Here is a 57,671-nt window from a genome sequence, read left to right on the forward strand (position 1 = left end):
CCACGCCGAAGCCAAGCACCCCAACTGTGCCTACAAGTGGATGGACTGGTCGCTGCAACCGAAAGTCCAGGGTGACCTGGCGGCATGGTTCGGTTCGCTGCCGGCGGTTCCGGCGGGGTGCAAGGAGAGCGAATTGCTCGGCGCCGAGGGCTGCAAAACCAACGGCTTCGACCAGTTCGAGAAAATCGCCTTCTGGAAAACCCCGCAGGCTGAAGGCGGCAAGTTCGTGCCGTACAGCCGCTGGACACAAGACTACATCGCGATCATGGGCGGCCGCTAACACCCCTGTAGCAGCTGCCGAGGAACGAGGCTGCGTTGCGTGTCCGCAGGACCGCCCTTCGGGGGCCGCTGCGCAGCCCAACGCAGCCTCGTTCCTCGGCAACTGCTACAGATCGCTCCCACAAGAGCACCGCAAAACCTGTGGGAGCGAGCCGGCTCCGGGCGACGATGCGACGATGCTTTTAAAGATTCAGATTTTTGGAGTTGCGCACCATGACGCTTGCAGTCCAGTTCACCAACGTTTCCCGTCAGTTCGGCGAAGTGAAGGCCGTTGACCGGGTTTCCATAGACATCCAGGACGGCGAGTTCTTTTCCATGCTGGGCCCTTCCGGTTCGGGCAAAACCACCTGTCTGCGCCTGATCGCCGGTTTCGAACAACCGAGTGCAGGCTCTATCCGTATTCATGGCGAGGAAGCCGCCGGGCTACCGCCGTATCAGCGTGACGTGAACACCGTGTTCCAGGATTACGCACTGTTCCCGCACATGAACGTACTCGACAACGTCGCCTACGGTTTGAAGGTCAAAGGCGTCGGCAAATCCGAACGCCAGAAACGCGCCGAAGAAGCCCTCGACATGGTCGCCCTAGGCGGTTACGGCGAGCGCAAACCGGTGCAACTGTCCGGTGGTCAGCGCCAGCGTGTGGCGCTGGCCCGCGCCTTGGTCAATCGTCCGCGAGTGCTGCTGCTCGATGAGCCGTTGGGCGCTCTCGATTTGAAGCTGCGCGAGCAAATGCAGGGTGAACTGAAGAAGCTGCAACGCCAGCTCGGCATCACCTTCATTTTCGTCACCCACGACCAGACCGAAGCGCTGTCGATGTCGGATCGCGTGGCGGTGTTCAACAAGGGGCGCATCGAGCAGGTCGACACACCGCGCAACCTGTACATGAAGCCGGCGACAACCTTCGTCGCCGAATTTGTCGGCACCTCCAACGTGATTCGCGGCGATCTGGCGAAGCAATTGAGCGGCAATCCACAACCGTTTTCGATTCGCCCGGAACACGTGCGTTTCGCCGAAGGGCCGCTGGCCAGCCATGAAATTGAAGTCAGCGGCTTGCTCCATGACATTCAGTACCAAGGCAGCGCCACCCGCTATGAAGTAAAACTGGAGAACGGCCAGACCTTGAACATTAGCCAGGCCAACGTCCAGTGGCTGGACGTTAGCGCCCAGCACCAGACCGGGCAACGCATCAGCGCGCGCTGGGCACGGGAAGCAATGATCCCGCTGTACGACATCGTTGTCGGCGGGGTGTGAGATGAACAGCGTGGCGATGACTCAAACCCCAGCCGGCGGCTCGCCGTTGCGCAGGTTTTCCAACCTGCTGTATCGCCGGCCGAACCTGTACCTGTCGATGCTGCTGGTACCGCCGCTGCTCTGGTTCGGCGCGATTTACCTCGGCTCACTGCTGGTTCTGCTGTGGCAAGGTTTCTACACCTTCGATGACTTCACCATGGCGGTCACGCCCGACCTGACCCTGGCGAACTTCGCCGCGCTGTTCCAGCCCTCGAACTTCGACATCATCCTGCGCACCTTGAGCATGGCCGTCGTCGTGTCGATCGCCAGTGCCGTGGTCGCGTTCCCGATTGCCTACTACATGGCGCGCTACACCACCGGCAAGACCAAGGCGTTTTTCTACATCGCGGTGATGATGCCGATGTGGGCCAGTTACATCGTCAAGGCGTATGCCTGGACCTTGCTGCTGGCCAAAGGCGGGGTTGCGCAATGGTTCGTTCAACACCTGGGGCTGGAGCCCGTGTTGCAGTTCGTGCTGGGCATTCCGGGGGTGGGCGGCAGCACGTTGTCGACCTCTCACCTGGGCCGTTTCATGGTGTTCGTCTACATCTGGCTGCCGTTCATGATCCTGCCGATCCAGGCCTCGCTGGAACGTCTGCCGCCGTCCTTGCTGCAAGCGTCTGCCGACCTTGGCGCCAAGCCGCGTCAGACCTTCATGCAAGTGATTCTGCCGCTGTCGACTCCAGGCATCGCGGCCGGTTCGATCTTCACCTTTTCGCTGACTCTGGGCGACTTCATCGTGCCGCAACTGGTGGGGCCTCCGGGCTACTTCGTCGGCAGCATGGTGTACGCCCAGCAAGGCGCGATCGGCAACATGCCGATGGCCGCGGCTTTCACGCTGGTGCCGATCGTGCTGATCGCCATCTACCTGTCCATCGTCAAACGACTGGGGGCCTTCGATGCGCTCTGACGCTTCGTCTCAAGATCAGGCTTCTCTGGGCCTGCGCATCGCAGCCTGGGGCGGGTTGGTGTTTCTGCACTTCCCGATCCTGATCATCTTCATGTACGCCTTCAACACTGAAGACGCAGCGTTCAGCTTCCCGCCCAGGGGCTTCACCCTGAAGTGGATCGGCGTGGCGTTCTCGCGTCCTGACGTACTGGAAGCGATCAAGCTGTCGCTGCAGATTGCGTCCGTCGCAACGTTGATTGCATTAGTCCTCGGCACCCTCGCGTCGGCGGCGTTGTACCGCCGGGATTTCTTCGGCAAGCAAGGCATCTCGCTGATGCTGATCCTGCCGATTGCCTTGCCCGGGATCATCACCGGTATCGCCTTGCTGGCGACCTTCAAGACGCTGGGGATCGAGCCTGGGATGTTCACCATCATCGTCGGTCACGCGACCTTCTGTGTGGTGATCGTCTACAACAACGTCATCGCCCGGTTGCGTCGCACCTCTCACAGTTTGATCGAGGCTTCGATGGACCTTGGCGCCGATGGCTGGCAGACCTTCCGCTACATCGTCCTGCCCAACCTCGGCTCGGCATTGTTGGCCGGCGGCATGTTGGCGTTTGCGCTGTCGTTCGACGAAATCATCGTCACCACCTTCACCGCCGGCCATGAACGCACCCTGCCGCTGTGGCTGCTCAACCAGCTCAGCCGCCCACGGGACGTGCCGGTGACCAACGTCGTCGCGATGCTCGTGATGATGGTGACCATGCTGCCGATTCTCGGCGCCTATTACCTGACCCGGGGCGGCGAAAGCGTTGCGGGCAGTGGCGGGAAATAACGAACAACTCATTTTCCAATGTGGGAACCGGATCCTGTAGGAGCGAGGCTTGCCCGCGAAAGCGGTGTGTCAGTCGACATCAATGTTGAATGTAATGGCCTCTTCGCGGGCAAGTCGGATCGCCGCACCGCTCGCTCCTACAAGGGATCCGGTTCCGGCAAAAAAATAAAAGCTGCAATGAGGACAAGCCATGCAAACCAAACTCTTGATCAATGGCCAACTGATCGACGGCGAAGGCCCCGCCCAACCCGTGTTCAACCCTGCACTGGGCAGCGTATTGGTGGAGATCAATGAAGCCAGCGAAGCTCAGGTCGATGCCGCCGTGCGGGCCGCCGACAGCGCCTTCGACAGCTGGTCGCAAACCACCCCGAAAGAACGCTCGCTGCTGCTGCTCAAACTCGCCGACGCCATCGAAGCCCACGGCGGAGAGCTGGCCAAACTGGAATCGGACAACTGCGGCAAGCCCTACAGCGCCGCGTTGAACGACGAGATCCCGGCGATTGCCGACGTGTTCCGTTTCTTCGCCGGCGCCAGTCGTTGCATGAGCGGTTCGGCGGGCGGTGAATACCTGCACGGCCACACCTCGATGATCCGCCGCGACCCGGTCGGCGTGATCGCCTCCATCGCGCCGTGGAACTACCCGCTGATGATGGTCGCCTGGAAAATCGCCCCAGCCCTCGCGGCGGGTAATACCGTGGTGCTCAAGCCATCGGAACAAACCCCGCTAACCGCCCTGCGTCTGGCGCAACTGGCGTCGGATATTTTCCCGGCCGGCGTGCTTAACCTGGTGTTCGGCCGTGGTCCTACTGTCGGCAGCCCACTGGTCACCCACCCGAAAGTGCGCATGGTCTCGTTGACCGGTTCGATCGCCACCGGTTCGAACATCATTTCCAGCACCGCTGACAGCGTCAAACGCATGCACATGGAACTGGGCGGCAAGGCCCCGGTGATCATCTTCGACGACGCCGACATCGATGCTGCCGTGGAAGGCATTCGCACCTTCGGTTTCTACAACGCCGGCCAGGACTGCACCGCCGCCTGCCGCATCTACGCGCAGGAAGGCATCTACGACACGTTCGTCGAGAAGCTCGGCGCGGCGGTCAGCAGCATCAAGTACGGTGTGCAGGATGATCCGTCGACCGAGCTCGGTCCGTTGATCACCGCGCAACACCGCGACCGCGTGGCCGGGTTTGTCGAGCGTGCCGTGGCGCAACCGCACATCCGCTTGGTCACGGGCGGCAAGGCTGTTGAGGGCAATGGCTTCTTCTTCGAACCGACGGTGTTGGCCGACGCTCAGCAGGACGACGAGATTGTTCGTCGCGAAGTGTTCGGGCCGGTGGTGTCGGTGACCAAGTTCACCAATGAAGCGCAGGTGCTGGGCTGGGCCAACGATTCCGACTACGGCCTGGCGTCGTCGGTCTGGACCTCGGACGTGGGTCGCGCACATCGCTTGTCTGCACGCTTGCAGTACGGCTGCACCTGGGTAAATACGCACTTCATGCTGGTCAGCGAAATGCCGCATGGCGGTCAGAAACTGTCCGGTTATGGCAAGGACATGTCCCTGTACGGGCTGGAGGACTACACCGTTGTTCGGCATGTGATGTTCAAGCACTAAAAGCATCGTCGGATCGCCGCACCGCCGCGATGGCCTCACCGCAACACAAAACAATAACCACCGATCCGGGCAGCGCCGTCATGACCCGGTCGGTTCAAAGTGGTGATGGGCGTGGTAATGATTTCCTTTATCTCCTGCGTCATCAGCCTGCAAGCTGCGGCGAGTCGCCTGCTCTATTCCTACGCTCGAGATGAAAGGCTAGAAACCGAGCGGCAAATTCACCCTCGGCGCCTGGGGCTGGGCAGTGAACATCGGTGCGCTGGTCTATTGGGTTGGGGCTGGTTTATATGTGGCTTGCCAAGCCGTATGACCATGGGGCTGCGCCTGCAGGGAATGCTTGGAAGGTTAGTCGATAACGGTACTTGCCCTGCCCTGCCCGCAGCGATGCGGGCTGGGTTCGTGGTCATGTTCTCTCCTACAGACGAGCCCTTCCTGAAAAGACACCGATTCCTACAGCATGCGGCGCCAACGTAGACTTGGCGCCGCGAGCGCCTGAACGATAGGCTTTACCTCGTCGCTGCCAAATCAGCGACCCGGGGTCGAAGCCGGAACACAATCAATATGGCGCAACCGCGCTCCTCTGAGTGGCGGCTCCCGATGCAGGCACAACGGCCGTTCACGATCGTGGGCACTTGCAGTTGAAGGTAGAGTGAAGAAATGAAAAAGGGGCAGACTTCACAGTCCGCCCCCTTTGGCTTGAATACACCTGTTCAATCTCCCGCAAGAGCAATCCGCAGCCATGAGCAAACCGCGCATCACCAGCCAAAGCGTCACTGAAGTGATTTCAAGTGATAGCGCCTTTTCAGAAAAGTATCTGCAACAAACCATCGAGCTAAAAAATATCGCGGCTCGCCGCCAAGCAATCCACGAAGGCATCATCGACGCCGATGCTGGCAAACTGACCCGCCTGGCCACCGTAAAAGCCAAATGGCCTTCACGGTAACCATCCTCGGTCAAAACCGCGAAACACTCCTCATCGCATCCACCAAGTACCGCATCGCAATCTGGTCGCTTTCCGACAGCTCCCGATAGCGCTCTAACAATTTCATTTCGTCCGAACTCAGCCGACGCCTTCGCCGCCCGGTAGCCAGGCAGGGAAAGATTCCTAACAGTTCGGTGATGCCTTGTACTTTCGACATGGACGATGTCCTTCTATACGTCAGAGAAAACTTCAAAAACCGCATCGCCCTTTCCTTTTCATTCGCCGCCGGCCTGAAGGGCAGAAACCGGTCATGAACACAGAATAGGAATTAAATCGGCGCTGAAAAGTGATTTTTAGAGTAATTAGTCAAAAAAAGCAGAAATGCCCTATAAATCAGAAAGTCCTGTCAGAAAACTAAACCGACATTTCTTGTTTCATTGCCACGAAGCCAAAGTGCTACCAATCATTTTTTCTCCGCAACCGAACGGTTTAAGCTATTTGTTATCAGTGTAATGTCCGTTGCGTTTGGCCGAAGGCATGTCCGAACCTCCATTTTTGATCCAGCACGTGCCAGGAACGGCGCGGGATTGTTCACGACAGGTTGTACTTATGCACCGCAGGAATTTGCTCAAAGCATCCATGGCCATCGCTGCCTACACCGGATTGTCAGCCAGCGGCCTGCTGGCTGCGCGGGCCTGGGCCGGTAACAGCGCGGCGGATGGCGAAGCTCAGGCGTTCGACTTTGAAACGCTGAAGATCCAGGCCAAGCAGCTCGCCGGCAATCGATATCAGGACACCAAGCAGGTGCTGCCGCCGACCTTGGCGACCATGACGCCGCAAAATTTCAACGCGATCCGCTACGACGGCAACCATTCGCTGTGGAATGACCTCAACGGTCAGCTGGATGTGCAGTTCTTCCACGTTGGCATGGGTTTCAAGCAACCGGTGCGCATGTACAGCGTCGATCCCAAGACTCGTCAGACGCGAGAGGTGCATTTCCGTCCGTCCCTGTTCAACTATGAAAAAACCACGGTCGACACCAAGCAGCTCACGGGCGATCTGGGGTTCTCCGGGTTCAAGTTGTTCAAGGCCCCGGAGCTGGACCAGCACGACGTGTTGTCATTCCTCGGCGCCAGCTATTTCCGTGCGGTAGATGCCTCGGGCCAGTACGGTCTGTCGGCTCGCGGTCTGGCGATTGATACGTATGCCAAGAAGCGTGAAGAATTCCCGGACTTCACCAAGTTCTGGTTTGAGACCCCGGACAAGGACAGCACCCGCTTCGTGGTGTACGCCCTGCTGGACTCGCCAAGCGCTACCGGTGCCTACCGTTTCGACATTGACTGTCAGGCCAGCCAGGTCGTCATGGGCATCGATGCCCACATCAACGCGCGCACCGCCATCGAACAACTGGGCATCGCACCGATGACCAGCATGTTCAGCTGCGGCACCCATGAACGACGCATGTGCGACACGATTCACCCGCAGATCCACGACTCTGATCGCCTGGCCATGTGGCGCGGCAACGGTGAGTGGATCTGCCGCCCGCTGAACAACCCGGCCACCCTTCAATTCAATGCCTTCGCCGACACTGACCCGAAAGGTTTCGGCCTGGTGCAGACCGATCATGAGTTCGCCAGCTATCAGGACACCGTCGACTGGTACAGCAAGCGCCCGAGCCTGTGGGTAGAGCCTACGACCGCGTGGGGTGAAGGCTCTATCGATCTGATGGAAATTCCTACGACCGGCGAAACCCTCGATAACATCGTCGCGTTCTGGACCCCGAAAAAACCGGTCGCGGCCGGTGATTCACTGAACTACGGCTACAAGCTCTACTGGAGCGCTCTGCCGCCAGTGGGTACGCCGTTGGCGCGGGTCAACGCCACTCGTTCGGGCATGGGCGGCTTCATCGAAGGCTGGGCCCCCGGCGAGCATTACCCGGAGGTTTGGGCTCGACGGTTTGCCGTGGACTTCACGGGCGGCGGCCTGGACCGCTTGCCGGAAGGTGCGGGGATCGAGCCGGTGGTCACCTGCTCGAATGGGCAGGTGAAGGACTTTAACGTGCTGGTGCTGGATGACATCAAGGGATACCGCATTACTTTTGACTGGTTCCCGACCAATGACAGCGTGGAGCCAGTGGAACTGCGGTTGTTCATTCGCACCCACGACCGGACGTTGAGTGAAACCTGGTTGTACCAGTACTTCCCACCGGCACCGGATAAGCGCAAGTACACCTGATAGCTGTAGAAACGCAAAAGCCCCGGTCAAATCGACCGGGGCTTTTTGGTTTTACAGCGTCAATCAGTCGCGTAAATCCGACTCGTGAATCGGCTGGTCACGATGGGTTGCCCGCTGATACTGCGCCGGCCAGATGGCCTTGCGCCCACCCAGGTCATCATCGGCATGCAGCGGCCAGTACGGATCTCGTAACAACTCACGAGCCAGGAAGATGATGTCAGCCTGGCAGGTACGCAGAATGTGCTCGGCCTGCGCCGGTTCGGTAATCATCCCTACAGTGCCTGTAGCAATGCCTGACTCCTTGCGCACACGTTCGGCGAAGCGGGTCTGATAACCGGGACCTGTAGGAATCTCGGCGTTGGCCGCGGTACCACCCGACGAGACGTCAATCAGGTCCACACCCAACGCTTTGAGGCGTCGCGCCAGCTCCACGGTTTCATCCGGGTTCCAGCCGTCCTCCACCCAATCGGTGGCCGACACCCGCACGAACAGCGGTAGCTCTTCAGGCCATACCGCACGCACCGCTTCAGTGACTTGCAGCACTAACCGAATTCGATTATCGAACGAACCACCGTATTGATCGCGCCGCTGATTGCTCAGGGGCGAAAGAAACTGATGCAACAGGTAACCATGGGCGGCGTGTATTTCGACCACTTTGAAACCGGCGGTCAGTGCTCGCTTGGCCGAAGCGACAAAGGCCTGAATGACCTCAGCGATCTCGCCTTCATCGAGCTGTGTGGGGTGTGTGTGCTGCGGGTCGAAAGCAATCGGCGAAGGGCCCACCGGAACCCAGCCACCGTCTTCGGGTTTGACGCTGCCATGTTTGCCAATCCACGGCCGATGGGTGCTGGCCTTACGCCCAGCGTGAGCCAATTGAATGCCGGCCACAGCGCCTTGAGCCGCAATGAAGCGCGTGATGCGTTGCAAAGGTTCGATCTGTTCATCGCTCCACAAGCCGAGGTCCTCGGCGGTGATGCGTCCGTCAGCGGTCACCGCCGTGGCTTCGGTAAACACCAGACCGGCCCCGCCGACAGCGCGGCTGCCGAGGTGGACCAGGTGCCAGTCATTGGCCAGTCCATCGACGCTGGAGTACTGGCACATCGGCGACACCGCAATGCGGTTGAGCAGGGTCAATTGGCGAAGGGTATAGGGTTCAAGCAGCAGACTCATGGGGCACCTCTCGAATCAGTGGGCAGGCTCCAGGGTTCTGTTTGAAAAGTCGACGAGTGACAGGAAAAAGGTGCAGCACCCGCCCCCGCGGGCAAAAATTCGACAAGACGTCACAAGGATAATCAAGCAGTGCTTAGAGCCTAGTCGACATCAGGGGATGAGGGAGGGTTCCGGGGATATTTGGCGTGAGGGAGATCGCCTGCTCGCGAAGGGTTCAACGCGGTTCGATGTGGGCAATCATCAACTGCACCGTCTCGTTGCCACGGAACTCGTTAAGGTCGAGTTTGTAGGCCAATTCCACCCACTTGATGGTCGGATTCGGCCAGATGTCGCGGTCGATTCCGAAGGCAATGCCATCCAGCTTCACCGAGCCGCATTCGCTTTTCAGCACCACTTTGAGGTGTCGCTCGCCGACGACGCGCTGCTCGACCAACTGGAACACCCCATGAAACAGCGGCTCAGGGAAGTGCTGCCCCCAAGGACCGGCATGGCGCAGGGCGCGAGCCAGTTCCAGGTGGAATTCCTCGACCGCCAGGGTGCCGTCCGTCAGCAGGCGCCCGGTCAGGTCTTCTTCACGCAATTGCCTACGCACTTCAGCGTCAAAGGCTTCGGCGAACAACGGAAAATTCGCTTCCGGCAACGTCAGGCCGGCTGCCATCGCATGGCCGCCGTATTTGCTGATCAGATTCGGATGCTGCGCCGCCACCACGCTCAACGCGTCGCGAATATGAAAACCCTGAACCGAACGCCCCGAGCCCTTGAGCAAGCCATCGCCTGCATCGGCAAAGGCAATGGTCGGACGGAAATAGCGATCTTTCATACGCGATGCAAGGATTCCGATGACACCCTGGTGCCACTCGGGATCGAACAGGCACAAGCCGAACGGCATCGACTCGACCGGCAAATCTTTCAGTTGAGCCAGCGCTTCACGCTGCATGCCCTGCTCGATGGATTTGCGGTCCTGGTTCATGCCGTCGAGCTGAACCGCCATTTCACGCGCCAGACCGGCGTCTTCCGTGAGCAGGCATTCGATGCCCAAGCTCATGTCATCCAGCCTTCCTGCCGCATTCAGGCGTGGGCCGACAATGAAACCCAGATCAGTGGAGGTGATGCGCGCAGAGTCACGCTTGGCCACCTCAAGGATTGCCTTGATGCCTGGCCGAGCACGCCCGGCGCGAATCCGTTCCAGGCCTTGGTGCACCAGAATCCGGTTGTTGGCATCCAGCGGCACCACGTCGGCGACGCTGCCCAGCGCCACCAGGTCCAGCAACTCGCCGATGTTTGGCTGCGGCTTGCTCTCGTACCAGCCGAGGCTGCGCAAGCGCGCGCGCAGGGCCATCAACACGTAAAAAATTACCCCGACGCCGGCCAGTGCCTTGCTCGGAAACTCGCAACCTGGCTGGTTCGGATTGACGATGGCATCGGCCAGTGGCAGTTCATCGCCGGGCAAGTGGTGATCGGTGACCAGGACGTTCAGCCCGGCCTTTTTCGCCGCCGCCACGCCTTCAACGCTGGAAATACCGTTATCCACGGTAATGAGCAACTGCGGATCGCGGGTCAAAGCCACTTCAACGATTTCCGGCGTCAGGCCGTAGCCGTACTCGAAACGGTTCGGCACCAGATAGTCGACGTGAGCCGCGCCCAGCAGACGCAAGCCCAGCATGCCCACTGTACTGGCCGTCGCACCATCGGCGTCGAAGTCGCCGACGATCAGAATCCGCTGACGCTGCTCCAGCGCCGTCACCAGCAAATCCACCGCCGCATCGATACCTTTGAGCCGCTGGAACGGGATCAGCCGCGTCAGGCTCTTGTCCAGTTCAGCCTCGGACAGCACGCCCCGCGCCGCGTACAGACGGGTCAGCAGCGGCGGCAGATCACCGAGGAATGGCAGGGTGTCGGGCAACAGGCGAGGTTCGATGCGCATGGGGTGACAGGTGCTTCTCTTGAATACGTAGGATAAAACCGGATGACGCAGGTTAGCGGCGAACAATCAGCCGCGTTCGCCGCTCAGCCACTGCAACTGGACTTCATGCTGACCACGGTCGTCGGTGACGAAAATCGTCCCTTCGCTGATCATCACGTCCCACTTGATAACGCGGGGCATGTCTTTGGCCAAGGTTTCCAGCACTTCCTGAGGCACGGCCGCGATGTGTACGTTTTTCAGGTTTTTGATCGCCGGGATCACTTTGGTTTCCCAGACGCGCAGGCTGCCGTAGGCCAACAGGCTGGTGCGCTCGGTGCGACGCGAGCACCACGTCAGGCGATCGGCGTCTGGCTGGCCGACTTCGATCCAGTGCAGAACTCGATCGTCCAGGCTCTTTTCCCACAGGGCAGGTTCGTCCACGTCTGACAGACCCCGACCGAACGACAGCTGCTCGTTGTACCAGAAGGCGTAGGCCAGCAGCCGCACGGTCATGCGCTCTTCGGTTTCCGAAGGGTGACGAGCGATGGTTTGCTTCACGCTCTCGTACACGTTGCGGTCGAGGTCGGTAAGGTTCAGTTCAAACTTGTAGGTCGTGGACGGCTGGGCCATGAACGGGCTTCTTGATACGGGGAAAGGCGGCAAGTCTAACCGATGCGGTAGGCAATCCACGAATGGAAGGCGATCAACCTTGGTCGTCTGACGTTCGGCTATGTTAAAACGCTGTATTCGCTCAGCCACTGTCCTACAGGATTCAGCATGCCGCTCACCGGAAAACCGCTCTCAGGTCTGAAAGTCATTGAATTGGGCACGTTGATCGCCGGGCCGTTTGCCTCGCGGATTTGCGGCGAGTTCGGTGCCGAAGTGATCAAAATCGAGTCCCCCGATGGCGGCGATCCACTGCGCAAATGGCGCAAGTTGTATGAAGGCACTTCGCTGTGGTGGTTCGTTCAGGCGCGCAACAAGAAGTCCCTGACGCTGAACCTGAAACACCCCGACGGCCTGGCCATTCTGAAAAAACTGCTCAGCGAAGCGGACATCCTGATAGAGAATTTTCGCCCGGGCGTGTTGGAAAAACTCGGTCTGGGCTGGGAAGTCTTGCACGCACTGAACCCGAAACTGGTAATGGTGCGTCTCTCGGGCTTCGGTCAGACCGGGCCGATGAAGGATCAGCCAGGCTTTGGTGCCGTCGGTGAATCAATGGGAGGTCTGCGCTACATCACCGGCTTCGAAGACCGACCACCGGTGCGCACCGGAATTTCCATCGGCGATTCCATTGCCGCGCTTTGGGGCGTGATTGGCGCACTGATGGCTCTGCGTCATCGCGAAGTCAACGGCGGCCAGGGCCAAGTGGTGGATGTGGCGCTGTATGAAGCGATCTTCGCCATGATGGAAAGCATGGTCCCCGAGTTCGACGTGTTCGGTTTCATCCGCGAGCGCAGCGGCAACATCATGCCGGGCATCACACCCTCCTCGATCCACACCAGTGCCGACGGCAAGCATGTGCAGATCGGCGCCAATGGCGACGCGATCTTCAAACGCTTCATGCTGATCATCGGTCGCGATGACCTGGCCAACGACCCTGCGTTGGCGAGCAACGACGGACGCGATAGCCGTCGCGACGAGATTTATGGGGTAATTGATCGCTGGGCCAGCTCACTGCCGCTGGACGCCATCATCGAGCAGTTGAATCAGGCCGACGTACCGGTCAGTCGGATCTTCAGCGCTGAAGACATGTTCAATGATCCACAGTACCTGGCCCGGGAAATGTTCCTGAAAGCCAAGTTGCCGGACGGTAAAGATTTCAAGATGCCGGGAATAGTGCCGAAACTCTCTGAGACACCCGGCACTTCAGAGTGGGTCGGACCGCAGTTGGGCGAACACAATGCGCAGGTACTCAACGATCTTGGTTACGACAAGGAGCAGATCGCAAAGCTGCGTGAAGCCGGGGCTATCTAAGCTGAAACGCCTGCTTACGCGACCCATCAATCACTGCCTGACGCGCGGCGGGCGAGCAGTGTGCGCGTTCGTGTTTTTCCTTTTGCTCGCCGGCCAGGCTCAGTCATCGTTGGCGCAACCGAAAGAAACCCTGGTCTGGTTATTGCGTGACCTTCCACCGCTGATGATTTTCGAAGGATCGAAAAAGGACCAGGGAGTGATCGATCAATTGTTACCGCTGCTGATCGCCCGCATGCCGCAATACGAGCACACCCTGATGCGAGTCAATCGCGCTCGCGGCTTGCAAATGCTCCACGAGCCATCCCTCACGTGCGATGCGGCGCTGAACTGGAGCAAGGAGCGCGATAGCTGGATCGTGTTTTCCATTCCGGTGTTTCGGGCCATGAGCAATGGATTGGCCGTACGCCGCGATGATCGGGAGGTGCTGACGCCCTTCATCAAGGATGGCGAAGTGGACCTGGTTGCCCTGTTGGCCAGTGGCCACGAGAAGCTGGGCATTATTGCCGAGCGCAACTATGGCGAATATCTCGACGCGCGGCTCAAACAAGCACCCGCCCACTCACTGACCCTCCACTACGGTAACGACGCCTTGGGCAGCCTGTTGCAAATGCAACGTCTGGGGCGCTTGCGGATGCTGTTGGGATACCGCCCGGAAATCCGCTACCAGGCCCAGCAGCAAGGGATCGCGGAGGATGAATTGCAGTTCTACCCGATTCGCGGCACGGGCAAATACCTGTCCGGCTACATCGGCTGTACCGACACACCCCAGGGCCGGCAGGCGATCATCGAGATCAACCAACTGCTGCGCACCCTGCCCCACGATCATTTGAGCCAGGCATACGCCGCCTGGCTGGACCCCGAAAGTCGCAGCGACTACCTGGAAGCCAGCCGGGCATTTTTCATACAACAGGCCGCGCAATGACAAATCGCAGGCAAAAAGAAACCCCGAGAAGTGGGGAGACGACTCGGGGTTAAACGTGGCCTATATAAAGACCAGTAACAGCAAGCTACAAGCACCGGAGCACAATGCTTGATCCTGCTGTTACATGGTCTGACTGACATTGGCGCAGGAAGGTTCCCACAAAAAACAATTCAATTTCGATTGGCCAGGATCTTGTCCTGAGCCGCATTGCGCAACGCCGCTATGACGCAGGGCTCCAGCCGACCTTCCGCGATCAGCACGTCGCGATGCAACCCGTCGACCACATCCGTCAGTAGACGCTTGCTGGTCAACTGGGCCTGATTGAACGCGCGTTCGACCACGATAGCGCCGGTCGCATTCATCAGTGTCACCAGGCATTCGCCATGGGTCCCAGACGGGGTCAATGTAACCTGATACGGGCTCAGAGCCTCACCGAGCAATAGACTGATATTTTCCATCTCGATCACCACTCAATAGTCCAAAAACAAAGTGCCTGGGGCGTGCCTACCGTAAATGACCTCTGGCCCGAGAGGAAAGTTCTGGATACCGACTGCAGGCGAACCTGCGCCTCTGGTCAATAGAGCATGCACGGCCAAGATGACAGAGAAAAAACAGCCGCGTCACGCCTGCTTCTTGCGCTTGCCGATATCGGTCCATCCCCCCAGCAGGCCGCGCAATTGTCCATCGGCACTGTAAAAAGGCACCGTCCACTGATAGACATGCCTGACGCCGTTATTGAACATCAACTGACGCTCACTGAAGCGGGTCTTGCGCGTACCGAGCTGGGCCATGAACTCTGCATGGAGCAGTTCGGCAGTCGCTTTGGGCAAGACATCCTGTTCAATCAACTGTCGTCCCTGAACCTGGTCAAAACGAGTCGACAAGCCCTCTTCATAACTTTTGTTGCACATGATCAAACGCCCTTCCAGATCACGAACAAACATCGGATCGGGCATGGCGTCCACCAACGCATGCTGGAAAGCGAGCTGATCACTCAGATTTTTCTCGGCATCCAGGCGCTGCTGGATCAATACCGTGAGCCGACGGTTCCAGAGCAGAGACAGCAGGCCGAACAGACTGACGATAAACACTCCCCAGCAGCCCCACTGGGTGAGCCGGTGCCATTTGCCGGGCACTTGAACGGGGGTAATCCCATTGAGCCATTTCAGGCGGATGGCGCGCAATTCGGCAGGAGGAAACGCTTCAAGCGCCTTGTTGAGGATGCTCGACAATTGCGGCTGACCTTTGCGTACGGCCAGGTGCTCCGCCTCCCATTTGCCCTCCACCGTATACCCGACCTTGAGCTGACCGGACGGATAGAGTTGTGCTCCTATTTCGTTTTCGATGGTGGCATAGGCCTCACCGCTTTCGACCAGCGCCCGGGCTTCCATATAGGTTTTAACCGAGCGCAGGTCGATGTCCGGATTGTCGCGGCGAATCGTAGCCTCCAGCGCATGCCGCGTCGGCAACACCAGGACCCTTCCCGACAGCTGCTCCAAGGATTGCACCACTGGTTCCCCGGCTCGCCCGACGAACACCCAGCCAGCGCCTCCGAACGCATGACTGAAATCCAGAAACGTCTTGCGTTCGTCATTCATCGCCAACGTCGTGCTCATGTCCGCGGCACCGCTTTCCAGCCGTCCAAGCAGCTGATCGGTAGAAAACGACTCTTCATGAACAAAGTGCAATCCCGTCATGGCGCTGATGCGGTTGAGCAGATCATTGTTCAAACCGCTCCAGTGGCCGTGCTCATCCTTGAACAGGTACAGCGGATATTGCACCGAGGCGACGATGACTTGCGAATGCTCGGCAATCCATTTCAACTCCTGAGCATCCAGCTCGATCGTTGGGCCGGCGACCGATCCTTTGGACTCGGAGGCCGCCAATTGCGACGCGCTCCCCCATTGAGCAAAGCCCAGGGTGCCGGCTAAAAAAAATACCCAGCACACGGCTGGTTTCAATCTACTGAAAAACAACATTGTCACTTCCTTGGCGATGAACTCGCCCGTCCTTCATGGGGCGACTCTTCATGTACGTATCACGACAAGTGTGACATGCAGAAATGAGAAAGCCCGTCAGGAGACGGGCTTCAAAATGTGACAGTTTTAATTGGTTACAGAGGCTTGCCGCGGTTGCCATGCTGACTGACAAAGGCCTGGACGGCTTTCAGGTCATTTGGCAGCACGGTGCAGCGCTCATCTCGCTCAAACAAATCAGAAAGATGTGCAGGTAGTTCGAGCGCTTTTCCTACGCCTGCTTTTTCCACGGCGTCCGGGAATTTGACCGGGTGGGCCGTACCGAGGATCACCATTGGGGTATCCAGGCTGCGACGGCACTCGCGTGCAGCCTTCACACCGATAGCCGTGTGGGGATCCAGCAGTTCGCCGGTTTGCTCGAAGACTTCGGCGATGGTTTCGCAGGTTTGAGCGTCATCCACGGCCAGCGAATCGAACAGTTTGCGAGCTTCGGTCCAGCGCTCCTCTTCGACGCTGAAACCGCCACCCTGCTTGAAGGTGTCCATCAAACCGGCAATCGCGGCGCCGTTGCGACCGTGCAGATCGAACAGCAGGCGTTCGAAGTTCGACGACACCATGATGTCCATCGACGGCGACAGCGTGGCGTGCAGCGTTTCCTTGACGTACTGATTGCCGCTCATGAAGCGGTGCAGGATGTCGTTGCGGTTGGTGGCGACGATCAACTGGTTGATCGGCAGGCCCATGTTGCGTGCCAGGTAACCAGCGAAGATGTCGCCGAAGTTACCGGTCGGCACCGAGAACGACACCGAACGCGCCGGGCCACCCAGTTGCAGGGCGGCGTGGAAGTAGTAAACGATCTGGGCCATGATCCGCGCCCAGTTGATCGAGTTCACCGCGACCAGGCGCGTGCCCTTGAGGAAGCTCTGGTCGGCGAAGCTGGCCTTGACCATTTCCTGGCAGTCATCGAAGTTGCCTTCGATGGCGATGTTGTGGATGTTCTCACCGAAGATCGTGGTCATCTGGCGACGCTGCACTTCGGACACGCGGTTGTGCGGGTGCAGGATGAAGATGTCGACGTTTTCGCAGTGCTTGCAGCCTTCGATGGCGGCCGAACCGGTGTCGCCGGAAGTAGCGCCGACAATCACCACGCGCTCACCGCGCTTTTCCAGCACGTAGTCGAGCAAACGACCGAGCAGTTGCAGGGCGAAGTCCTTGAACGCCAGGGTCGGGCCGTGGAACAGCTCCAGTACCCATTCGTTGCCGTTCAGCTGACGCAATGGCGCGACGGCGTTGTGCGAGAACACAGCGTAGGTTTCTTCGAGGATCTTTTTGAAATCGGCATCGGGGATGCTGCCGGTGACGAACGGGCGCATCACCCGGAAGGCCAGCTCGTGATACGGCAGGCCGGTCCAGGAAGCGATTTCTTCCTGGGTGAAACGTGGCAGGTTTTCCGGGACGTACAGACCACCGTCCGTGGCCAGACCGGCCAACAGGACGTCTTCGAAATTCAGGGCCGGTGCCTGGCCGCGGGTACTGATATAACGCATGACTGGCTCCAATAGACAGTGTTCGCAAACCCGGGCCCGCGCGCGGGCCCAGTGAACGATAACGGCTTAGTTCAGGTGCTCGACGCGGATCCGTACGACCGGACCGACCACGCCCGTCAAGGCTTCCAGAGCGGCGATCGCGTCATTCATGTGCTGTTCCAGCACACGGTGGGTCAGCAGGATCATCGGCACCAGGCCGTCGTGCTCTTCGACTTCCTTCTGCATGATCGATTCGATGTTGATGCCGCGCTCCGACAGGATGCTCGCGACCTGGGCCAACACGCCCGGATGGTCCTTGGCCTGGATGCGCAGGTAATAGGCGCTTTCGCAGGCTTCGATCGGCAGGATCGGGTGGGCCGACAGCGAATCTGGCTGGAAGGCCAGGTGCGGCACGCGGTTTTCCGGGTCGGACGTCATGGCGCGAACCACGTCCACCAGGTCGGCGATGACCGACGAAGCGGTCGGCTCCATACCGGCGCCGGCGCCGTAGAACAGGGTCGAACCGGCGGCATCACCGTTGACCATCACCGCGTTCATCACGCCATTGACGTTGGCAATCAGGCGATCGGCAGGGATCAGCGTCGGATGCACACGCAACTCGATACCGGCAGGCGTGCTGCGAGCCACACCGAGGTGCTTGATGCGATAGCCCAGCGCTTCGGCGTAGTTCACGTCAGCGGTGGTCAGTTTGGTGATGCCTTCGGTGTAGGCCTTGTCGAATTGCAGCGGAATACCGAATGCGATGGACGCCAGGATCGTCAGCTTGTGAGCCGCGTCGATGCCTTCAACGTCGAAGGTCGGATCGGCTTCGGCGTAACCCAGGGCTTGCGCCTCGGCGAGTACGTCTTCGAAGGTCCGGCCCTTTTCGCGCATTTCGGTGAGGATGAAGTTGCCGGTGCCGTTGATGATCCCGGCGACCCAGTTGATACGGTTGGCGGACAAGCCTTCACGGATCGCCTTGATCACCGGAATACCACCGGCCACGGCGGCTTCGAACGCAACGATCACGCCCTTCTCGCGGGCCTTGGCGAAAATTTCGTTACCGTGAACGGCGATCAACGCCTTGTTCGCGGTTACCACATGTTTTCCGTTCTCGATCGCTTTGAGTACCAGCTCACGGGCAACGGTGTAGCCGCCCACCAGCTCTATGACGATGTCGATCTCAGGGTTCGTGGCCACTTCGAAGACATCGTTGGTAATCGCAATACCGGTCGTCTGGAACTGAGGCTTTGGCGTGCGCATGGCGATTTGTGCCACTTCGATTCCACGCCCGGCACGACGAGCAATTTCCTCGGCGTTGCGCTGAAGTACGTTGAAGGTACCGCCACCGACGGTCCCTAACCCACAGATGCCTACTTTGACCGGTTTCACTGTGAACTCCCCATAAAACGGCCGACTCAAGGCCGGCCGTGAAAACAACCGCATGCTCGCGGTTCTCTATTGATGGCCCGGTGAATGTTACCGCCGGACCATGATCGTCAATGGCTGACCGTGACGATGCAAATTTATTTCGCGTCCAGCGCCAGTTTGGCGACTTGTGGCGCAGGCTGGTAGCCCGGAATGACTTGGCCATCAGCCAAAACGATGGCCGGTGTGCCGTTCACGCCGATCGACTGACCGAGGGCGAACTGTTTGGAAACCGGGTTATCGCATTTGGCGGCCTTGATTTCCTTGCCGTCGACCATTTTGTCCATGGCGGCTTTTTTGTCTTTCGAGCACCAGACTGCTTGCAGCTGTTCATCACCCGGCGAGCCCAGGCCCTGGCGCGGGAACGCGACGTAACGCACTTCGATGCCGCGCTTGTTCAGCTCAGGCACTTCGGCATGCAACTTGTGGCAGTACGGGCAGGTGGTGTCGGTGAACACGGTGATGTGCGACTTGGTTTCGCCGATTGCCGGGTAAACCACGGTTTCCGCGACAGGGATTGCGTTGACCAGTTTGGAAACGCCCAGGCGTTCGGTCTTCTCGGTCAGGTTGACCGGTTTGCCGTCCTTGAGCTGGAACAGGTAACCCTGAACCACGTACTGGCCATCGGCGCTGGCGTAGAGCACGCGGCTGCCCTTGAGTTTGACTTCGTACAGGCCTGGCAGCGGGCTGGCGGTGATGGTTTCTACTGGCACCTCGAGCTGGAGGTTTTCCAGGCTTTTACGAATGGCTTTGTCGGCCGCGTCATCGGCGACGGCAAAGGTGCTGACCAACGCAATGGCTGCGGCGGCGAAAATATGGGTCAGACGCATGAGAACTCCTGAAGGCGGACAAATGGGACGATCAGAACGCCCGTGCCGAAACACCGGGTCATAACCGCCCATCGTGCAAACCGGCAAAGCCTACCACATAAGGCCCCTGTGGCCGAATGCGCCAGACAAGACACCTTACTTCCGGTGTACGACGCTTGGGTAGCAGCTGGCGAAGCCTGCGTTCGGCTGCGAAGCAGTCGTGAAACAAGGCACTGCAGTGTTTCAGTTGAACCGTGAACTCAGGATTTACGTCTGCTTCGCAGCCGAACGCAGGCTTCGCCAGCTGCTACACAGTTCTGCACTAACCGCGCGGGTGATGTTTGGCGTGCAGATCCTGCAAGCGTGCGCGGGCGACGTGTGTATAGATCTGCGTGGTCGACAGATCGCTGTGGCCGAGTAGCATTTGCACCACCCGCAGGTCGGCTCCGTGGTTGAGCAGGTGCGTGGCGAAGGCATGACGCAGGGTATGCGGCGACAGCGACTTGCCGATCCCGGCGACCTTGGCCTGGTGCTTGATGCGATGCCAGAAGGTCTGCCGAGTCATCTGCTCGCCGCGCTGGCTGGGGAACATGACATCGCTGGGACGCCCGCCGAGCAATTCCTGGCGGCCATCGCGCAGGTAACGCTCGACCCAGACAATCGCCTCCTCGCCCATCGGCACCAGCCGCTCCTTGCTGCCCTTGCCCATCACTCGCAGCACGCCTTGGCGCAGATTGACCTGCTCCAGTGTCAGACTGATCAGCTCAGTCACACGCAAGCCGCAGGCGTAAAGCACTTCGAGCATGGCGCGATCTCGCTGACCGATGGCTTCGCTCAGGTCCGGGGCGCTTAACAAAGCCTCGACATCCGCTTCCGACAGGGATTTGGGCAATGGCCTGCCGAGCTGTGGCATATCGACGCGCAACGTCGGATCGACGGCGATCAGCTTTTCCCGCAGCAAATAGCGATAAAAGCCACGCACACCGGAGAGAAATCGCGCCGTCGAGCGGGGCTTGTAGTTTTGCTCCAGGCGCCAGGCCAGGTGATCGAGGATCAACTCACGGCCGGCGTTGATCAACTCCAGCCCCTTCTCCTGCAGCCAGCCGTTGAACAAGGCCAGGTCGCTGCGATAGGCATCGCGGGTGTTATCGGAAAGACCTTTCTCCAGCCACAGCGCGTCGAGAAATTGGTCTATCAAAGGATGATCGATGGCGGGCATAAAGGCTCAGGCAAGACCGGCAGTACGGCCAAGGAAGATAAATCGCAGGCAACAAAAAAGCAGCCCGTAGGCTGCTTTTTTCTGCATCGGAAGCTGGACTTAAGCCAGTTTTTCCTTGATGCGAGCTGCTTTACCGGACAGGTCACGCAGGTAGTACAGCTTGGCTTTACGTACGTCACCGCGACGTTTAACGGCCATGCTGTCGATTTGCGGGCTGTAGGTCTGGAAAGTACGCTCTACGCCAACACCGTTGGAGATTTTACGAACGGTGAAAGCACTGTTTACGCCGCGGTTACGCTTGGCGATAACAACACCTTCGAACGCTTGCAGACGCGAACGGTCGCCTTCCTTCACTTTCACCTGAACGACAACAGTGTCGCCCGGGGCAAAGGTAGGGATCTCTTTGGTCATCTGCTCTGCTTCGAGTGCAAGGATGATTTTGTTAGTCATGCTGTGCTCCTAAGGTAGATCGTCGGATCTACCATCGATACGTTGTTAACTATCGTCCCGCTCGCGGATGTATTCCTCGAGCAGCTTCTTCTCTTCTCCAGAAAGCGAGCGGCTTTCCAGAAGATCGGCGCGTCGTTCAAAGGTCCTACCAAGGGACTGCTGTAAACGCCAACGCCGGATATGCGCGTGATTGCCACTTAGCAATACGTCGGGAACACGCTGATCCGCATACACCTCCGGTCGGGTGTAGTGCGGGCAATCCAGCAAACCATCCGTAAAGGAATCTTCCTCGGCGGAGTCCGCATGCCCTAAAGCTCCAGGCAGCAGTCGTGTAACCGCATCGATCAGGACCATCGCCGGCAGCTCGCCGCCAGACAGTACATAGTCGCCAATCGACCACTCTTCATCGACATGAGCTTCAATAAAACGCTCGTCAATGCCTTCATAGCGGCCGGCAATCAGGATCAATGCATCCGAATTCGCCAACTCGCGTACCGCCGACTGAGTCAGTTGACGGCCTTGGGGGGACAGGTAAATGACCTTCGCCGCCTCCCCGGCTGCTGCCTTGGCCTGAACCAACGCATCTTCCAGGGGCTTGATCTTCATCACCATGCCCGGACCACCGCCAAATGGGCGATCATCCACAGTGTGATGTCGATCCGTCGTGTAGTCTCGCGGATTCCAACAGGTGAGCTGCAAGAGCCCCTGTTTCACCGCACGACTGGTGATGCCGTACTCGCTGATGGCGGAGAACATCTCGGGAAACAAACTGATCACTTCTACGCGCAAATTAGCCACGCTTAGAAGTCCGCATCCCATTCCACCTTCATCTCGCCCGCGGCAAGGTCGACTACCAACACGCATTGCTCCGTATAGGGCAACAGGCGTTCGCGATCGTCCAGGCTGCCAGCGCAAGGCTTGACCACCATGACATCGTTCGAGCCAGTCTCTAGCAGGTGATCGATTTTCCCGAGTAGTTGCCCGAGTTGGTCGATGACCTTGAGACCTTCCAGCTGGTACCAGTAGTACTCGCCGTCGGTCAGATCTGGAAACAGGTTACGCGGCACGCAGATCTCATAACCGGCCAGAAGACGAGCTTCTTCACGATCATCGAGACCCTTGAGCTTTGTGACCAGAAACTTGCCGTTATGAACACGGCCGCTGACCAGCTCTACCTGCCGTACAACGCCTTCACGCTTGAGCGTCCAGGTTTTGTAGTCCAACAGGTTTCCAATTGGATCAGTAAAGGAAAAGACCTTCACTTCGCCGCGAACACCGTGAATCGAATAGATTTTACCGATAACGATCAAATCATCAGCAATGGCTGGCGTCGCGTTCATATTGCTCAGGCCGCAGCCTTAGCAGCGTCCTTCAACAACTGAGCAACACGCTCAGAAGGTTGTGCACCAACGCTCAGCCAGTAGGCTACGCGCTCTTGGTTCACGGACAGACGAACTTCTTGACCACGAGCAACAGGGTTGAAGAAACCAACCTGTTCCTTGTGCGAACCGTCGCGCGGGTTGCGGCTGTCGGTTACGGTCAAGTGGTAAAACGGGCGCTTTTTGGAGCCGCCAAGGGCAAGACGGATTGTTAGCATGTGAACATCGTTCCTGTAGTCGGTGCTGCAAATCTAAAGGCACAGCGGGCATAGGTGCCCGAAAGGCCGCATATTCTAAGGAATATCCGGACTTTTGCAAATGTCTTTTTCCGGCGGCCTATCGGTCGCCATCAAGATTTGCTATAGAGCCGTCGTTGAAAACGGCCAGTCAGCTCCCGCCAAGTGCGGGTTTGCTGGAGATCCCACTTCCATGTGGGGTTGCGCCGACATGACTGTCGGCGCGAATTCTTTACATTTTCGGCATACCGCCGCCGGGCAACATACCGCCCATGCCGCGCATCATTTTGGCCATTCCGCCTTTCGCGGAGAATTTCTTCATCATCTTCTGCATCTGCTTGTGCTGCTTGATCAAGCGACCGATGTCCTGCACCTGGGTGCCGGACCCCATGGCGATCCGGCGTTTGCGCGAACCGCTGATCAGCTCAGGGTCGCGGCGTTCGGCCGGGGTCATGGAATTGATGATGGCTTCCATCTGCTTGAATTGTTTCTCTGCCGCGCCCTGGGCGTTGCCCATCTGCGCCAGGTTCATACCACCGATGTTCGGCAGTTTGTCCATGAGGCCGCCGAGGCCGCCCATGTTTTTCATCTGTTGCAGTTGATCGCGGAAGTCCTCGAGGTCGAAGCCCTTGCCCTTCTTCAGCTTCTTGGCCAGTTTGTCGGCCTTGTCCTTGTCGAGGGTCTGTTCGGCCTGCTCGATCAGGCTGAGCACGTCGCCCATGCCGAGGATGCGCGAAGCAATACGCTCTGGGTGGAACGGCTCGAGCGCGTCGCTCTTCTCACCCATACCAATGAACTTGATCGGCTTGCCGGTGATGGCGCGGACCGACAGCGCAGCACCGCCACGGGCGTCGCCGTCGACCTTGGTCAGAATCACGCCGGTCAGCGGCAGTGCATCGCCGAAGGCCTTAGCCGTATTGGCGGCGTCCTGACCAGTCATGGCGTCGACCACGAACAGCGTTTCGACCGGGTTGATCGCAGCGTGCAGCGCCTTGATCTCGCCCATCATCTCTTCGTCGATGTGCAGACGACCGGCGGTATCGACGATGACGACGTCGATGAATTTCAGTTTTGCTTCTTTAATAGCCGCTTGCGCGATGTCGACTGGCTTCTGGCTCAGGTCGGACGGGAAGAAGGTTACGCCGACTTCACCCGCGAGCATTTCCAGCTGTTTGATCGCTGCCGGACGGTAAACGTCCGCAGACACAACCATGACCGACTTCTTCTTGCGCTCTTTGAGGAAGCGCGCGAGTTTGCCGGCGGTGGTGGTTTTACCCGCGCCCTGCAAACCGGCCATCAGCACGACGGCTGGCGGAACGGCGCTCAGGTTCAGGTCTTCGTTGGCCGCGCCCATCAGGCTTTCGAGTTCGGCCTGGACGATTTTCACGAAGGCCTGGCCCGGCGTCAGGCTGCGCGACACCTCGGTGCCGACGGCGCGCTCCTTGACCGAATTGACAAAGTCTTTCACCACCGGCAAGGCGACGTCAGCTTCGAGCAACGCCATGCGCACTTCACGCAGGGTGTCTTTGATGTTGTCCTCGGTCAGCTTGGCCTTGCCGGTGACATGGCGCAGCGTCTGCGAGAGACGGTCGGTTAAGTTTTCAAACATTGCGCGATCCTTTCAGGCCCTGTGTAGACCGGGATAATGGCGGCCCAGACCGGAATAAACATGTGCTCGGCGAGCCTGCGGCGTGGGCAGGTCGCGGATTATAGCGAAGACTGCGCCTGGCGGACACCTCGTCGTCAGGTTGCATGGTCTTTCGTGCTGCGGGGGTTCTATGCCAAACTCAGCGCCTTTCGGGCTTGCCTAACAGGATTTATGCTCCCCTTGTCACCCAGTTTGCTAACTACCCTCGCCGCCGCCTGCTTGTATGCCGCTGCGACCCTCTATCAGAGCACTCGTCTGGCCATCGGCGCCAAGGCGAACAAGCGCCTGTTGGTCACGCTCGGCGTGCTTGCCGTGCTGGCTCACAGCGCCAGCCTGTTCACCCACCTGCTGACACCGATCGGCCTGGGCCTGGATTTTTTCAGCGCCGCCAGCCTGATTGCCGCCGCGGTGATTGCCCTGACGCTGCTGGCCTGCTCGCGGATCCCGGTGGAGAACCTGCTTATATTGCTGTTCCCGCTCGGTGCCGCCACCGTGCTGCTCGCGCAGTTCGCCCCCGCCGGCACGGTGCAGATCATCGACGAAGAACCGGGCATCCTCGCCCACATCCTGCTGTCGATCCTCGCCTACGGCATGTTCACCATCGCGGTGTTCCAGGCGTTACTGCTGCTGGTTCAAGACCATCAGCTCAAGCACAAGCATCCGTCCGGCCTGATCAAGAACTTCCCGCCGCTGCAAACCATGGAAAGCCTGCTGTTCGGCTTCCTCTGGGCCGGCTGGACCCTGCTCTCGCTGTCGCTGATCTCCGGCTGGCTGTTCGTCGACAACCTGTTCGCCCAGCACCTGGTGCACAAAACCTTGCTGGCGTGCCTCGCCTGGATCGTATTCAGCGTGCTGCTCTGGGGCCGTAACCGCCTCGGCTGGCGCGGACACAAGGCCATTCGCTGGACCCTCGCCGGTTTCTGCCTGCTGATGCTGGCGTATTTCGGCAGTAAGCTGGTTCGTGAATACATCCTGCATATCTGACGGGCGGCATTAATGGACGACTTGCCCATAGGGCCGATGCTCGCGGTAGTGGCCCTGCTGATTTTATGGTCGGGGCTGTTTACCGCCATCGAAGTTGCACAACAGCAGTTGCTCGCCCAGCGGACCGCTTCGCGTTCGAACGACAAGCCGGTGGCAAAGCTAAGCTTTGCGCTCAATAGCCTGATCCTCTGCAACACCCTGTGCCGCGCATTGGTTGTGGTCATCAGCACATTGCTGGCGATTTTCGCCTGGGCGGAAAACGGTCCATGGGTGGCCTGCCTCGGGGCTGGCGCCGTGCTTCTGGTGTTCGCCGACTACCTGCCGCGCACCCTCGCCGCTCGCTATCCGGACGCCGTCCTGACCTTGGGCAACACCTTGCTTGGCGCGCCACTGAAAATCGTCTATCCCGCCGCCTGGCTGCTCAATGGCATCAGCCAGTTGCTGGTGCGACCGTTCGCCCGCAAAGTCAAAGTGGTGCAGCAGAGCGAAGACGAGGCACCGAACGATCGGCACAACGATCACGAGCACGCCGTGTGCCGCCCGCACCCGCTGTCAGGTATCCATGCGCTGGACAACATCACGGTCAACGACATTCTGGTGCCACGCAGTGACGTCGAGGGGATCAACCTGGACGACTCCCTCTCAGACATCATCGAGCAACTGCGCAAAAACAAACGCACACGCCTGCCGGTGTTCCACAGCGACATCAACCAGGTCGAAGCGGTGCTCAACACCCGGCAGATCCGTCACTTATTGCACGATTCCAGCCTGACCATGGAAGCGCTCTTGGCGGCCAGCCACGACCCCTACTTCGTACCGGAAAGCACCCCGCTGCAGCTGCAACTGTTGAATTTCCACAAACAACAGCGACGCCTGGGCATGGTGGTCGACGAGTACGGCGAAGTGCTGGGCATCGTGACCCTGGAGGACATTCTCGAAGAAATCGTCGGCGAGTTCGAAAGCCAGCACAGCCTGGATAACCCGCACATCCATCCGCAAGCGGATGGCCGCCTGGTAATCGAAGGTGCAGCGTCGATTCGCGAACTGAACAAGAGCCTCGGCTGGCACCTGCCCAGCGATGGTCCGAAAACCCTCAACGGATTGGTGACCGAGGCGTTGGAGACGATTCCAGAAAGTGCGGTATGCCTGAAGATCGGGCGTTATCGCCTGGAGATTCTGGAGACGGAAGACAATCGCGTCAGCCGGGTTTTGATCTGGCATATCAGTTCGGTTCCCGCCGCTATCTAAAGCCCGACACGTGCCGTGTGGCGAGCCGCTTACCCAAGCCCCGCCATACCCAAGTGCTACCCGCACTCTGCGTTAAACCCACATCCCTGGGTGTTCGACCATAATAATTCGCTCCACTGGGGCACATGACTGTCAGGGATCCGCTGCCACCCCGCTGTCGGCCTGGGCCAGCGATCGTTTCGGGCGCAAACCGGTGCTGATCATCGGTGGCGTGCTGGCGATTTTGTCCGGATTCCTGATGGAACCGCTGCTGACCCAAGGTTCAACCTGGGGCGTGGCGCTGTTCCTGTGCATCGAGCTGTTTCTGATGGGCGTGACGTCTGCACCAATGGGCGCACTGCTGCCGGAGCTGTTCCCAACTCACGTGCGTGATACCGGTGCGTCGGCGGCCTACAATCTGGGCGGCATTGTCGGCGCCTCAGCGGCACCGTTCTTCGCACAGAAGCTGGTGGCGATGGGGGGGGGGGTTGAGTTATGTCGATGGGTATGTGTCGGGGGCGGCGGTGCTGAGTTTGATTGCTGTGCTGTGCCTGAAGGAAACGCGAAATAACGATTTGAATCGGGTTGCCTGATAGAAAAAGCTTCGCGGGCAAGCCTCGCTCCTACGGTCCCAGGTCGAATACATGCTTATGGATTGACCTAATCCTGTAGGAGCGAGCGGTGCGGCGATCCGACTTGCCCGCGAAGGGTGCGCCTCGGTTACAGCTCTACAACAACTGCTTGGGATGCACGGGTCGCTTTAGCACGAGCCGCTTCAATCGACTCATCCCGCGCCAACGCCACACCCATCCGACGCTGACCATTCACCTCAGGCTTGCCGAACAGACGCAACGCCGTGTCCGGCTCGCTCAACGCGGCCCCCAGATTGGCGAAAGCTGTCTGAGTCGACTGCCCTTCCACCAGAATGACCGCCGAAGCCGAAGGCCCGAACTGACGGATCAACGGAATCGGCAAGCCTAGAATCGCCCGCGCGTGCAGCGCGAACTGCGACAGGTCCTGGGAAATCAACGTCACCAAACCCGTATCATGTGGACGCGGCGAGACTTCACTGAACCAGACTTGATCACCTTTGATGAACAGCTCAACACCAAACAGACCACGGCCACCCAGGGCTTCAGTGACGGCTTTGGCAACGCGCTCGGATTCGGCCAGGGCAATCGGGCTCATGGCTTGTGGCTGCCAGGATTCCTGATAGTCGCCCTTCTCCTGACGGTGACCGACTGGCGCGCAGAACGTTGTGCCACCGACGTGACGCACGGTCAACAGGGTGATTTCGTAGTCGAAATCGATAAAGCCTTCGACGATCACGCGGCCTTTACCGGCGCGGCCGCCTTCTTGCGCGTAATCCCAAGCGGTTTTCACGTCATCGGCACTGCGCAGCAGGCTCTGGCCTTTGCCCGACGAACTCATGACCGGCTTGACCACGCAAGGGAAGCCCAGGTTCTGGACGGCCTTGCTGTAATCTTCGAAGGTGTCGGCGAAGTGGTACGGCGAGGTCGGCAGGTCCAGCTCTTCAGCAGCCAGGCGACGGATGCCTTCGCGGTTCATGGTCAACTGCGCGGCGCGAGCGGTCGGGATCACGGTGAAGCCTTCGGCTTCCAGTTCCACGAGGGTCGCGGTGGCAATGGCTTCGATTTCCGGCACGATGAAGTGCGGCTTTTCGGCCTCGATCACCGCACGCAGGGCGGCGCCGTCGAGCATGTTGATCACATGGCTGCGATGGGCGACCTGCATGGCCGGCGCATTGGCATAGCGATCCACGGCAATCACTTCAACGCCCAGGCGTTGCAGCTCGATCACCACTTCCTTGCCCAACTCGCCACAGCCACACAGCAATACGCGGGTCGCGGTTGGCGACAATGGAGTTCCGATACGGGTCATCTCAGGTCCTCAGAAGCGGATCATCGAGGGTCGCGCCTGGCGCGCTTCCCATGGGGAGAAAGCGCGGCATTTTACATGAACCGAGGGGTTTGGCTTCAGCTGGCGACGGCCTGTTTGCGCAAGCGCCAGGCCATGATCAGCCACACGGCCGTGACGCCCGCGAACTTCGAGCCCATGGCGGTGAGGATCACGCCTGGGGTGAACGCATCGATCATGCCGAAAAAGATGAATGTATCGAGGGGAATACTCAGCGCCGAACTTATCCACAGGCGATCGTGCAAGGGACGCTTGGTAATGCTGAACACCAGCCAGTCGATGCACTCGGACACCGCGAAGGCCGTGGCGCTGGCCAGCGCGATGGACGGATCGGACGTCACGTAGGACAGTACCAGCGCCGCCAGCATCGCCGCGATCGCGCCATGGCCAAAACGGGTTTGCACCATGTCGCGCAAAACGAACACCAAACCACCCCAGGCCGACCAGATGATGTCCAGTTGTGGAGCGGTGGAAAAGGCGTAGTTGATCAGCACGACGCTGCTGATGTAAGCGATCAGGAAGAGCATGGGGTGGCGGGATACCTGTCAATTTTGGCGTGCAGGGTACTTCAGTCATACACAAGCACCAAACCCAACGCGAATCCTGTAGCAGCTGGCGAAGCCTGCGTTCGGCTGCGCAGCAGTCGTGAATCCTGAGTCCACGGCTTACCTGAAAGAACCGGTCGACTGATTTCACGACTGCTACGCAGCCGAACGCAGGCTTCGCCAGCTGCTACAGGTTGGGAGTTTTGCCGATCATCCAGAGCAGACCACTCGATTTGGCCCGCTCATGACACAACCCCAACACCTTGCGCCGCTCCTCGTTGTCCATCCGGCTCCAGCACGTGATCTCTTCCACCGTGCGCTGACACCCGGTGCAAACATCATCCTCGTCCAGCGCGCAGATATTCACGCAGGGCGATCGAACCGGGCGTTCGGGGGTGTTCATTCTTCCTGCTCAACCAGATCGCGGGCATAACGTTGCGAGTTATGCACATAGTGAGCAGCGCTGGCCTCCAGCATTTTTTTCTGCGGCTCGGTCAGTTCGCGCACCACTTTGCCCGGCGAGCCCATGACCAGCGAACCGTCTGGAATCTCCTTGCCCTCACCGATCAGCGAGTTGGCGCCAATGATGCAGTTCTTGCCGATTTTCGCGCCGTTGAGGATCACCGCGTTAATGCCGATCAAGCTGTAATCGCCCACCGTACAACCATGAAGCATGGCGTTATGGCCGATGGTCACGCCGGTGCCGATGGTCAGCGGGTAACCCATGTCGGTGTGCATCACCGTGCCGTCCTGAACGTTGCTGTTCTTGCCGATCAGGATCAGTTCATTGTCGCCTCGCAGCACGGCGTTGAACCAGACGTTGGCGCCCTCTTCCAATTTGACCTTGCCCACCAGCACGGCATTGGGTGCGACCCAGCTCTGCGGATGGGTTTCGACGCGGGCGTCGCCCAGGCGATATTTCATCTTATTGTCCTCAAGGCCAGGCAGGCTCACTTGAAAAAGCAGGGTTCAGGCCATACGAGCGATGGCTTCAGGTGTCGATAAAAGTATTGGGCGGCTGATGCAGGCTGATTTTGGTGTCATAGAGCAGGTTGATCAACTCGACGATCATAATCGCCGTGAGGCCCCAGATTTTGTACTCGCCATAGCGATAGCTCGGCACGTACCAACTGCGGCCCTGGTAATCGATGCGATGGGTGTGTTCGCGCGGATCCTTGCGGAAGAACTCCAGCGGTACGCTGAAGACTGCGGCAATCTCGGCGTCGTTGGCCTGGTACTCGACAAAGTCCGGAATCACACCGACATAGGGGGTGACCTTGATGCCGTGCAGGGAGATCAACGGGCTCAGCGGGCCGATCACTTCGACCAGCCCCGGCGGCAGGCCAATTTCTTCTTGGGCCTCACGTAGCGCAGTGAAAATCAGGTCAGGGTCTTCAGGGTCACGTCGACCACCGGGAAAGGCCACTTCACCGCCATGGGTCGAGAGCCCGCTGGCGCGCAGGGTCAGAACCAGTTCAGGTTCGTCACTGCGGGTGATGGGCACTAATACCGCGGCTTCGGGGAAACGTCGGTCGGTTTCCAGGGTTAGCGGCGTGTGGTTGCTTACCCGGTGAAGTAGCTCGTCCAGCATGAGTCTTCTCGATTTGTTCTCTACTTTGCATCATGCACCAATCGAACCGACCGCCCAACCCCATAACCGCTGCATGTCGCTAAACGACAACTTGCCGACAGACACCGCCGCACGCCAAGATAGGCGCAGCATTCAGGAACCCAAGCATGAAATTTTGCAGTCAGTGCGGCAACCCGGTGACCCAGCGCATCCCAGAAGGCGATTCGCGCCTGCGTTTTGTCTGTGACAGCTGTCAGGCGATTCACTACCAGAACCCCAATATCGTCGCCGGTTGCGTGGCGACTTGGGGCTCCAAGGTCTTGCTGTGCCGACGCGCCATCGAGCCTCGGCTCGGTTATTGGACCCTGCCCGCCGGTTTCATGGAGAACGGTGAAACCATCGAGCAGGCGGCCATTCGCGAGACGGCCGAAGAAGCCTGCGCGCGGGTACGCAACCTGACCCTCTATACGTTGATCGACGTGCCGCACATCAGCCAAGTGCATGTGTTCTTCCGCGCCGAGCTTGCGGACCTGGATTTTGCCGCCGGTCAAGAGAGCCTGGAAGTGCAGCTTTTCGAAGAAGCCGACATCCCTTGGTCCGAGCTGGCTTTCCGCACAGTGGGCCGTACCTTAGAATGTTTCTTCGCTGACCGGCGGACCGAGGTCTACCCCGTGCGGTCCGAGTCGATCCCGCCGCTTGCTCAGCCTGCCATCTCATAACGCTCCTGGTTCTAAAATCACCTATAACTTAATAGTCGCGACACCTCTTAGGGATATCGTTTCAATGCGCTGGCTGCTTGCCCTGTTTTGCTTGTCATTTGTCGTTATCTCCCAGGCTTCCGTTGCGGAAACCCTGGACGGCAAAGTCATCGAAAAAATCCTGGTTCTCAAATCCGCCCACCAATTGCAATTGATCAATGACGGCAAACCGCTCAAGACCTATCGCATCTCATTGGGAAAAAGACCCGTCGGCCCGAAACTCATGGAAGGCGACAAACGCACGCCTGAAGGTTTTTATTGGATGGACTGGCGCAAGACCAGTGACCGTTTCAACCTGTCGATGCACATCTCCTACCCGAACATCAGCGACTCCGCCCGCGCCCGGCGCGAAGGCGTCGAGCCCGGTGGCATGATCATGATCCACGGCACCCCGGACACCGAAGAAAACCCCGAAGACCTGTTCCACACGCTGGACTGGACCGACGGCTGCATCGCCATGCGCAATATGGACATGCGCGAAGTCTGGAATCTGGTGCCGGACGGCACGATGATCGAGATTCGTCCGTAACGGCTACCTTCGGTCGCTCATCGAAAAAAAAATCAAAAGATCGCAGCCTGCGACAGCGCCTACCGGGTAGATACCAATTTCACCCGTAGGCGCTGTTGAAGGCTGCGATCTTTGCTTTCGAAATCCCCACCTCTAATACCACTTCAAGCCAACAACCCTTCAGCCTATCCAACTGGGCAGGCTTTCCCGCGACCAAAGCAAAGTGGTGGCATTGACATGGTATTTAAGTGGTATTAATTTCTTCTCACCACCGAGCGACAACAAACCTATATCCGCATCGGACCAAACCTACATGAATGACCTCCAGGCCCTACGCCCTGACGACACCCAGCCCACGCCGTTGTACCTGCAACTGGCGCGCAACCTGGAAGCGGCGATCCATGCCGGCCAGTGGAAAGCCGAACAGGCCATGCCGTCGGAGCGCAACCTCAGCGAAATGCTGGGCATCTCCCGTGTCACCGCGCGCAAGGCGTTGGAAGTGCTGTTCGAACAAGGTCTGATCCGACGCAACCAAGGTTCCGGCACGTTTATCACCCCACGCCTGGAACAACCGCTGTCGCGCCTCTCGGGTTTCAGCGAAATGCTGCGGCTGAAGGGCTTCGTCCCCGGCTCCCAATGGCTGGAACGGGAAATCACTCCGCCGACCCACGAAGAACTGATCCGCCTCGGCCTCTCGCCGAATGATAAGGTCGCGCGGCTCAAACGTCTGCGTAAAGCCGACGACACGGTCATGGCGATCGAGATGAGCACCCTGCCCGCCTCGATCATTCCCAAGCCGCAAGCGGTGGGCGACTCCCTCTACGAATACCTCGACGGCATCGGCAAGCCGATTGTCCGCGCCCTGCAGCACATTCAGGCGATCAACGCCTCGGATGAATTCGCCGCCCTGGTGGGCATCGCCCCCGGCACCGCCATGCTGCTGATGACCCGTGTCGGCTACCTCGAAGACAACACGCCGATCGAAGTCACCGACACCTATTGCCGCAACGACTACTACGACTTTGTTGCAGAGCTGCGCCGCTGATCAGCCACGCCGCTAAACGAGAGAACCGATCATGTCCGAAGACAACATCCTCACCGCCCACGGCTGGGTTCGCGGCCGGCTGATTCATGAACACGGCAAGGTCGTGTCGATCGAAGGCCAACCGTGCGATCCGGCCGACAACGACCTGCCTTACCTGCTGCCGGGTTTTATCGACCTGCACGTTCACGGCGGTGGCGGCAAAGACATCATGGAAGGCGCAACCGCCTTCGAGACCATCACCAGAACCCACGTGCGTTTCGGTACCACGTCGATACTGGCGACCACCATGACCGCGCCGAGCGAAGAGATTTCCAGCGTGCTCAAAGCCCTCGGCAAGTTCTGTGAGTGGCGGCCAAAAGGCAGTGCCCGGGTACTGGGTGTGCACCTGGAAGGCCCCTACATCAACCCCGGAAAACTCGGCGCCCAACCGAACTTCGCCCACACCGCGTTGATGGCCGAAGTCGAAGAATACCTGGCCTTGGCGCCGATCCGGGTGATCACCATCGCCCCGGAAATCGCCGGCCACGATGCGTTGATCCGCGCCCTCAGCGCTCGCGGCGTGCGCATGCAAATCGGCCACACGCTCGGCAGTTACGAGGAAGGCGTGGCTGCGCTTGCGGCCGGCGCCAGCAGTTTCACCCACCTCTACAACGCCATGAGCCCGCTGCATCACCGCGAGCCAGGCATCGTCGGCGCGGCACTGGCTCACGCCACATACGCCGAATTGATTCCGGATTTACTGCACGTACACCCCGGCGCCATCCGTGTGGCCTTGCGCTCGATCCCATGCCTGTACTGCGTCACCGATTCCACCGCCGCCGCCGGCATGCCCGACGGCGAATACAAGCTTGGCAGCCACACCGTGACCAAATGCCTGGGTGGCGTGCGCTTGCCCGACGGCACTCTCGCCGGCAGCACGCTGACTATGGATCAAGCCCTGCGCAATCTGGTGAAGATCGGCTTGCCGATCGCCGAGGCCTCGCAACGTCTTTCGCAATTCCCCGCCGACTACCTCGGCATCACCGAACGCGGGCGCCTGCAACCCGGCAGCTGGGCCGACTGCGTGCGGCTCGATCGCTCACTCACACTGACCGCCGTCATGGTCGAAGGAGAAGACATTGACTTCAAAAATGCTTGAAGAGGCGCTGTCCTCGAGCGAGGCCGTGCACGCCCAATTGCAACAACTCGACCCACAGATGATCGAGATCGCCGGGCGCCTGCGTCGTCAGCCGCCGCAAGTGGCGATGACTGTCGCTCGCGGCAGCTCCGACCATGCTGCCAGTTACTTCGCCTACCTGACCATGCAGCAACTGGGCATTCCGGTGGCGTCGTTGCCGATGTCGGTGGTGACCATGCAGCAAGCGCCGTTGAAGGTCAGCGGCCAAGTGGCGTTCGCCTTCTCGCAGTCCGGGCAAAGTCCCGATCTGGTGAACAGCATGCGTCTGCTGCGCAAGCGTGGCGCCCTGAGCATTTCGATGGTCAATGCCGAGAGTTCGCCGCTGGAGGCCGCCTGTGAGTTCAGCCTGCCGCTGTGTGCCGGCACCGAAAACAGCGTCGCGGCGACCAAGAGTTTTATCGCCACCCTCAGCGCCAGCGCCCGTCTGATCGCCCATTGGAAAGAGGATGTGGAATTACTGGAGGCCGGCCTCGCGCTGCCGGAAGGTTTGCGCGACGCGGCGAAACAGGACTGGAGCGTGGCCATCGACGCCCTGCGTGATTGCCAGCACCTGATGGTGATTGGCCGTGGCGCCGGTTTCGCCATCGCCCAGGAAGCCGCACTGAAATTCAAGGAAACCTCGGCGATCCAGGCCGAAGCCTTCAGCAGTGCCGAGGTCCGTCACGGGCCGATGGCGTTGATCGACGAAAATTATCCACTGCTGATCTTCGCCCCACGCGGTGCCGAGCAGGCCGGTTTGCTGAGCCTCGCCGCCGACATGCGCCAGCGTGGTGCTCGCGTCCTGCTGGCCGCGCCGGATGACGTCGTCGAACGCGACCTCACCCTGAGCCGCGCCGAACACCCGATGTTTGATCCGATCCTGGCGATCCAGAGTTTCTACGTCATGGCCGCAGGCCTGGCTGTCGCCCGTGGCATGGACCCGGACCAGCCGCGGCACTTGAGCAAAGTAACGCGCACGCATTGAGTGGAGAACCCTGTAGCAGCTGTCGAGTGAAACGAGGCTGCGATCTTTTCAGCGCAGGATCAAAAGATCGCAGCCTCGTTTCACTCGACAGCTGCTACAGGGCGAGTTGCTCCGAATCGTAGTTTTTATTGATGAGACCGAGCCATGCACAACAATAATAAAGAGCTGACCCTCAGCGCCCCGCTCAGCGGCCCGGTGCTCACGCTCGCCACAGTCCCGGACCCGGTGTTCGCCAGCGGCGCCATGGGCGACGGGATCGCCATCGATCCGCTGAACGACACCCTGCACGCACCGTGCGCCGGCGTCGTGGTGCACGTCGCCCGCACCGGCCACGCCGTCACCTTGCGTGCGGATAACGGCGCCGAATTGCTATTGCACCTGGGCCTCGACACCGTCGAGTTGCAGGGCGAAGGCTTCTCGATGCTGGTCAAGGAAGGTGCGCGAGTCAGCAACGGCCAACCGCTGTTGCGCTATGACCTGGACAAGGTCGCGCAGCGATGTAAAAGCCTCGTCAGCTTGATGATCCTGACCAACAGCCAGGACTTTCAGGCGCGGCCTATTACGCTGAAATCAGTGAAGGTCGGCGAGCCATTGCTGCACATCATTCGTCGACACGCACCCGATGCGCTGACTGAAATGGAGTTGTCGGGAGAAGAGATTTACGGCCACATTCGCATCGCCCACCGTGGCGGTCTGCACGCCCGGCCGGCGGCGCTGATTCGTCAGACAGCGCAAGGGTTCAAGAGTAAATCGCAGCTGCATTTCGCCGGCAAATCCGCGACCTGCGACAGCTTGATCGGGCTGATGGGTTTGGCCGTCGGCGAGCAGGACGAGGTTCAAGTCAGCTGCCAGGGCCCGGACGCCGAAGCGGCATTGCAAGCGTTGCTGATCGCCTTGTCCACAGCGCTGGCCGAAGACAGCCACGTCGCGGCGCCGACATCGATTTCTCAGCGTAATAGGGCAGCCGAAGCCGGTGTGCTGCACGGCGTCTGCGCCGCTCCCGGCTTGGTGGGTGGGCCGTTGTTTCGCTTGAACGCCATCAGCCTGCCGGTGGACGCCGGCCACCATGATCCCGAGCAACAACTGAAAACCCTCGCCACTGCACTGACCGTCGTGCGCAGCGAAATCGACCACACACTGGCCCAAGCCAGGAAACATAAAAACACCGACGAAGAAGCGATCTTCGCCGCCCACCTCGCCTTGCTCGAAGACCCGGCGCTGCTGGACGCCGCCAACACTTCCATCGACCAAGGCATGGCCGCGACCCACGCCTGGAGTCAATCGATCGACGTGCAGTGCGAGGTTCTCCAGCAACTCGGTAGCCCGTTGTTGGCCGAACGCGCCAACGATCTTCGCGACCTCAAACAACGCGTGCTGCGCGCCCTGCTCGGCGAAATCTGGCACTACGACGTACCGGCCGGCGCGATCGTCGCCGCGCATGAACTGACGCCGTCCGACTTGCTGCAATTGAGCCAGCAAGGTGTCGCCGGGTTGTGCATGGCCGAGGGCGGCGCAACTTCTCATGTCGCCATTCTCGCTCGCGGCAAAGGCTTGCCGTGCCTGGTTGCACTGGGTTCGACGCTGCTGGATCAGCCACAAGGCCAAGCGGTTGTGCTGGATGCCGATGGCGGTCGTCTCGAACTGATGCCAAATGCCGAACGGTTGGCCGAGGTGCATCAGGTGCGACTCGATCATCAACAGCGCCGCGCCGAGCAGCAGGCTCAGGCTCACACGCCGGCGCTGACGCTCGACGGTTTGCAGATTGAAGTTGCCGCCAACGTGGCCTCCAGCGCTGAAGCGGCAGATGCCCTGGCCAATGGCGCCGACGGCGTCGGCCTGCTGCGCACCGAGTTCCTCTTCGTCGACCGCCACACAGCGCCGGACGAACAGGAACAGCGCGTCGCCTACCAGGCCGTGCTCGACGCCATGGGCGACAAGTCGGTGATCATCCGTACCATCGACGTCGGCGGTGACAAGCAACTCGACTACCTGCCGCTGCCGGCCGAGGCCAATCCGGTGCTGGGCTTGCGTGGCATTCGTCTGGCTCAGGTCCGCCCGGAATTGCTCGATCAGCAACTGCGCGCGCTGCTGCATGTCAGCCCGCTCTCCCGGTGTCGGATCCTGTTGCCGATGGTCACCGAAGTCGATGAGCTGCTGCACATCCGCCTGCGCCTCGACGCGTTGTGCACTGAACTCGGTGTGAATGAGCGCCCTGAGCTGGGCGTGATGATTGAAGTCCCCGCCGCCGCATTGCTGGCCGAGCAACTGGCCGAACACGCGGACTTCCTGTCCATCGGCACCAACGATTTGTCCCAATACACCCTGGCCATGGACCGCGACCACGCCGGCCTCGCCTCGCGGGTCGACGCCCTGCACCCGGCATTGCTGCGATTGATCGCCCAGACCTGCGCCGGTGCTGCGGTGCATAACCGCTGGGTCGGCGTCTGCGGCGCACTCGCCTCTGATCCGCTGGCCACGCCGGTCCTGATTGGCCTGGGGGTCAGCGAGTTGTCGGTCAGCCCGGTGCAGATCGGTGAAATCAAGGACCGCGTGCGCCACCTCGACGCCACCGAATGCCGACGCATCAGCCAGGACCTGCTCAAACTGAGCAGCGCCAGCGCGGTGCGTCACGCCTGTCACCAGCAATGGCCTCTGAGCTGAACAACTACAACAGCTCTAAAACAAAAAGAACACAGGGAGAACCGCCATGTACCAATACTTCATCGAAGGCCTGCAGCGCCTCGGCCGCGCGCTGATGCTGCCGATCGCGATCCTGCCGATTGCCGGTCTGTTGCTGCGTTTGGGTGACACCGACCTGCTGAACATCGCAATCATTCACGACGCCGGCCAGGTGATCTTCGCCAACCTGGCAATGATCTTCGCCATCGGCATCGCGGTCGGTTTCGCCAAGGACAACAACGGCACGGCAGGCCTCGCCGGAGTGATTGGCTACCTGGTGATGATCTCCACCCTCAAGGTGCTCGACGCGAGCATCAACATGGGCATGCTCGCCGGGATCATCAGCGGCTTGATGGCTGGCGCGCTGTATAACCGATTCAAGGACATCAAGCTGCCGGAATACCTGGCGTTCTTCGGTGGTCGGCGCTTCGTGCCGATTGTCACCGGGTTCGCCGCCGTCGGCCTCGGCGTAATCTTCGGCCTGATCTGGCCACCGATCCAGCACGGCATCAACAGCTTCGGCACGTTGATGATGGAGAGCGGCAGCTTCGGCGCGTTCGTCTTCGGCGTGTTCAACCGCCTGCTGATCGTCACCGGGCTGCATCACATCCTCAACAACATGGCGTGGTTCGTCTTCGGCAACTTCACCGACCCGACCACGGGCGCCATCGTCACCGGCGACCTGTCGCGCTACTTCGCCGGCGACCCGAAGGGCGGCCAGTTCATGACCGGAATGTTCCCGATGATGATCTTCGGCCTGCCCGCCGCGTGCCTGGCGATGTACCGCAATGCCTTGCCGGAGCGCCGCAAGGTCATGGGCGGGATCTTCCTGTCGATGGCGCTGACATCGTTTTTAACGGGTGTGACGGAGCCGATCGAATTCGCCTTCATGTTCCTCGCGCCGCTGCTTTATCTAGTGCATGCGTTGCTGACTGGCCTGTCGATGGCGATCACCAACCTGCTGAACATTCACCTCGGGTTTACGTTTTCCGGTGGCTTCATCGACATGATTCTCGGCTGGGGTAAATCCACCAACGGCTGGTTGGTGGTACCGGTTGGCTTGGCGTATGCGGTGATTTACTACGTGGTATTTGATTTCTGCATTCGCCGCTTCAACCTCAAGACGCCGGGGCGCGAAGAGGTGCCGATGGGCGACAAGGTTGTGGTCGCCGAGAATGAGCGGGCCGGGGCTTACATCAAGGCGTTGGGTGGGGCGCAGAATTTGATCACCGTAGGTGCGTGCACCACGCGGTTGCGGCTGGACATGGTTGATCGCAACAAGGCAAACGATGCGGAGCTGAAAGCACTGGGCGCGATGGCGGTGGTGCGGCCAGGCAAGGGCGGGAGTTTGCAGGTGGTGGTCGGGCCGATGGCGGACAGCATTGCTGATGAGATTCGATTGGCGATGCCGGCCTTGGGGCGCGCACTTGTTTCCTCCCCTCCTGCTGTTATCGATACGCCGAAACCTGCTGCGGTAGCGAATTCAGAAGCACAGCAATGGCTGAACGCTTTGGGTGGCGGCGAGAACGTACTGCAGATGGATTGCATCGCCATGACCCGGATTCGATTGCAATTGGCGGATGGCAAGGCGTTGTCGGAGTGTGATTTGAAGACGCTGGGTTGCCAGGGCGTCAGCCAGTTGGACGGAGGGGTTTGGCATCTACTGATTGGTGACAAGGCGCCGAGTTTGAGTGGGGCGCTGGAGGCGTTGGTTAATCGTAGTGAGGTGAGAGCCAAGGTTTAGATTGTTCGCGCCTGACAGTCAGTCATCGCGAGCAAGCTCGCTCCCACATCTATGGTTCGGCGTAGTACCACATAAACTCAAGCAGACGTGGCGTGCTGCTCAGCTTCGTAATGTCGAGTCTGGAAAGGCATGAGAGTCTGAGCCTTAAGACCAAGCCCCTCACTCAGCCCCCAAGAAGCCGCGAGCTCATCGCGGCGCTTGCGAAGCGGAACAGTCGCTACCTGCGACCTCACTTCCAGTCTGGACGTCGAGCGTAAAAAAAGCTTAAGAGCGCCGAAGGCTTCCAAGACACGGCTATCAGAAACACATGCAAAGCGCGTGAACCGCTCGAGCAAGTAACCTGCGCGGCGAACTTCGAGCTCGTCAGCGTGAAGACTCAGGAAGGCTTCGACTTCACTCACAAGGTCATCCTTCGAATACCAGACAACTTTAGCTGCGCGCACCAGCGCAGCGTCATCTGCTTGATTCAAAGGTTTTTTGACCAAGGTGTCCAAGGCGGATGAGAGGACGTGGCCGCTATGGGGCGTCGCCATCTGTAGTCTCCAGGTAATCTTGCAAGATATTGGTGAGAACGGAGGTCGGTGGCTCTTTGTTGCCAACATATACATCAATTGCCTGCAATGCCAGACAACGGAGTTCAGTGGTCAGTATAAAACCCGCCCGGAGCAGCGCCATGACGTCGCCAATATCCTGGTCTGTCGCTCTACCTAGTTTGGATATTGCGATGTCGACAGGAGCAGCAATATGGACATGCAGCGGTGACTCTATGGAGAAATCTGCAAGGGGAAGACTCCGTTCCCAGTAGTCTTCATGAATTGGACCGAAGCTGGTGTTGTATTGAAGGTCGTAGTTCAGCTCCATCAATCGGCCGGATTGCTCATCAACAAATTGTTCAGGTACTTCTGCGAGCAAGGTCTGCAGGTGAAGACTCTGTGGGAGATTTGCATAGTAAATCTCAGCGTCAACATCAGTTGACACGCGGTGATGAGTGTAGAGGTGAACGGCGCACCCTCCGAACACGATAACCTTGACCGCCCCTGGCTCTGCCCGCTCACCGACTAGTTCCAACTCGACGGATTTGAACATCGAAATTAGCGCCTGCCCAAGCGCGGTGTTCGAGTTAACCCTGGGAGTAATTGCGTCCGGCAATTCCATCTTTGAACCTCAAGTGGATTGAAGTGTTTGTGATGGACAAAGGCTGGACTTGGCACTTCCGACGGACAACCTGAAAAGGTTGTCGGATATTTCCTCGAGCGATGTAGCCGTTATTAAATCCCGAACAACAAAAAACCCGCTGAACGCTCATTCAGCGGGTTTCTCATTTCAGCGGTCGGCAAGATCAAAAATCCTCCAGCCGCCACACCTCATAAGCCGGCGTCTCGTAGGGGTGGCTCTGCTTCAGAGCCACCACCACAGAGCGAATCAACTCATCACGGACCACAAGCTCAACCTTCCATTCCTCAACCTGTTCGACCTGCCCCGCCTCACCAATAAACGGCTGACTGCCATCCAAAGGCCGAAACTGACCCAGACCCAACACCTGCCACGCGCAGTGATCATAAGCCCCGATCCGCCCACCACCCGCGGCGAACACAGCGCTTTTGACCACCTCGACATGGCTGGCAGGAACATAAAAACTGAGCTTATACATCGCGCTTAGTTAACCCAGACGCGAGCATTACGGAACATACGCATCCAAGGTGCGTCTTCGTTCCAGTCTTCCGAACGCCACGAGTTCTGCACCGCGCGGAACACACGCTCCGGGTGCGGCATCATGATGGTCACGCGACCGTCACGGCTGGTCAAACCGGTGATCCCACGCGGCGAGCCGTTCGGGTTGGCCGGGTAGTTTTCGGTAACCTTGCCGTGGTTGTCGACGAAACGCATCGCCACGCAACCCGACAGATCGGCTTCCAGGAGCGCTTCTTCGCTTTCGAACTCGGCATGACCTTCGCCGTGAGCGATGGCGATCGGCATGCGCGAACCGGCCATGCCTTGCAGGAAGATCGAGTTCGATTCCTGGACCTGAACCATCGCCACACGTGCTTCGAATTGCTCGGAACGGTTACGCACAAAGTGCGGCCAGAACTCGCTGCCCGGAATCAGCTCGTGCAGGTTGGACATCATCTGGCAACCGTTGCACACGCCGAGGGTGAAGCTGTCATTACGTTCGAAGAAGCCCTGGAACGCATCGCGAGCGCGGCTGTTGAACAGCGCGGACTTGGCCCAGCCTTCGCCGGCACCCAGGACGTCGCCGTAGGAGAAACCGCCGCAGGCCACCAGACCTTTGAACTCGTTCAAGTCGACACGGCCGGCCAGAATGTCGCTCATGTGCACGTCGATCGCGTTGAAACCGGCGCGGTCGAACGCGGCCGCCATTTCCACCTGACCGTTGACGCCCTGCTCACGCAGTACGGCAACTTGTGGGCGGATGCCTTTCTTGATGTAAGGCGCGGCGACGTCCTGGTTGACGTCGTAGCTTAGCTTGACGCTCAGGCCCGGGTTGTCTTCTTCCAGCAGCACGTCGAACTCTTGTTCGGCGCAGTCCGCGTTATCACGCAGACGCTGGATCTGGTAGCTGGTTTCAGCCCACTGACGTTGCAGCAGACGACGCTGACCTTCGAACACGGTTTCGCCGTTGAAGGTGATGTTGATCTGGCCGTTGTTCATCGGCTGACCGACCACCGAAACGCAGTCACCCAGACCGGCCGCGCTGAACTGCGCAAGAATGTCCGGCGTAGCGTCCTGACGAACCTGGATCACAGCGCCCAGTTCTTCGTTGAACAGAATCGCGGCGATGTCGGCGGAGGTTTCTGCCAGACCGTCGAGGTTCAAACTCAGGCCGCAGTGACCGGCGAAGGCCATTTCCACCACGCTGGTCAGCAGACCACCGTCGGAACGGTCGTGGTAAGCCAGCAGGTGACCGTCGGCGTTGAGGCCCTGGATCACCGCGAAGAAGGCTTTGAGGTCTTCGGAATCGTCAACGTCCGGCGCTTGCGAGCCGAGCTTGCCGTGAACCTGGGCCAGGATCGAGGCGCCCATGCGGTTCTGGCCACGGCCCAGATCGATCAGGATCAGGTCGGTGGTGCCCTTGTCCATGCGCAGTTCCGGCGTCAGGGTCTGACGGATGTCAGCCACAGGCGCGAAACCGGTCACGATCAGGGACATCGGCGACGTCACGGTCTTGTCGACGCCTTCGTCGTTCCAGCGGGTGGCCATGGACATGGAGTCCTTGCCCACCGGAATGGTAATGCCCAGCTCAGGGCACAGTTCCATGCCGACCGCTTTCACGGTGTCGTACAGTCGCGCGTCTTCACCTGGGTGACCGGCAGCGGACATCCAGTTGGCCGACAGTTTGATGTCGGAGATCTTGTTGATGCGCGAGGCACAAATGTTGGTCAGGGTTTCGCCGATGGCCATGCGGCCCGACGCCGGAGCGTCCAGCAGTGCCAACGGAGTGCGCTCGCCCATGGCCATGGCTTCACCGGTGTAAACGTCGAAGCTGGTCGCGGTGACGGCAACGTCGGCCACCGGAACCTGCCACGGGCCAACCATCTGATCCCGGGCCACGAGGCCGGTGATGGTGCGGTCACCGATGGTGATCAGGAAGCTTTTGCTCGCCACGGCAGGGTGATGCAGAACGCGCTCTACGCAATCTGCAATCTCAAGCGTCGACGGATCGAAGTCGTCGCCCAGTTCGTTTTCGCGAACGGCCGAACGGTGCATGCGCGGAGCTTTGCCCAGCAGCACTTCCAGCGGCATGTCCACCGGGCTGTTGCCGAAGTGGCTGTCGGTGACCGTCAGTTGCGGCTCGGCAGTGGCTTCGCCGACGACGGCAAACGGGCAGCGCTCGCGCTCGCAGATCGCCTGGAAGCGTTCGAAGTCCGCCGGGCCGACCGCCAGAACGTAGCGTTCCTGGGATTCGTTACTCCAGATTTCGTGCGGGGCCATGCCCGGCTCGTCGTTTGGAATGTTGCGCAGTTCGAAGCGACCACCACGGTTGCCGTCGTTGACCAGCTCCGGGAAGGCGTTGGACAGACCGCCCGCGCCCACGTCGTGGATGAAGCTGATCGGGTTGCGTTCACCCAACTGCCAGCAACGGTCGATGACTTCCTGGCAGCGACGTTCCATCTCAGGGTTTTCGCGTTGTACGGAAGCGAAGTCCAGGTCTGCCGAGCTGGTGCCCGTGGCCATGGAGGAAGCCGCACCGCCGCCCAGGCCGATCAACATCGCCGGGCCACCGAGCACGATCAGCTTGGAGCCAACGGTGATCTCGCCTTTCTGCACGTGTTCGGCACGGATGTTGCCCATGCCGCCGGCCAGCATGATCGGCTTGTGGTAACCGCGAACTTCGTCGCCACGCGGGGTGGTGATCGACTGTTCGAAGGTACGGAAATAACCGGTCAGGGCCGGACGACCGAATTCGTTGTTGAACGCGGCGCCACCCAGTGGGCCTTCGATCATGATGTCCAGCGCGGTAACGATGCGCTCAGGCTTGCCGTACGGCACTTCCCACGGCTGTTCGAAACCCGGGATTTGCAGGTTGGACACGGTGAAACCGGTCAGGCCAGCCTTTGGCTTGGCGCCACGACCGGTAGCGCCTTCGTCGCGAATCTCGCCGCCGCTACCGGTGGACGCGCCCGGGAACGGGGCAATCGCAGTCGGGTGGTTGTGAGTTTCGACTTTCATCAGGATGTGCACCGGTTCCTGTACCGCGCCGTACTGGCGGGTTTCAGGGTCCGGGAAGAAACGGCCGGCGACGTTACCGACGATCACCGAAGCGTTGTCCTTGTAAGCCGACAGCACGCCTTCGCTGTGCATCACGTAGGTGTTCTTGATCATGCCGAACAGGCTTTTTTCCTGGCTCTGACCGTCGATGTCCCAACTGGCGTTGAAGATCTTGTGACGGCAGTGCTCGGAGTTCGCTTGGGCGAACATCATCAATTCGATGTCGTGCGGGTTGCGCTTCAGGTCGACGAAGGCGTTGACCAGGTAGTCGATTTCGTCTTCAGCCAGGGCCAGGCCCAGCTCGGTGTTGGCTTTTTCCAGCGCGGCACGGCCGCCACCCAAGACGTCGATCGCGGTCAGCGGCTTCGGCTCGGCGTGGCGGAACAGGCCGGCGGCTTGTTCGAGGTTGCCCAATACGATCTGGGTCATGCGGTCATGCAGCGCATCGGAGATTAGCTGCGCTTGGGCGTCGCTGAACTGGCCGGCGACGTAGAACGCAATGCCGCGTTCCAGGCGCTGGATTTTCGTCAGGCCGCAGTTGCGAGCGATGTCGCTGGCTTTACTGGACCATGGCGAGATGGTGCCGAAACGCGGCAACACCAGGAACAGACGACCGGTCGGCTCTTGTACCGGAACACTTGGGCCGTACTTCAGAAGGCGCGCGAGCACCTGCTGTTCGTCGCCGGTCAGGACGCCGGTGACTTCAGCCAAGTGAGCGAATTCAGCATACAAGCCACTGACAGCCGGGACCTTCTGGCTCAGTTGCTCAAGGAGTTTGCTGTGGCGAAAGGCAGAAAGGGCAGGAGCGCCGCGCAGGATCAACATCTTCGGGACAGCCTCGGGAAGGGGTGTGCTTTGAGGCCGTGCATTCTAGCCTAAACAGCCCGCGACATCACCCGAAACGGTACGGGCGGCTACACCCGGGCGTCGGGACGGGTGTTTGGGCCTGAAACAAGGGGGGGCCAGGGGTTATTTTGCTGTCACACATTAGCGTCCGAGCCCATTCCTGCGGGCTTCACGCGGGTTTATCGCTCTCTAGCAGACAAGCCCTTCGCTGTCGAGATATGGCGCTCGTGGTCCTTTGCGTATACTGCGCAAATGTTTTCCCCAACGGCTTTGCGTCCGCGGTACGCCAAATGGCTGATCGCAACCGGACTCTTCCTGATGCTCAGTGGCTGTGTTGATAAACCCAACACGCTGGAGCGCCTAAAGGAGGACGGCGTGCTGCGGGTGGTTACCCGTAACAGCCCCGCCACCTACTTTCAGGATCGCAACGGTGAAACCGGCTTCGAATACGAGCTGGTGAAGCGCTTCGCCGACGATCTGGGGGTGGAACTCAAAATCGAAACCGCCGACAACCTCGACGACCTGTTCAATCAGGTGGGCAAACCCAACGGCCCAGTGATCGCTGCTGCCGGCCTGGTCAGCAGCGAAGTACGCAAAAAGCAGGTTCGGTTTTCCCACTCTTATCTCGAAGTCACCCCGCAGATTATCTATCGCAACGGCCAATCGCGGCCCACCGATGCGAAGGATCTGGTGGGCAAGAAGATCATGGTGCTCAAGGGCAGCACCCACGCCGAGCAGTTGGCGGAGCTGAAAAAGAAATACCCCGGCATTGATTACGAAGAGTCCGACGCCGTTGAAGTCGTCGACCTGCTGCGGATGGTCGATGAAGGTCAGATTGATCTGACCCTGGTCGACTCAAACGAAGTGGCGATGAACCAGGTCTACTTCCCCAAGGTGCGGGTCGCCTTCGACCTCGGTGACGCCAGCAACCAGAGCTGGGCCGTGGCCTCTGGCGACGACAATAGCTTGCTCAACGAGATCAACGCCTACCTCGACAAGGTGAAGAAGAACGGCACCCTGCAACGTCTGAAAGACCGCTATTACGGGCACGTCGATGTTCTCGGCTACGTGGGCGCCTATACCTTCGCCCAGCACTTGCAGCAACGGCTGCCCAAATACGAACAGCACTTCAAGGCGTACGCCAAGAAAGAGAAAGTCGATTGGCGCCTGCTGGCCGCGGTCGGCTATCAGGAATCATTATGGCAAGCGGCCGTCACGTCGAAGACCGGCGTGCGCGGCCTGATGATGCTGACCCAGAACACCGCGCAGGCCATGGGCGTTTCCAATCGACTGGACCCCAAACAAAGCATCATGGGCGGCGCCAAGTACCTGGCCTACGTGAAGGATCAGTTGGATGAGTCGATCCAGGAGCCGGATCGCACATGGTTTGCACTGGCGGCCTACAACGTTGGCAGCGGCCACCTGGATGACGCACGCAAACTGGCGGCCAAGGAAGGCTTGAACCCGGACAAGTGGCTGGACGTGAAGAAGATCCTGCCGCGTTTGTCAGAGAAGAAGTGGTACAGCAAAACCCGTTACGGCTACGCCCGTGGCGGCGAACCCGTTCACTTCGTGGCGAACATCCGCCGCTACTACGACATCCTGACGTGGGTGACGCAGCCGCAACTTGAAGGCAATCAGGTCGCCGAAGGCAACCTGCATGTGCCGGGGGTCGACAAGACCAAGCCGAATCAGGAAACCCCGCAGCTCTAAATCTTCGCTGCCTTCAAAGACGCCGCCGATTTAGCCTTTCAAAGCCGCAGCTAGAATCAATGCCTTCATCTCCGAAACAGCCGACTTGAACCCAACGAACAACGCATGCGCCACCAGCGCATGGCCGATGTTCAGTTCGTTGATGCCCTTGATCGCCGCGACCGCTTCAACGTTGTGATAGTGCAAACCATGGCCGGCATTGACGATCAGGCCTTGAGCCAGACCAAACGCCACGCCATCCGCCACACGCTTGAGCTCTTCAGCCACTTCAGTCGGCGTCTCGGCATCGGCGTAACGACCGGTATGCAGCTCGATGGCGGGCGCGCCGACACGACGGGACGCTTCGATCTGCCGCTCGTCAGCATCAATGAACAGCGACACTTCACAGCCGATCTTTGACAGGCGATCCACCGCTGCTTTAATCCGTACTTCCTGCCCCGCCACGTCCAGGCCGCCTTCGGTCGTCAGCTCCTGACGGGTTTCCGGCACCAGGCAAATATGCGCCGGACGAATCCGCTCGGCGAACACCATCATCTCTTCGGTAACGCCCATTTCGAAGTTCATGCGGGTTTGCAGTACATCCTTGAGCAGCAGCACGTCGCGCTCTTGAATGTGCCGACGGTCTTCGCGCAGGTGCACGGTGATGCCGTCAGCGCCCGCCTCTTCCGCGTCCAGTGCTGCCTTGACCGGATCCGGATAGCGCGTGCCCCGGGCCTGACGCAGGGTGGCAACGTGGTCGATGTTCACGCCAAGAAGAATGCGATTGCTGGTGGTCACGGAAGCGCTCCTGAAAATGGAAAAGTTCGGCGCACAGCATACACGGGGAGATAGGGTCTGTTGACGCTTGGTGATGGCCGTGACGGGATGACCACTTGGTGCAGGGCAAGGCGCGAGGAACGTAGTTTGGTTGTTCCAAATAAGCTCCGAGCAACGCAGCCCTGCGCCAAGTGGGCGCCCGTCGCGGCCATCACCAAGCGCCAACAGACCCTACGGCTTGCGAAACAACTCGCGACTGACCAAGGGACGGCCGCCCAGATGAACGGCCAATGCCTGACGCATCAAGCGCTTGGCTGCTGATAGCGCGCCAGGAGCTGACCAATCTGCATCGGCCATGGCCAACAGCTCGGTACCGTTGAACAAACCGGGTTGCAGCAGGTAAACCCGCTCAAGTCCGGCGTCCACCTGCAAACGGTAGAGACCGTCCGGCGCGATGGGCTCGTCGTGGAGGTCAGTGGTCAGGGCAAAGCCGTAACCCAAGTCGTCAAGCAGCCGCCATTCGAAGGAACGCAACAACGGCTCCAGCGGTCGGCCTTCGGCCAGCGCAAGCAGGGTCGCAGCGTAATGATCGAAGACTTCGGGATGGGGATCTTCTGAAGGCAACAGGCGAATCAACAACTCATTGAGGTAGAGACCGCTGAACAGCGCCTCACCGTTGAGCCAGGTGGAAACGCCAGCGCTTTCCATGCGACCGACGTTCTTCAATTCACCACGGCCACGGAACTCGACTTCCAGCGGCACAAAAGGCCGCGCCAGCGTCCCGGCCTTGCCCCGCGCACTGCGCAATACCGCCCGCAGCCGACCTTGCGGCGTGAGGAAATCCACCAACGCGCTGCTTTCGCGGTAGGCGCGGCTGTGAAGCACGAAAGCGGGTTGGCCGATGGGTTGGGACATGGAGTTCTCAGTAACGGAACGCAGTTTTACAAACAACCCAAAACCAATGTGGGAGCGAGCTTGCTCGCGATGAGGGCCTGATGTTCAACATGGATGTTGACTGGCAGACCGCTATCGCGCGCAAGCTCGCTCCCACAGGGGTTCCCTGGTGTATCAGGAACCGGAGTTACAGGTCGCCGTAACCCAGCGAACGCAGGGCGCGCTCATCGTCGGACCAGCCGCCTTTCACCTTGACCCAAAGGTTGAGCATGATCTTGGAATCGAACAGCAATTCCATGTCCTTGCGCGCCTCGGTGCCGATGCGTTTGATCCGCTCGCCCTTGTCGCCAATGATGATTTTCTTCTGGCCGTCGCGCTCAACGAGGATCAAGGCATGGATGTGCAGGGTTTTGCCCTGCTGCTTGAACTCTTCGATTTCGACGGTGATCTGGTACGGCAGCTCGGCGCCCATCTGGCGCATGATTTTCTCGCGCACCAGTTCAGCGGCGAGGAAGCGGCTGCTACGGTCGGTAATCTGGTCTTCCGGGAAGAAGTGATCGTTTTCCGGCAGGTAGCCGGCAATCACCCGCTCCAGCGCTTCGAGGTTGTGCCCGTGCTGGGCCGAGATCGGCATGATCTGCGCGTTCGGCAACTGTTCCTGCAACCAGGTCAGGTGCGGCATCAGCTCGGATTTGTCTTCGATGCGATCGGTCTTGTTCAGCGCCACGATCAGCGGGCCGGTCACGTATTGAACGCGCTCGAGGACCATCTGGTCTTCGTCGGTCCACTTGGTGCGGTCAACCACGAAGATCACCACGTCGACGTCTTTCAACGCGGCCGAAGCGGTCTTGTTCATGTAGCGGTTCAGGGCTTTCTCGCCACCTTTGTGCATGCCGGGGGTGTCGACGTAGATCGCCTGCACGCTGCCTTCGGTCTTGATACCGAGCATGTTGTGGCGAGTGGTCTGAGGCTTGCGCGAGGTGATCGCCAGCTTCTGACCGAGGATGTGGTTCAGCAGCGTGGACTTGCCCACATTGGGACGGCCGACGATGGCGACATAGCCACAGCGAGTTGCAGTTGAATCAGTCATGGCCATTCTCCACGCCCAGGGCAATCAGTGCTGCGGCCGCCGCTACCTGTTCGGCAATACGACGACTCACACCCTGACCTCGGCTTTTTTCATTCAGTAAGGTGATTTCACATTCGACGAAGAACGTCCGGCAATGCGGCTCACCCTGGATATCCACCACTTCGTAACGCGGCAGTTCACAACCCCGCGATTGCAGGAACTCTTGCAGGCGGGTTTTTGGATCTTTGTTGGTGTCGACCAGTGTCAGGCCTTCGAACTCCCCGGTCAGCCAGGCCAGCACGCGTTCGCGTGCCATGTCCATGCCGGCGTCCAGGTAGATCGCACCGATCAGCGCTTCAAGGGCATCGGCCAGAATCGACTCGCGACGGAAACCGCCGCTTTTCAATTCACCGGAACCCAGGCGCAGGTATTCGCCCAGATCGAAACCGCGGGCCAGTACGGCCAGGGTCTCGCCTTTCACCAGGCGTGCGCGCAAACGCGACAACTGGCCTTCGCGGGCCAACGGGAAGCGATCGAACAGCGCCTCGCCAGCGACGAAGTTAAGGATGGCATCACCGAGGAATTCCAGGCGTTCGTTGTTACGCCCGGCAAAGCTGCGGTGAGTCAGGGCCAGGACCATCAGTTCCTGATCCTTGAAGGTGTAGCCGAGCTGACGCTCGAGACGGCTTAAGGAGACGCTCACGGTTTACCCACGCTGAGTTCGTGGTTGGATTCCACCGCCATCGCCGTAATGCGGCGCAGGCTTGGGACAATTAACGCTGTGTTCAAAAATTACGTCCTGAATATCATTGTTTTCATGCTTCTGGCGCCGATTGTGCCGGTTCCAGAAATGCATTCGGCGCTGTGTTCAACAGCGCCGAGTGTGATTACTTGATCAGGCCAACCCGCGAGAAATTCGGCAGGTGACTGAGTTTAGGTTCCGGCCAGCTCATCCAGACTGCGAAGGCCTTGCCGACGATATTCTTGTCGGGAACCATGCCCAGCAGGTCCTTGGGAATACTCGGATCATCCCAGTAGCGACTGTCGTTCGAGTTGTCGCGGTTGTCGCCCATCATGAAGTAGTGCCCGGCCGGCACGGTCCACGAACGGTCCGGCGTTGCGCGGTAACGGCTCATTTCCTTGCGGATCAGGTGCTCGGCGACGCCAAGTTTTTCCTTGTAGAGCTCAGCGCTGCCCAACGTGCCCGGCTCGGAGCCGACCCGTTGTTCGGCAATCGACTCACCGTTGACGAACAGACGCTTGTCGGCGGTGTAACGAATCTGGTCACCCGGCAGGCCCACCACACGTTTAATGTAGTTGACGTTCGGATCGCTCGGGTAGCGGAACACCATCACATCGCCGCGCTGTGGATCACCCACTTCGATGACTTTCTTGTCGATCACCGGCAAGCGGATCCCGTAAGAAAACTTGTTCACCAAGATGAAGTCGCCAACGTCCAGGGTCGGTTTCATCGAGCCGGAAGGAATCTGGAACGGTTCCACCAGGAACGAACGCAGTACCAGCACGATGAACAACACCGGGAAGAACGACTTGCCGTATTCGACCAGCAGCGGCTCTTTGTTCAGTTTCTCGACGACCACCCTGTCAGCCTGGCTGACACTCCCCTGATAGGAGCTGATGGCAGCCCGGCGCCGTGGCGCCAGGAACAGCAGATCGAGCAACGCCAACAGGCCGCAGACGAACACGGCGATGACCAGCAACAGCGGGAAATTTAGTGACATAGGACCTAACTATCCAACCTGAGCACTGCAAGGAAGGCTTCTTGTGGAATTTCCACGTTGCCGACTTGCTTCATGCGTTTCTTACCGGCCTTTTGCTTTTCCAACAGCTTGCGCTTACGGCTAACGTCACCACCGTAGCATTTGGCCAATACGTTCTTTCTGAGCGCCTTGACAGAGGTCCGCGCAATAATCTGCCCACCAATGGCGGCCTGGATTGCGACGTCGAACATCTGACGTGGAATCAGTTCTTTCATCTTCTCGGTCAACTGGCGACCTTTGTAGTGCGCACTATCCTTGTGCACGATCAACGCCAGGGCGTCGACTTTGTCACCGTTGATCAGCACATCCAGTTTCACCAGATTAGCCGATTGATAACGATCGAAATGGTAATCCAGCGAAGCATAGCCACGGCTGGTGGATTTCAGACGGTCGAAGAAGTCCAGGACCACTTCGTTCATCGGCAAATCGTAGGTCACTTGAACCTGAGTACCGAGGAACAGCATGTCGTGCTGTACGCCACGCTTCTCGATGCACAGGGTAATGACGTTGCCCAGGTGCTCTTGCGGCACAAGAATATTGGCCCGCACGATGGGTTCACGCATGTCCTCGATCGAGGACAGGTCTGGAAGCTTCGACGGGTTGTCGACGTAAATCGTTTCACCGGTTTTCAGCAACAGCTCGAAAATTACCGTCGGCGCCGTGGTGATCAGGTCCAGGTCGTACTCACGCTCCAGGCGCTCCTGGATGATTTCCATGTGCAGCATGCCGAGGAACCCGCAACGGAAACCGAAGCCCAGAGCGTCGGAGCTTTCCGGGGTGTATTGCAGGGACGAGTCGTTGAGCGTGAGCTTTTGCAGGGCTTCACGGAAATCTTCGAAGTCGTCGGAGCTGACCGGGAACAGGCCGGCGTACACCTGCGGCTGAATACGTTTGAAACCGGGCAACACGTCGACGTCTGGCGTGGTGTTCAAGGTCAGGGTGTCACCCACCGGTGCACCGTGGATGTCCTTGATGCCGGCGATGATGAAGCCCACTTCGCCGGCCTTCAGGTCGACGGTGGCGGTGTGTTTCGGGTTGAACACACCGACGCTGTCCACCAAGTGGATCTTGCCGGTGGATTTAACCAGGATCTTGTCGCCCTTCTTCACGCGACCGTGGCGCACGCGCACCAGGGAAACAACGCCCAGGTAGTTGTCGAACCAGGAATCGATGATCAACGCTTGCAGCGGAGCTTCATAGTTGCCGGTTGGCGCAGGAATGGTCTTGACCAGGCGCTCGAGTACTTCGTCGACGCCCAGACCGGTCTTGGCACTGCACTCGACCGCATCGGTGGCATCGATACCGATGATTTTTTCGATTTCTTCTTTGACGCGGTCCGGATCGGCCTGAGGCAGGTCGATCTTGTTCAGGACCGGCATGACTTCCAGGCCCTGCTCGATCGCCGTGTAGCAGTTGGCAACCGACTGCGCTTCAACGCCCTGACCGGCATCGACCACCAGCAACGCGCCTTCACAGGCCGCCAGCGACCGGCTGACTTCATAGGTGAAGTCAACGTGGCCCGGGGTGTCAATGAAGTTCAGCTGGTACTTGATGCCATCGCGAGCGGTGTAATACAGGGTGACGCTGTGGGCCTTGATGGTGATCCCGCGTTCACGTTCCAGGTCCATGGAGTCCAGAACCTGGGCTTCCATTTCGCGCTCGGCGAGGCCGCCACACATCTGGATGAAGCGATCGGCCAGCGTCGACTTGCCATGGTCAATGTGGGCGATGATGGAGAAATTGCGGATATGACTCAAATCACTCACGGATCAACACTCAAAAAGGCTGCAGGCATAGCCCGCCGAAAAATAGCCGGGAATTGTACCTGATCCACGGCGCAAGCGTCACGTTCGCAGGTCAGACGGCGGTTACAAAAACGCCCCGGTCTTGCGACAGGGGCGTTTTGAGTGGCCAGCAAGGTCAGTAGAAACCCCTGATCAACCGGCCCTGCGCAATAACCAGACCCCGGCCAAGGCACAAACACCCGCCGGAACAAGTACCGCAAACAGTGGCGAGAAACCGAAGACCAGGCTCGAAGGACCGAGCAGATCCTGAACGATGCGGAAGGTGAAGCCCACCAGCACGCCAGTGAACACCCGCTGCCCGAGGGTCACCGAGCGCAACGGACCGAAGATGAAGGAAATCGCCATCAGCACCAGCGCGGCGGTAACCAGCGGCTGCAACACCTTGACCCAAAATGCCAGCCAGTAACGACCATTGTTCAGGCCCTGATCAGCCAGGTAGTGGATGTAACCCCACAGACCGCTAATCGACAGCGTGTCAGGCGACATGACCACGGTACTCAACAACTGCGGGCTCAAGGCGACATTCCAGCGCTCGACCGGGGCGGTGACCACTTCAGTGCTCTTTTCATGGAACAACGTGGTGGTGACGTCGCTCAACTGCCAGTGATCCTGATCGAACTTCGCTCGCTTGGCGAAGCTGGAAGACAGCATATGACGCTCTTTGTCGAAACGATAACGGGTGACGCCGTACAGCAGACCGTTGGGTTGCACAGAGTTGACGTGAATAAACTCATCACCCTGGCGATGCCACAAACCATGCTTGGCGCTTTGCGCATCGCCCCCGCCCTGAGCCAGGGAGCGATTGGCCTGAGCGGTGACTTCGGTGGCCGGCGCAACGTATTCGCCGATCAGCACACCCACCACCATCAGGATCAGCATCGGCTTCATGACCGCCCAGACGATTCGCCCGATCGACACGCCCGCAGCGCGCATGATGGTCAGCTCGCTGTGACTGGCCAGACTGCCGAGGCCGATCAGGCAACCGATCAGCGCTGCCATTGGCAACATGTCGTAAAGACGGCGCGGCGCGGTCAACAGGACATAACTCAACACGTCGACCAAGGTGTAGGTGTCGCTGACGTCACTCATTTCATCGATGAAAGCAAACAGTGTTGCCAGACCGAGAATGATCCCCAGTACCGCCAGAATCGCCACGAACACGCTGCTACCAATGTAGCGATCGAGCTTATCCACGAGCCACCTCCTGCGCGCTGCGGCGACTCGCCAGCTTCAGCTGCAAGGGTTCCCAATAGAGCAAGCCCAGGCCGATGGCCAGGAAGATTGCATGCACCCACCACAACCCCAGAGCAGGCGGGATCTTGCCCTTTTCAAGGGCGCCGCGAGCGGCAATCAGGATGGACAGGTAAGCCATATAAAGAAGAATCGCCGGCAGCAGCTTGAGGAAACGGCCCTGACGCGGGTTGACCCGCGATAACGGCACCGCCATCAAGGTCACGATGAAGACCAGCAATGGCAAGGACAGACGCCATTGCAATTCGGTACGCGAACGGATGTCGTCACTGCCCAGCAACGAGGCGGTGGTCATTGCGTCACGGTCGGTCACTTCGTCACTGACGTCCGGCTTGGGCAGCAATACGCCGTACTCGTCGTACTTGATCGCCCGGTAGTCGGCCTGACCCGGATTGCCGTCATAGCGATAGCCGTTGTCGAGAATCAGGTAACGGTTACCGTCGGGGCGAATTTCCTGACGGCCCCTCTCGGCCACCAGCACGGAAATTCCACGGTCCTTCTTATCGGACGAGACGTTCTTTTGCGAAATGAAGACGCCGCCGAGGTTGACGCGGTCATCCGACAGCGTTTCGGTGTAGGTCACCCGCGTGCCGTCACGCAAAGCCTGGAAGCGGCCCGGTTCCAGGGTGTCGAACTCGGTCAGGGCATCCTGCTTGTTCAACAGCAACTGGAATTGGTTGGCGCCTTGTGGCGCCAGGCTCAGGCTCAGCCACGCCACCACCAGTGCAACCAGGGTGGCCGGAAAAAGGGTCATGGTAAATAGACGCTGCTGGCTCATGCCGGTGGCCGACAGCACGGTCATTTCACTTTCAAGGTACAGGCGACCGTAGGCCAGCAGGATTCCGAGAAACAGGCCCAGAGGCAAAATCAGCTGCAGGAAACCCGGCAGACGGAAGCCCATGATCAGGAATAGCGAGCCCGGATCCAGGAGGCCAGAGGCCGCCTGGGCGAGGTATTTGATGAAGCGACCGCTCATGATGATGACCAGCAGCACAGCGCTGACGGCGCTCAAGGTCAACAGGACTTCGCGGGATAGATAACGGAAGACGATCAAACCAGACACTCCAGGGTTGTCAGGCTAAGGCGGCCAAACAAGCAAACGCATCAGCCGGCTCGAAGGGCAGAGCCGCCGAAAAAGATGCGCATTATCCTGTGATTGAGCGCGCCTGTCACTGCGCACGCTCAAGCAGGCGGCTAAAGCGTTGAAGATCGTACAACCGAGGGTTGTCAGGCTCGGGGCACGAGGTTCAAACTGCGGCCTTTGTTGCAGGCCGTGACCTGCGTCTTTCTATTTATAAGCAAGCTCGAACGCATGCCATCGAACACTTGCGTGTTGACTATTAATTCAGGGACCCGGACATGGAACTGGTTGTAAAAAGCGTTAGCCCAGAAACGTTGAAAACCGCCACTCTGGTAGTCGCCGTCGGCGAAGGCCGCAAGCTCGGCGCTGTCGCCAAACAACTCGACGAACTGAGCGGTGGCGCCATCAGCGCTGTGCTCAAGCGCGGCGACTTGGCGGGCAAAGTCGGTCAGAGTCTGTTGCTGCACAGCCTGCCGAACCTCAAGGCCGAGCGCGTGCTGCTGGTGGGCGTAGGCAAGGACGAAGAACTGGGCGACCGCCCGTTCCGTAAAATCATCGCCGGCATCCTCAACACCCTTAAAGGCCTGGGCGGCAGCGATGCGGTGCTGGCCCTGGACGAAGTGGTGGTCAAAGGCCGCGACAGCTACGGCAAGACCCGCCTGCTGGCGGAAACCCTGGTGGACGGCGAGTACACCTTCGACCAGTTCAAGAGCCAGAAAGCCGAACCGCGCGCCCTGAAGAAAGTCACCCTGGTGACCATCAAGGCTGCCCAGGCTGAAGTCGAGCGCGCCGTGGCCCACGCCACCGCCATCGCCAACGGCATGGCATTCACCCGCAACCTGGGCAACCTGCCGCCGAACATCTGCCACCCGACGTTCCTGGGTGAGCAAGCCAAAGACCTGGGCAAAGAATTCAAGAGCCTGAAAGTCGAAGTCCTGGATGAGAAGAAGATCAAGGACCTGGGCATGGGCTCGTTCTACGCCGTCGGCCAGGGCAGCGCCCAGCCACCGCGCCTGATCGTCATGCAATACAACGGCGGCAAGAAATCCGAGAAGCCGTACGCACTGGTCGGCAAAGGCATCACCTTTGACACGGGCGGCATCAGCCTGAAGCCAGGCGCCGGCATGGATGAAATGAAGTACGACATGGGCGGCGCTGCCAGCGTATTCGGCACCCTGCGTGCCGTGCTCGAGCTGAAACTGCCGATCAACCTGGTGTGCATCCTCGCGTGCGCCGAGAACATGCCAAGCGGCAATGCTTCGCGTCCTGGCGACATCGTCACCACGATGAGCGGCCAGACCGTGGAAATCCTCAACACCGACGCCGAAGGCCGTCTGGTGCTGTGCGACGCCCTGACCTACTCCGAGCGCTTCAAGCCACAAGCGGTGATCGACATCGCGACCCTGACCGGCGCTTGCGTCGTCGCGCTGGGTTCCCACACGTCCGGCCTGCTGGGTAACAACGACGAGCTGATCGGTCAGCTGCTGAGCGCCGGCCAATCGGCCGATGACCGTGCCTGGCAACTGCCGCTGTTCGACGAGTACCAGGAACAGCTGGACAGCCCGTTCGCCGACATCGCCAACATTGGTGGTCCGAAAGCCGGCACCATCACCGCGGCCTGCTTCCTGTCGCGCTTCACCAAGAACCTCAACTGGGCGCACCTGGACATCGCCGGCACGGCCTGGACCAGCGGCGGCAAGGACAAGGGCGCCACTGGCCGTCCGGTCCCCCTGCTGACCCAGTACCTGCTGGATCGCGCCAAAGCCTGAAACCGATGACCTCGGTCGGCGCCACTTTCGCGTGACGCCGACCTTGGCTCAGGAACCGCAATGACCAAAGTCGACTTCTATATCCTGCCCAGCGCCGATCCTTCGGCACGGCTGGATTTCGCCTGCAAACT

The 57,671-nt window shown here is 59.5% G+C and carries 53 protein-coding genes and 2 pseudogenes (2 of these 55 cut by a window edge); 23 read left to right on the plus strand and 32 right to left on the minus strand.

Annotation, left to right across the window (positions count from 1 at the left end; translation table 11 throughout):
- The 7 genes and pseudogenes from ydcS to ACYZT3_RS23860 form a co-directional block, all read left to right on the plus strand.
- Positions 1–280: the final stretch of a putative ABC transporter substrate-binding protein YdcS gene (ydcS, locus tag ACYZT3_RS23830; RefSeq protein WP_282377022.1), read on the plus strand. 872 nt of this gene lie to the left of the window's left edge; 280 of the gene's 1,152 nt are visible here — the last part of the coding sequence; its start codon lies off the left edge, out of view; its stop codon occupies positions 278–280.
- Between the two features lie 212 nt (positions 281–492).
- Positions 493–1,530: an ABC transporter ATP-binding protein gene (locus ACYZT3_RS23835; protein WP_462030886.1), complete on the plus strand. Its 1,038-nt coding sequence runs from the start codon at positions 493–495 to the stop codon at positions 1,528–1,530.
- A 1-nt stretch (position 1,531) separates the two neighbouring features.
- Positions 1,532–2,479 carry an ABC transporter permease gene (locus ACYZT3_RS23840; RefSeq protein ID WP_462030887.1) on the plus strand — a complete coding sequence of 316 codons (948 nt, stop codon included), beginning with the start codon at positions 1,532–1,534 and terminating at the stop codon, positions 2,477–2,479.
- A complete protein-coding gene (locus ACYZT3_RS23845) occupies positions 2,469–3,293 on the plus strand; it encodes an ABC transporter permease (RefSeq protein ID WP_282377025.1) in 825 nt (274 codons plus the stop codon). The genes ACYZT3_RS23840 and ACYZT3_RS23845 overlap by 11 nt, the downstream gene beginning before the upstream one ends.
- Before the next feature lie 190 nt (positions 3,294–3,483).
- Complete coding sequence (locus ACYZT3_RS23850) at positions 3,484–4,908, plus strand: gamma-aminobutyraldehyde dehydrogenase (RefSeq protein WP_462030888.1); 1,425 nt, start codon at positions 3,484–3,486, stop codon at positions 4,906–4,908.
- A 96-nt stretch (positions 4,909–5,004) separates the two neighbouring features.
- Positions 5,005–5,264, plus strand: a pseudogene (locus ACYZT3_RS23855) (amino acid permease); the annotation flags it as partial.
- A 383-nt stretch (positions 5,265–5,647) separates the two neighbouring features.
- The gene (locus tag ACYZT3_RS23860; RefSeq protein WP_282377028.1) at positions 5,648–5,851 is read left to right on the plus strand and encodes a hypothetical protein; all 204 of its coding nucleotides are present in this window, start codon (positions 5,648–5,650) and stop codon (positions 5,849–5,851) included.
- 10 nt (positions 5,852–5,861) lie between these two features.
- Here the strand turns inward: ACYZT3_RS23860 and ACYZT3_RS23865 are convergent, their stop codons facing one another.
- The gene (locus tag ACYZT3_RS23865; protein WP_282377029.1) at positions 5,862–6,047 is read right to left on the minus strand and encodes a hypothetical protein; all 186 of its coding nucleotides are present in this window, start codon (positions 6,045–6,047) and stop codon (positions 5,862–5,864) included.
- Between the two features lie 392 nt (positions 6,048–6,439).
- On the opposite strand from ACYZT3_RS23865, the gene ACYZT3_RS23870 reads away from it, so the two are divergent.
- On the plus strand, positions 6,440–8,065 hold the full coding sequence (locus ACYZT3_RS23870) for a glucan biosynthesis protein D (protein WP_462030889.1): 1,626 nt from the start codon (positions 6,440–6,442) through the stop codon (positions 8,063–8,065).
- Between the two features lie 63 nt (positions 8,066–8,128).
- Here the strand turns inward: ACYZT3_RS23870 and ACYZT3_RS23875 are convergent, their stop codons facing one another.
- The 3 genes from ACYZT3_RS23875 to ACYZT3_RS23885 all read right to left on the minus strand — a co-directional run bounded on the left by ACYZT3_RS23875 (position 8,129) and on the right by ACYZT3_RS23885 (position 11,768).
- Complete coding sequence (locus tag ACYZT3_RS23875) at positions 8,129–9,235, minus strand: NADH:flavin oxidoreductase/NADH oxidase (RefSeq protein ID WP_462030890.1); 1,107 nt, start codon at positions 9,233–9,235, stop codon at positions 8,129–8,131.
- 214 nt (positions 9,236–9,449) lie between these two features.
- Positions 9,450–11,159: a single-stranded-DNA-specific exonuclease RecJ gene (gene recJ, locus ACYZT3_RS23880; RefSeq protein WP_282377034.1), complete on the minus strand. Its 1,710-nt coding sequence runs from the start codon at positions 11,157–11,159 to the stop codon at positions 9,450–9,452.
- A 66-nt stretch (positions 11,160–11,225) separates the two neighbouring features.
- Positions 11,226–11,768 (minus strand): YaeQ family protein, encoded by a 543-nt coding sequence (locus ACYZT3_RS23885; protein ID WP_282377035.1) that lies wholly within the window; start codon positions 11,766–11,768, stop codon positions 11,226–11,228.
- Positions 11,769–11,915: 147 nt separating this feature from the next.
- Between ACYZT3_RS23885 and ACYZT3_RS23890 the strand changes: the two genes are divergently transcribed.
- Positions 11,916–13,115, plus strand: coding sequence for a CaiB/BaiF CoA transferase family protein (locus tag ACYZT3_RS23890; RefSeq protein ID WP_282377036.1), 1,200 nt, complete (start codon positions 11,916–11,918; stop codon positions 13,113–13,115).
- Positions 13,096–14,037 carry a TIGR02285 family protein gene (locus ACYZT3_RS23895; protein WP_462030891.1) on the plus strand — a complete coding sequence of 314 codons (942 nt, stop codon included), beginning with the start codon at positions 13,096–13,098 and terminating at the stop codon, positions 14,035–14,037. Before ACYZT3_RS23890 ends, ACYZT3_RS23895 begins: the two co-directional genes overlap by 20 nt.
- Positions 14,038–14,207: 170 nt before the next feature.
- On the opposite strand, the gene ACYZT3_RS23900 is transcribed toward ACYZT3_RS23895, so the two are convergent.
- The 11 genes from ACYZT3_RS23900 to ffh form a co-directional block, all read right to left on the minus strand.
- The gene (locus tag ACYZT3_RS23900) at positions 14,208–14,495 is read right to left on the minus strand and encodes a DUF3509 domain-containing protein (RefSeq protein WP_282377038.1); all 288 of its coding nucleotides are present in this window, start codon (positions 14,493–14,495) and stop codon (positions 14,208–14,210) included.
- A 162-nt stretch (positions 14,496–14,657) separates the two neighbouring features.
- Entirely contained in the window at positions 14,658–16,016 is a 1,359-nt protein-coding gene (locus ACYZT3_RS23905) for a transporter substrate-binding domain-containing protein (protein ID WP_462030892.1), read from the minus strand.
- 134 nt (positions 16,017–16,150) lie between these two features.
- On the minus strand, positions 16,151–17,560 hold the full coding sequence (gene thrC / locus ACYZT3_RS23910) for a threonine synthase (protein WP_462030893.1): 1,410 nt from the start codon (positions 17,558–17,560) through the stop codon (positions 16,151–16,153).
- A 66-nt stretch (positions 17,561–17,626) separates the two neighbouring features.
- A complete protein-coding gene (locus ACYZT3_RS23915; protein WP_282377044.1) occupies positions 17,627–18,931 on the minus strand; it encodes a homoserine dehydrogenase in 1,305 nt (434 codons plus the stop codon).
- A 134-nt stretch (positions 18,932–19,065) separates the two neighbouring features.
- The gene (gene dsbC, locus ACYZT3_RS23920) at positions 19,066–19,797 is read right to left on the minus strand and encodes a bifunctional protein-disulfide isomerase/oxidoreductase DsbC (RefSeq protein WP_462030894.1); all 732 of its coding nucleotides are present in this window, start codon (positions 19,795–19,797) and stop codon (positions 19,066–19,068) included.
- Between the two features lie 301 nt (positions 19,798–20,098).
- Complete coding sequence (gene xerD / locus ACYZT3_RS23925) at positions 20,099–20,995, minus strand: site-specific tyrosine recombinase XerD (RefSeq protein ID WP_462030895.1); 897 nt, start codon at positions 20,993–20,995, stop codon at positions 20,099–20,101.
- A 99-nt stretch (positions 20,996–21,094) separates the two neighbouring features.
- Positions 21,095–21,445 (minus strand): 50S ribosomal protein L19, encoded by a 351-nt coding sequence (rplS, locus tag ACYZT3_RS23930; RefSeq protein ID WP_063322826.1) that lies wholly within the window; start codon positions 21,443–21,445, stop codon positions 21,095–21,097.
- A gap of 45 nt (positions 21,446–21,490) precedes the next feature.
- A complete protein-coding gene (trmD, locus tag ACYZT3_RS23935; RefSeq protein WP_282377051.1) occupies positions 21,491–22,264 on the minus strand; it encodes a tRNA (guanosine(37)-N1)-methyltransferase TrmD in 774 nt (257 codons plus the stop codon).
- Positions 22,246–22,785 carry a ribosome maturation factor RimM gene (gene rimM, locus ACYZT3_RS23940; RefSeq protein ID WP_282377052.1) on the minus strand — a complete coding sequence of 180 codons (540 nt, stop codon included), beginning with the start codon at positions 22,783–22,785 and terminating at the stop codon, positions 22,246–22,248. Before rimM ends, trmD begins: the two co-directional genes overlap by 19 nt.
- A gap of 5 nt (positions 22,786–22,790) precedes the next feature.
- On the minus strand, positions 22,791–23,042 hold the full coding sequence (rpsP, locus tag ACYZT3_RS23945) for a 30S ribosomal protein S16 (protein ID WP_007944872.1): 252 nt from the start codon (positions 23,040–23,042) through the stop codon (positions 22,791–22,793).
- A gap of 250 nt (positions 23,043–23,292) precedes the next feature.
- Entirely contained in the window at positions 23,293–24,669 is a 1,377-nt protein-coding gene (gene ffh, locus ACYZT3_RS23950; protein ID WP_282377053.1) for a signal recognition particle protein, read from the minus strand.
- 210 nt (positions 24,670–24,879) lie between these two features.
- Here ffh and ACYZT3_RS23955 point away from each other — a divergent pair, with 210 nt between their 5' ends.
- From ACYZT3_RS23955 to ACYZT3_RS23965, 3 genes and pseudogenes are all read left to right on the plus strand, one after another.
- A complete protein-coding gene (locus tag ACYZT3_RS23955; protein ID WP_462030896.1) occupies positions 24,880–25,692 on the plus strand; it encodes a cytochrome C assembly family protein in 813 nt (270 codons plus the stop codon).
- 12 nt (positions 25,693–25,704) lie between these two features.
- The gene (locus tag ACYZT3_RS23960; RefSeq protein ID WP_282377056.1) at positions 25,705–26,940 is read left to right on the plus strand and encodes a transporter associated domain-containing protein; all 1,236 of its coding nucleotides are present in this window, start codon (positions 25,705–25,707) and stop codon (positions 26,938–26,940) included.
- Between the two features lie 139 nt (positions 26,941–27,079).
- Positions 27,080–27,512, plus strand: a pseudogene (locus ACYZT3_RS23965) (MFS transporter); the annotation flags it as partial.
- A gap of 127 nt (positions 27,513–27,639) precedes the next feature.
- Here ACYZT3_RS23965 and purT read toward each other — a convergent pair.
- The 5 genes from purT to ACYZT3_RS23990 form a co-directional block, all read right to left on the minus strand.
- On the minus strand, positions 27,640–28,821 hold the full coding sequence (gene purT, locus ACYZT3_RS23970) for a formate-dependent phosphoribosylglycinamide formyltransferase (protein ID WP_282377057.1): 1,182 nt from the start codon (positions 28,819–28,821) through the stop codon (positions 27,640–27,642).
- Between the two features lie 95 nt (positions 28,822–28,916).
- Positions 28,917–29,384 (minus strand): 7-cyano-7-deazaguanine/7-aminomethyl-7-deazaguanine transporter, encoded by a 468-nt coding sequence (locus ACYZT3_RS23975; RefSeq protein ID WP_282377058.1) that lies wholly within the window; start codon positions 29,382–29,384, stop codon positions 28,917–28,919.
- Positions 29,385–29,589: 205 nt separating this feature from the next.
- Positions 29,590–29,805: a DUF1289 domain-containing protein gene (locus ACYZT3_RS23980; RefSeq protein ID WP_282382523.1), complete on the minus strand. Its 216-nt coding sequence runs from the start codon at positions 29,803–29,805 to the stop codon at positions 29,590–29,592.
- On the minus strand, positions 29,802–30,326 hold the full coding sequence (locus ACYZT3_RS23985) for a gamma carbonic anhydrase family protein (protein WP_007954617.1): 525 nt from the start codon (positions 30,324–30,326) through the stop codon (positions 29,802–29,804). The genes ACYZT3_RS23980 and ACYZT3_RS23985 overlap by 4 nt, the downstream gene beginning before the upstream one ends.
- A gap of 67 nt (positions 30,327–30,393) precedes the next feature.
- The gene (locus ACYZT3_RS23990) at positions 30,394–30,993 is read right to left on the minus strand and encodes a CoA pyrophosphatase (protein ID WP_282382524.1); all 600 of its coding nucleotides are present in this window, start codon (positions 30,991–30,993) and stop codon (positions 30,394–30,396) included.
- 146 nt (positions 30,994–31,139) lie between these two features.
- On the opposite strand from ACYZT3_RS23990, the gene ACYZT3_RS23995 reads away from it, so the two are divergent.
- From ACYZT3_RS23995 to nagE, 7 genes are all read left to right on the plus strand, one after another.
- Positions 31,140–31,691, plus strand: coding sequence for an NUDIX hydrolase (locus tag ACYZT3_RS23995; protein WP_282382526.1), 552 nt, complete (start codon positions 31,140–31,142; stop codon positions 31,689–31,691).
- Positions 31,692–31,755: 64 nt separating this feature from the next.
- Positions 31,756–32,259 (plus strand): L,D-transpeptidase family protein, encoded by a 504-nt coding sequence (locus tag ACYZT3_RS24000; RefSeq protein ID WP_282382529.1) that lies wholly within the window; start codon positions 31,756–31,758, stop codon positions 32,257–32,259.
- 292 nt (positions 32,260–32,551) lie between these two features.
- Positions 32,552–33,283 (plus strand): GntR family transcriptional regulator, encoded by a 732-nt coding sequence (locus tag ACYZT3_RS24005; RefSeq protein WP_008151596.1) that lies wholly within the window; start codon positions 32,552–32,554, stop codon positions 33,281–33,283.
- A gap of 31 nt (positions 33,284–33,314) precedes the next feature.
- The gene (gene nagA / locus ACYZT3_RS24010) at positions 33,315–34,421 is read left to right on the plus strand and encodes an N-acetylglucosamine-6-phosphate deacetylase (RefSeq protein WP_462030897.1); all 1,107 of its coding nucleotides are present in this window, start codon (positions 33,315–33,317) and stop codon (positions 34,419–34,421) included.
- Positions 34,402–35,424, plus strand: a complete 1,023-nt coding sequence (locus tag ACYZT3_RS24015) for an SIS domain-containing protein (RefSeq protein ID WP_282382536.1) — start codon at positions 34,402–34,404, stop codon at positions 35,422–35,424. Before nagA ends, ACYZT3_RS24015 begins: the two co-directional genes overlap by 20 nt.
- Before the next feature lie 144 nt (positions 35,425–35,568).
- On the plus strand, positions 35,569–38,085 hold the full coding sequence (ptsP, locus tag ACYZT3_RS24020; protein WP_462030898.1) for a phosphoenolpyruvate--protein phosphotransferase: 2,517 nt from the start codon (positions 35,569–35,571) through the stop codon (positions 38,083–38,085).
- 46 nt (positions 38,086–38,131) lie between these two features.
- A complete protein-coding gene (nagE, locus tag ACYZT3_RS24025; protein WP_282382541.1) occupies positions 38,132–39,847 on the plus strand; it encodes an N-acetylglucosamine-specific PTS transporter subunit IIBC in 1,716 nt (571 codons plus the stop codon).
- 77 nt (positions 39,848–39,924) lie between these two features.
- Here the strand turns inward: nagE and ACYZT3_RS24030 are convergent, their stop codons facing one another.
- The 4 genes from ACYZT3_RS24030 to purL all read right to left on the minus strand — a co-directional run bounded on the left by ACYZT3_RS24030 (position 39,925) and on the right by purL (position 45,400).
- Positions 39,925–40,380 (minus strand): hypothetical protein, encoded by a 456-nt coding sequence (locus ACYZT3_RS24030; RefSeq protein WP_282382543.1) that lies wholly within the window; start codon positions 40,378–40,380, stop codon positions 39,925–39,927.
- Positions 40,364–41,002, minus strand: a complete 639-nt coding sequence (locus tag ACYZT3_RS24035; RefSeq protein ID WP_462030899.1) for a DUF6036 family nucleotidyltransferase — start codon at positions 41,000–41,002, stop codon at positions 40,364–40,366. Before ACYZT3_RS24035 ends, ACYZT3_RS24030 begins: the two co-directional genes overlap by 17 nt.
- A 184-nt stretch (positions 41,003–41,186) precedes the next feature.
- A complete protein-coding gene (locus ACYZT3_RS24040) occupies positions 41,187–41,498 on the minus strand; it encodes a YqfO family protein (protein ID WP_282382547.1) in 312 nt (103 codons plus the stop codon).
- Between the two features lie 5 nt (positions 41,499–41,503).
- The gene (purL, locus tag ACYZT3_RS24045) at positions 41,504–45,400 is read right to left on the minus strand and encodes a phosphoribosylformylglycinamidine synthase (RefSeq protein WP_462030900.1); all 3,897 of its coding nucleotides are present in this window, start codon (positions 45,398–45,400) and stop codon (positions 41,504–41,506) included.
- A 273-nt stretch (positions 45,401–45,673) separates the two neighbouring features.
- Between purL and mltF the strand changes: the two genes are divergently transcribed.
- Positions 45,674–47,134, plus strand: coding sequence for a membrane-bound lytic murein transglycosylase MltF (mltF, locus tag ACYZT3_RS24050; protein ID WP_282382551.1), 1,461 nt, complete (start codon positions 45,674–45,676; stop codon positions 47,132–47,134).
- A 30-nt stretch (positions 47,135–47,164) separates the two neighbouring features.
- Here the strand turns inward: mltF and pdxJ are convergent, their stop codons facing one another.
- The 8 genes from pdxJ to lptF all read right to left on the minus strand — a co-directional run bounded on the left by pdxJ (position 47,165) and on the right by lptF (position 55,744).
- A complete protein-coding gene (gene pdxJ / locus ACYZT3_RS24055) occupies positions 47,165–47,911 on the minus strand; it encodes a pyridoxine 5'-phosphate synthase (protein WP_282382553.1) in 747 nt (248 codons plus the stop codon).
- A 210-nt stretch (positions 47,912–48,121) separates the two neighbouring features.
- Positions 48,122–48,805 carry a DNA repair protein RecO gene (gene recO / locus ACYZT3_RS24060; protein WP_282382555.1) on the minus strand — a complete coding sequence of 228 codons (684 nt, stop codon included), beginning with the start codon at positions 48,803–48,805 and terminating at the stop codon, positions 48,122–48,124.
- A 166-nt stretch (positions 48,806–48,971) separates the two neighbouring features.
- Positions 48,972–49,874, minus strand: coding sequence for a GTPase Era (gene era, locus ACYZT3_RS24065; RefSeq protein ID WP_282382557.1), 903 nt, complete (start codon positions 49,872–49,874; stop codon positions 48,972–48,974).
- Positions 49,867–50,556, minus strand: a complete 690-nt coding sequence (gene rnc, locus ACYZT3_RS24070; protein ID WP_282382559.1) for a ribonuclease III — start codon at positions 50,554–50,556, stop codon at positions 49,867–49,869. The genes era and rnc overlap by 8 nt, the downstream gene beginning before the upstream one ends.
- 184 nt (positions 50,557–50,740) lie before the next feature.
- Positions 50,741–51,595 (minus strand): signal peptidase I, encoded by an 855-nt coding sequence (gene lepB, locus ACYZT3_RS24075; RefSeq protein ID WP_462030901.1) that lies wholly within the window; start codon positions 51,593–51,595, stop codon positions 50,741–50,743.
- A 5-nt stretch (positions 51,596–51,600) separates the two neighbouring features.
- Entirely contained in the window at positions 51,601–53,400 is a 1,800-nt protein-coding gene (lepA, locus tag ACYZT3_RS24080) for a translation elongation factor 4 (RefSeq protein WP_282382563.1), read from the minus strand.
- Positions 53,401–53,571: 171 nt separating this feature from the next.
- Positions 53,572–54,633 (minus strand): LPS export ABC transporter permease LptG, encoded by a 1,062-nt coding sequence (gene lptG / locus ACYZT3_RS24085; protein WP_282382565.1) that lies wholly within the window; start codon positions 54,631–54,633, stop codon positions 53,572–53,574.
- Positions 54,626–55,744: an LPS export ABC transporter permease LptF gene (lptF, locus tag ACYZT3_RS24090; RefSeq protein ID WP_282382568.1), complete on the minus strand. Its 1,119-nt coding sequence runs from the start codon at positions 55,742–55,744 to the stop codon at positions 54,626–54,628. The genes lptG and lptF overlap by 8 nt, the downstream gene beginning before the upstream one ends.
- 305 nt (positions 55,745–56,049) lie before the next feature.
- Between lptF and ACYZT3_RS24095 the strand changes: the two genes are divergently transcribed.
- Together ACYZT3_RS24095 and ACYZT3_RS24100 are read left to right on the plus strand one after the other, a co-directional pair.
- Positions 56,050–57,540: a leucyl aminopeptidase gene (locus tag ACYZT3_RS24095; protein ID WP_282382570.1), complete on the plus strand. Its 1,491-nt coding sequence runs from the start codon at positions 56,050–56,052 to the stop codon at positions 57,538–57,540.
- Positions 57,541–57,600: 60 nt separating this feature from the next.
- Positions 57,601–57,671, plus strand: partial view of a DNA polymerase III subunit chi gene (locus ACYZT3_RS24100; RefSeq protein WP_282382572.1) — the beginning only. Its footprint extends 358 nt past the window's final position; 71 of the gene's 429 nt are visible here — the first part of the coding sequence; the start codon lies at positions 57,601–57,603; its stop codon lies off the right edge, out of view.

The sequence above is a fragment of the Pseudomonas sp. MDT1-16 genome, from assembly GCF_054898115.1.

Coding starts and splice junctions, on each gene's coding strand:
- ACYZT3_RS23835 (WP_462030886.1), top strand. CDS start 493: ATGACGCTTGCAGTCCAGTTCACCAACGTTTCCCGTCAGTTCGGCGAA.
- ACYZT3_RS23840 (WP_462030887.1), top strand. CDS start 1,532: ATGAACAGCGTGGCGATGACTCAAACCCCAGCCGGCGGCTCGCCGTTG.
- ACYZT3_RS23845 (WP_282377025.1), top strand. CDS start 2,469: ATGCGCTCTGACGCTTCGTCTCAAGATCAGGCTTCTCTGGGCCTGCGC.
- ACYZT3_RS23850 (WP_462030888.1), top strand. CDS start 3,484: ATGCAAACCAAACTCTTGATCAATGGCCAACTGATCGACGGCGAAGGC.
- ACYZT3_RS23860 (WP_282377028.1), top strand. CDS start 5,648: ATGAGCAAACCGCGCATCACCAGCCAAAGCGTCACTGAAGTGATTTCA.
- ACYZT3_RS23865 (WP_282377029.1), bottom strand. CDS start 6,047: ATGTCGAAAGTACAAGGCATCACCGAACTGTTAGGAATCTTTCCCTGC.
- ACYZT3_RS23870 (WP_462030889.1), top strand. CDS start 6,440: ATGCACCGCAGGAATTTGCTCAAAGCATCCATGGCCATCGCTGCCTAC.
- ACYZT3_RS23875 (WP_462030890.1), bottom strand. CDS start 9,235: ATGAGTCTGCTGCTTGAACCCTATACCCTTCGCCAATTGACCCTGCTC.
- recJ (WP_282377034.1), bottom strand. CDS start 11,159: ATGCGCATCGAACCTCGCCTGTTGCCCGACACCCTGCCATTCCTCGGT.
- ACYZT3_RS23885 (WP_282377035.1), bottom strand. CDS start 11,768: ATGGCCCAGCCGTCCACGACCTACAAGTTTGAACTGAACCTTACCGAC.
- ACYZT3_RS23890 (WP_282377036.1), top strand. CDS start 11,916: ATGCCGCTCACCGGAAAACCGCTCTCAGGTCTGAAAGTCATTGAATTG.
- ACYZT3_RS23900 (WP_282377038.1), bottom strand. CDS start 14,495: ATGGAAAATATCAGTCTATTGCTCGGTGAGGCTCTGAGCCCGTATCAG.
- ACYZT3_RS23905 (WP_462030892.1), bottom strand. CDS start 16,016: ATGTTGTTTTTCAGTAGATTGAAACCAGCCGTGTGCTGGGTATTTTTT.
- thrC (WP_462030893.1), bottom strand. CDS start 17,560: ATGCGTTATATCAGTACCCGCGGCCAGGCACCGGCCCTGAATTTCGAA.
- dsbC (WP_462030894.1), bottom strand. CDS start 19,797: ATGCGTCTGACCCATATTTTCGCCGCCGCAGCCATTGCGTTGGTCAGC.
- xerD (WP_462030895.1), bottom strand. CDS start 20,995: ATGCCCGCCATCGATCATCCTTTGATAGACCAATTTCTCGACGCGCTG.
- rplS (WP_063322826.1), bottom strand. CDS start 21,445: ATGACTAACAAAATCATCCTTGCACTCGAAGCAGAGCAGATGACCAAA.
- trmD (WP_282377051.1), bottom strand. CDS start 22,264: ATGGGATGCGGACTTCTAAGCGTGGCTAATTTGCGCGTAGAAGTGATC.
- rimM (WP_282377052.1), bottom strand. CDS start 22,785: ATGAACGCGACGCCAGCCATTGCTGATGATTTGATCGTTATCGGTAAA.
- rpsP (WP_007944872.1), bottom strand. CDS start 23,042: ATGCTAACAATCCGTCTTGCCCTTGGCGGCTCCAAAAAGCGCCCGTTT.
- ffh (WP_282377053.1), bottom strand. CDS start 24,669: ATGTTTGAAAACTTAACCGACCGTCTCTCGCAGACGCTGCGCCATGTC.
- ACYZT3_RS23955 (WP_462030896.1), top strand. CDS start 24,880: ATGCTCCCCTTGTCACCCAGTTTGCTAACTACCCTCGCCGCCGCCTGC.
- ACYZT3_RS23960 (WP_282377056.1), top strand. CDS start 25,705: ATGGACGACTTGCCCATAGGGCCGATGCTCGCGGTAGTGGCCCTGCTG.
- purT (WP_282377057.1), bottom strand. CDS start 28,821: ATGACCCGTATCGGAACTCCATTGTCGCCAACCGCGACCCGCGTATTG.
- ACYZT3_RS23975 (WP_282377058.1), bottom strand. CDS start 29,384: ATGCTCTTCCTGATCGCTTACATCAGCAGCGTCGTGCTGATCAACTAC.
- ACYZT3_RS23980 (WP_282382523.1), bottom strand. CDS start 29,805: ATGAACACCCCCGAACGCCCGGTTCGATCGCCCTGCGTGAATATCTGC.
- ACYZT3_RS23985 (WP_007954617.1), bottom strand. CDS start 30,326: ATGAAATATCGCCTGGGCGACGCCCGCGTCGAAACCCATCCGCAGAGC.
- ACYZT3_RS23990 (WP_282382524.1), bottom strand. CDS start 30,993: ATGCTGGACGAGCTACTTCACCGGGTAAGCAACCACACGCCGCTAACC.
- ACYZT3_RS23995 (WP_282382526.1), top strand. CDS start 31,140: ATGAAATTTTGCAGTCAGTGCGGCAACCCGGTGACCCAGCGCATCCCA.
- ACYZT3_RS24000 (WP_282382529.1), top strand. CDS start 31,756: ATGCGCTGGCTGCTTGCCCTGTTTTGCTTGTCATTTGTCGTTATCTCC.
- ACYZT3_RS24005 (WP_008151596.1), top strand. CDS start 32,552: ATGAATGACCTCCAGGCCCTACGCCCTGACGACACCCAGCCCACGCCG.
- nagA (WP_462030897.1), top strand. CDS start 33,315: ATGTCCGAAGACAACATCCTCACCGCCCACGGCTGGGTTCGCGGCCGG.
- ptsP (WP_462030898.1), top strand. CDS start 35,569: ATGCACAACAATAATAAAGAGCTGACCCTCAGCGCCCCGCTCAGCGGC.
- nagE (WP_282382541.1), top strand. CDS start 38,132: ATGTACCAATACTTCATCGAAGGCCTGCAGCGCCTCGGCCGCGCGCTG.
- ACYZT3_RS24030 (WP_282382543.1), bottom strand. CDS start 40,380: ATGGCGACGCCCCATAGCGGCCACGTCCTCTCATCCGCCTTGGACACC.
- ACYZT3_RS24035 (WP_462030899.1), bottom strand. CDS start 41,002: ATGGAATTGCCGGACGCAATTACTCCCAGGGTTAACTCGAACACCGCG.
- ACYZT3_RS24040 (WP_282382547.1), bottom strand. CDS start 41,498: ATGTATAAGCTCAGTTTTTATGTTCCTGCCAGCCATGTCGAGGTGGTC.
- purL (WP_462030900.1), bottom strand. CDS start 45,400: ATGTTGATCCTGCGCGGCGCTCCTGCCCTTTCTGCCTTTCGCCACAGC.
- mltF (WP_282382551.1), top strand. CDS start 45,674: ATGTTTTCCCCAACGGCTTTGCGTCCGCGGTACGCCAAATGGCTGATC.
- recO (WP_282382555.1), bottom strand. CDS start 48,805: ATGTCCCAACCCATCGGCCAACCCGCTTTCGTGCTTCACAGCCGCGCC.
- era (WP_282382557.1), bottom strand. CDS start 49,874: ATGACTGATTCAACTGCAACTCGCTGTGGCTATGTCGCCATCGTCGGC.
- lepB (WP_462030901.1), bottom strand. CDS start 51,595: ATGTCACTAAATTTCCCGCTGTTGCTGGTCATCGCCGTGTTCGTCTGC.
- ACYZT3_RS24095 (WP_282382570.1), top strand. CDS start 56,050: ATGGAACTGGTTGTAAAAAGCGTTAGCCCAGAAACGTTGAAAACCGCC.